The sequence below is a fragment of the Haloleucobacter ellipsoideus genome, from assembly GCF_052491725.1.
This window is the reverse complement of the sequence record NZ_JBQWAR010000018.1, coordinates 57,050-113,539: the sequence shown is the minus strand read 5'-3', so window position 1 is coordinate 113,539 and position 56,490 is coordinate 57,050. Positions and strand designations below refer to the sequence as shown.

The window sequence follows — 56,490 nt, the reverse complement described above, 5'->3', positions numbered from 1 at the left end:
TGCACCGCTCCGGTGGAAACCCTTCTGCCCATTCCCGATGGCCTCTCGGCGGCGGAGGCGGCCGCCCTGCCGGAAACGCTTTTCACCGTATGGAGCAATGTGTTCGAGCGGGGCGGGCTGAAGGCGGGGGAATGGCTGCTGGTGCATGGCGGCTCCAGCGGCATCGGCACCACGGCCATCCAGCTTGCAAAGGCTTTCGGGGCGCATGTGGCCGTCACCGCCGGTTCCGCGGAAAAATGTGAGGCCTGCCTGAAGCTTGGCGCCGATCTGGCCGTGAACTATCGCGAGAAGGATTTTGTCGCGGAAGTGAAGAGCGTGACCGGCGGCAAGGGCGCCGATGTCATTCTCGACATGATTGGCGGCCCCTATATCCAGAAGAACTATGAGGCCGCCGCCATGGATGGACGCATCGTGCAGATTGCGTTCCAGATGGGCTCGAAGGCGGAGGTGGATTTCATGCGCATCATGATGAAGCGCCTGACCCATACCGGCTCCACCCTGCGCTCGCGCCCTGTCGCGCAGAAGGCGGAGCTGGCCGCCGCCATCACCCGGCATGTCTGGCCGCTGATCGCCGAGGGGCGCTTCCGCCCCGTCATGGATCACAGCTACCCCCTTGCGGACGCTGCTGCCGCCCATGCCCGCATGGACAGCAGCACGCATATCGGAAAGATCGTGCTGACGATGATGTGATCGTCAGCAGGGGCGGCAGCGCATTACCGGCGCTCCGCACACCCGGTGCCACGGACCTGCCATTCGCGGGCCCTGCGGCCTGTGTGTGCGGGCGTGACAAGAGCGCCCGCCGGCCGCCCCCTCGCCTTGCCCCGGCCGCGAGGCTCCTTTAGTGAATGAATGATTCTTCGTCCGTCCTTGTGTGATGTGCTTCGTGCCGACCTTCTCCCCGGAAGGCATATTATGGCGTGCGAAGAGCCAATTCAGGTGCGCTGACCCTATGCTACGCCTCTTTCTTGCTGCCCTGTTCGCCTTGCTTGCCACCTCTCTCGGCATGCCCCTCACCGCCCATGCCCTGGAGCCGGTGGCCGTGAGGGGAGACGCCAAGGTGACAGACCTCCTCCCCGCCGTGGAGCGCAAGAAAACAGAGGATGGGCGGTTCCAGTTCTCCACCGTGCCGGATGCCGAAGGTGTCGTGCGCCGCATCGAGGTGACAGCGAGCGAAGGGCGCACCGACAGCAACTGGATGATCTTCGCGCTCTCCAACGATACGGATGAGCAGGTCGACCGTCTCATCGTCGCCCCGCACTACCGCATGGTGGGCTCCGGCCTGTTCTGGCCCGATCTGGGAGACCGGCGCATCCTTTCCCTCACGCCCAGCCAGGGCTTCAAGCCGGAAAAGCAGAAGGCGACCGATGCGGACGCCTTCATGGTGACGCTGGACCCCGGCTCCACCGTGACCTTCGTGGCCGAGGTGAATGGCGATGATATTCCCCGCCTCTCGCTCTGGGAGCCGGATGCCTACAAGGACCGCGTCAACGCCTTCTCGCTCTATCAGGGCATCCTGATCGGCATTGCCGGCCTGCTGGCGCTTTTCCTCACCATCCTCTTCGTGGTGAAGGGCTCGGTGATGTTTCCTGCCGCCGCCGCGCTGGCATGGGCGGTTCTGGGCTATATCGGGCTGGATTTTGCTTTCTGGTCCAAGGTTTTCACCCTTTCCCCGGTAGCCGAGCAGTTCTGGCGGGCGGCCGGCGAGGCGATCCTCACCGCCACCATGCTGGTGTTCCTGTTCGCCTATCTCAACCTGAACCGCTGGCATGTGCGCTATGTGCACATTGCCGCCGGCTGGCTCACCTTCCTTGCCGCGCTGGTGGTGGTGGCGCTGCTGGACCCTCCGGTCGCGGCCGGCATTGCCCGCCTCTCCCTGCTCATCGTGGCACTGGGCGGCTTTGGCGTGGTGCTCTGGCTCTCCCAGCACAATTATGACCGCGCCGTGCTCATCATTCCCACCTGGTCCCTGCTGGTGGTCTGGGTGGTCATGGCGGGTCTCGCCATTGCCGGTGTGGTGAGCAATGAACTGGCGGCCCCGGCTTTGCTGGGCGGCCTTGTCATCATTGTCATGCTCATCGGCTTCACGGTGATGCAGCACGCCTTTGCCGGCATCGGGGCGGTCGAGGGCTCGACATCGGATCTGGAGCGGCGGGCGCTGGCACTGGCCGGCTCAGGCCTGATCGTGTGGGACTGGGATGTGGACTCCGACCGCATCTACACCTCGCCCGAGGCAGAGGAGGCGCTCGGCCTCAAGCGCCATTCGCTGGAAACCGAAGCCGCCGGCTGGCTGGAAGTGCTGCACCCGGCGGACCGCGACCGTTTCCGCGCCACTCTGGATGGCATCATCGACCAGCGGCGCGGGCGTATCGATCAGGATTTCCGCCTCAAGGCGGTGGATGGCCACTATCTCACCTTCAACCTGAAGGCCCGCCCGGTGGTGGGCGCCGATGGCGAAGTGGTGCGCTGTGTCGGCACGCTGTTCGATGTCACCGGCGAGCGCATTGCCGCGGAGCGTCTTCTGCATGATGCGGTGCGCGACAACCTCACCGGCCTGCCCGGCCGCGAGCTGTTTCTGGACCGGCTGGATCAGGCGCTCATCATGGCGCGGCAGGATGACCGTCTGCGCCCCACGGTGATGATCATCGATCTGGACCGCTTCCGGCAGGTGAATGTGGATGTGGGCATGACGGTGGGTGACTCCGTCCTGCTCACCGTCGCCCGCCGCATGCAGCGCCTGCTCAAGCCGCAGGATACGCTGGCGCGCCTCTCCGGAGACCTGTTCGGCCTCATCCTGCTTTCGGAAAGTGATGCGGAGCGCATCACCACCTTCGCGGACACGCTGCGCCGCGCCTTGCGCGCACCGGTCACCCTCGCCAATCGCGAGATGCTCGTCACCGCCTCCATCGGCCTTGTGCTGCTGGGCCGGGAGCTGGGCAAGCGCGATGAGGTGATGAAGGATGCCGAACTCGCCATGTACTATGCCAAGCGCATTGGCGGCGACCGCATCGAGGTCTATCGCCCCGCCATGCGCCAGCAGAAGATCGATGGCTCCACGCTGGAAGCGGAACTGCGGCAGGCTCTGGAGCGCGGCGAGATTTCCATTCGCTACCAGCCCATCGTCAGGCTTGGAGACCGGGCCATTGGCGGCTTCGAGGCCTATATGCGCTGGAACCATCCGCGCCTTGGTGAGCTGGCCTCGGCGGAGTTTCTGGGGCTGGCGGAAGAGACCGGCCTTGCCCTCGATCTGGGCCTCCATGTGCTGGAGACGGCCACCGCGCAGCTTTCCGAATGGCAGCGCATGTTGCGGGTGGACCCGCCCTTGTTCCTGCACATCAATGTCTCATCCCGGCAGATCCTGCGCCATGAGCTGATCCAGGATCTGAAATCCGTCCTGACGCGCCACCCAGTTGCGCCCGGCTCGCTCAAGATGGAGGTTTCGGAAAGTCTGGTGATGGAGAATCCGGAATATGCCGCCGTGGTTCTCGGCCGGGTGCGCGAGCTGGGTGGCGGGCTGTGTCTGGGCGATTTCGGCGCGGGCTATTCCTCGCTGGCCTATCTCCAGCGCTTCCCGTTCGACTCCATCAAGATCCAGCAGCGCTTCGTGCGGGATACCTCCAAGGGGCCGGCGCGGGCGGCGCGTCCGGTCATCGTCTCCTCGCTGGTCAATCTGGCCCATGATCTGGGCATGGATGTTGTGGCCGAAGGGCTGGAGCGGGAGGCCGAGGCTGACGAGATGACCCAGTTCGGCTGCGAATATGGGCAGGGTGTGGTGTTTGGCGAACCGCTCACCATGGAAGAATGCCGCTCGCTGATTGCCCCCGCTCCGGCTCCCTCGCCCAAGAAGAAGCAGGCGGCGGCCCAATAAAAGCTGGGGCACCTTGTGCCCCAGGCTGCGGGAGCGCTTTTCCCGGCTCTGGCCGGGAGGCGCCAGCAGCCGGATGCAGGCCCGTGGCCGGCAAGCGGGGCCGCCGGTCAATACGGGCAGAACCGGTGGCGTGAGGTCCGTTCAGGCGTGCCCGGCTTCGCTGGAAAGCATGGCCGGCTCGATCCCCATCCGGCGCAGGGCCAGATCATAGCGATGGTCCACCTCACCGCTGAAGATGAGATCCGCGCTGGCCGGGCATGTCAGCCAGCCATTGGCCTGTATTTCAGCCTCAAGCTGGCCCGGGGCCCAGCCGGCATATCCCAGCGCCAGCACCGCATCTCTTGGGCCGTGCCCGGCGGCAATGGCGCGCAGAATATCCAGCGTCGCGGTCAGGCTGATGCCGCCATCGATCGGAAGGGTGGAGTTCTCGACGAAATAATCCGCCGAATGCAGCACGAAACCGCGCCCGGTTTCCACCGGCCCGCCGCGCAGCACCTTGATGCGTGCAGCCGCTGGAGGCAGCAGGATGCGCGAGCCGTCATTCACCACATTCAGCTGGGCCAGCAAATCCGTGAACGCCAGATTTTCCACCGGCTGGTTCACCACGATCCCCATCGCCCCATCGGCTGAATGGGCGCACAGATAGACCAGGGTGCGCGCGAACTCCTGATCGCGCATGGTGGGCATGGCGATCAGCATCTGACCTTCAAGATAGCCGCAATCCGATTGCGGATGCCGGGGATCATCAATCTCGATCATGACCATAACCTACCGCGTTCAGGCGGTTTTGGGAATGGACATGGCCGCAAATCCGCCTCAGGCGATGATATCCGGGAAAAGCTGGTCCTCAAGATGGGTGATGCGGTCCTTGAGCTGGAGCTTGCGTTTCTTCAGGCGCTGAAGCTGGAGAATGTCCGCCCCCATCACGCTGTCGAGCGCGGCAATCGCGGTATCCAGATCGCGATGCTCCTGCCGCAGCCGCTCCAGAAGCAAGCGCAGTTCCCGTTCCTCGTCAGTGGTCATGCCCATGTCCGTCATCGCCGGAGAGTATCCGGATCGCCCCATAAATGTGCGCAGGGTCGCATGTCGCAAGCTGCCATATGCGCGTATCACATCCCGTGGCACAGATGCAGTATGCCATGAAAGCCCCTTGCGCGGAAAATGAAGGGCCATTTCCCTTCCGCAGGCCATGAGGCAGACAAAGTGCCGCGCCGGCACGCCGGCATTGCGCTGCATCATCGCCGTTGGGCGAACAAAGTGCCCACAAGGACAATCATATGACAGGAACCGGCATGCACCGCGAAGCTGTCTGCGGCTGAAGAAATGATGCAGTGCAAGACATCTTCCGCCCTCCACCGCCAGAATTACGGTCGACACCTTGTCAGTCACATGACAGACTGATGGCTGGTGACGTAGACAAGGAGCGGTACACATGTCCATCCAGTCGCACCTTCAGGAACTGAAGCGGCGCCACGCGGCCATTGAGCAGGAGCTCGGCCAGGAACAGTCTCGACCGGCCGCCAACCAGGCCAGGGTCGCAGAACTCAAACGCAAGAAACTTGCCCTCAAGGAACAGATCACGAAGCTTGGTGAGACCGCCACGGTCCATTGACAACACCGGCTTCGTTCCACGCCAACATGCGGCGGCATCCCCCTGCCCCTGAATCCAGGTGCAGGGACGGGTTTTCGTGCGCATCTCAACAGGCCGGCGGAAGAGTTATGTGCCGAACCCTTTGCGTTCCGACGCAAGGACAGGCATTAATCCGGCATTATGGCTCCTCCGCTGATCCTGCTTCAAGATATTCATCTGCGCTTCGGCGCCACGCCCCTGCTCGACGGAGCGGAACTTTCCGTTTCGGCGGGTGAACGCCTGTGTCTCGTCGGGCGCAATGGCTCCGGCAAATCCACCTTGCTGAAGGTGGCTGCCGGCCTTGTCGCGCCCGATGATGGCACACGCTTTTTCCAGCCGGGCACCACGGTGCGCTACCTGCCGCAGGAGCCTGATTTTTCAGGCTTCTCCACCACGCTCGCCTATGTAGAGGCAGGGCTTGGGCCGGGGGATGACGCCTATCGCGCGCTCTATCTGCTGGAACAGCTCGGGCTGACCGGGCAGGAAGATCCCGCGCATATTTCCGGCGGCGAGGCCCGCCGTGCCGCTCTTGCGCGCGTCATCGCGCCCGAGCCGGATGTGCTTCTGCTGGATGAGCCCACCAACCATCTGGACCTGCCCGTCATCGAATGGCTGGAAAAGGAACTGAAGAGCCTGCGCTCGGCCATCGTGCTCATCAGCCATGACCGGCGCTTTCTCGAAAACCTCTCCCGCGCCACCGTATGGCTGGATCGCGGCACCACCCGCCGCATGGAACAGGGTTTCGGCGCCTTCGAGGCCTGGCGTGACGAGGTGCTGGAACAGGAGGAAACGGAACGCCACAAGCTCGATCGCAAGATCGTGGCGGAGCTGGACTGGCTGCGCTATGGCGTCACCGCCCGCCGCAAGCGCAATGTGCGCCGCCTTGGCCTGCTCAAATCCATGCGCAAGGATCGCAGTGAGGAACGGCGCGCCACCGGCAATGTGAAGATCACCGTGAGCGAGGCGGAAACCTCCGGCAAGCTGGTGATCGAGGCCAGGAACATCTCAAAGGCCTTTGATGGCACTTGCGTGGTGCAGGATTTTTCCACCCGCATCCTGCGGGGGGACCGCATCGGCATCGTTGGCCCCAATGGCGCGGGCAAGACGACGCTCATCAAGCTGCTGACCGGCGAGCTGGCGCCCGATACGGGCAGCGTGCGGCTTGGCACCAATCTGGAAGTCGCCTCGCTGGACCAGAAGCGCGCCGCCCTTGCCCCCACCACCACGCTGCGGGATGCGCTCACGGGCGGCGGTTCGGATACGGTTCTGGTGGGCGGGCAGCCGCGCCATGTGATGGGCTATCTGAAGGACTTTCTCTTCACGCCCGAACAGGCCAATTCACCGCTTTCGGTTCTTTCCGGCGGCGAGCGCGGGCGGCTGATGCTGGCGCGCGCCCTCGCCCAGCCCTCCAATGTGCTGGTGCTGGACGAGCCGACCAACGATCTCGATCTGGAAACGCTGGACCTGTTGCAGGAAATGGTGGCCGATTATCCCGGCACTGTCATCCTCGTGAGTCATGACCGTGATTTTCTGGACCGGACCGTGACCAGCATCATCATGGCGGAAGGCCATGGCGTGTTCCGCGAATATGCGGGCGGCTATGCCGACATGGTGGCCCAGCGTGGCGCCGGCGTGGAGGCGCGGAAGAGCACGGAGAACCGCAGCAGCGCGAAAGACAGGCCAGCCCCCAGGAGCGCTTCCGAGGGCGGCGCGAAAAAGCGCCTCTCCTTCCATGAGCAGCATGCGCTCAAGACCCTGCCCGACACCATGGAGAAGCTGAAGCGGGAAGCGGAAGCAGCGGAAACCGTCCTGGCCGATCCGCAGCTTTACAGTCGTGACCCCGCCAGATTCGAGAAGGCAACAGCCACCCTTGCCCGCGTGCAGGCTGAGCTGGAGGCGGCCGAAGAAGAGTGGCTGCGGCTGGAAATCCTGCGCGAGGAACTGGGCGGTTAAGCTCATGCACTCCCCTGTATCGACTCAAGCGATACAGGGGAGTATCTTCAATCTTGTCTTATTCCAAATTGATTGATCGGGAAAATACCCCATCACCGCCCTGATCTATCTGGATGTGCAATATATTGCAGGATATAGGGCTTATACGGATGCGACATTGGGAAGCGAATACAGGCCATTTCTGCCCACTGAAGCAGATCTTGCCCCCGAAGCGCCCGGGCACACACCCCGAGTACACAATAAAACAAGCTTGATGCTTGTATACTAAAGGGCAATCGGATAGCCTCCCAGAGACAGATAGGTATCATAGTGATACTGCGTCTTCCGCACTGGGGATCATCGCATCATGACTCTTCCGCTGAGTGGCATCAAGGTAATCGACTTCACGGGCGTTCAGTCTGGCCCCTCCTGCACGCAACTCATGGCCTGGTATGGCGCGGATGTGATCAAGGTCGAGCGTCCCGGCGTGGGTGACGTGACCCGTCGCCAGCTGCGCGACATTCCCGAGCTGGACGCCCTCTATTTCACCATGCTCAATGCCAACAAGCGCTCGGTGGAACTGAACACCAAGACGCCTGAAGGCGAGAAGATCATGGAACAGCTCATCCGTGAGTCGGACGTGCTGGTGGAGAATTTCCACCCCGGCGCGATGGATCACATGGGCCTGACCTGGGAACGCATCCAGGAGATCAACCCGCGCATCATCTTCGGCTCCATCAAGGGCTTCGATGATGTCTCGCGCTATGCCGACATCAAGGCCTATGAAAATGTGGCGCAGGCTGCCGGCGGCGCCCTTTCCACCACCGGTTTCTGGGACGGCCCGCCGACGGTTTCCGCCGCCGCGCTGGGTGACAGCAACACCGGCAACCATCTGCTCATCGGCCTGCTCACCGCCCTTCTCGGCCGCGAGCGCACCGGCAAGGGCCAGCGCGTCACCATTTCCATGCAGGACAGCGTGCTGAACCTGTGCCGCGTGAAGCTGCGCGACCAGCAGCGCCTGGAGAAGGTCGGCTATCTGGAGGAATATCCGCAGTATCCGAACGGCAAGTTCGGTGATGCGGTGCCGCGCGGCGGCAATGCGGGTGGCGGCGGCCAGCCCGGCTGGGTGCTGAAGTGCAAGGGCTGGGAGACCGATCCCAACGCCTATGTCTATTTCACCATTCAGGAGCAGAACTGGGAGGCGACCGCCAAGGCCATCGGCCATCCCGAATGGGCGACCGACCCCAAATATGCAACCGCGGAAGCCCGCCAGCCGCATATCTTCGACATCTTTGCGGAGATCGAGAAGTATCTCTCCACCAAGACCAAGTTCGAGGCGGTGGAAGAGCTGCGCAAGTTCGATATTCCGATTGCTCCGGTGCTGAGCATGAAGGAAATCGCGGTGGACCCGGACCTGCGTGCCAGCGGCACCGTGGTGGAGATGGACCAGAAGCTGCGCGGCAAGTGCCTCACCGTCGGCAGCCCCATCAAGTTCTCGGACTTCACGCCCGACATCAAGAGCGCGCCGCTGCTGGGCGAGCACACTGAAGAAGTGCTGGGCCAGCTTGGCTACACGGCCGAGCAGATCGCCGACTTCCGGGCCAAAAAGGTCATCTGATCCTGACCGGAAACATTCAGGCTGCCGGGCAGATGTGCCCGGCAGCCTTTTCGGGCACTTTTCTGTTCCAATGAACCGGGAAACGCCAGAACAGGTTGAGCTGTCGCATTTTCTTCACGCGAACCGGTATTCACCTCGCTCGAAAATGCACTGGATTCCAGACACAATGAGGATCAGCAATGGCTGGTGAAAACGGCGCTCAGATCGATGGCGCGCAAATTATCGTCAATGCACTCAAGCTGAACGATATCGACACCCTCTTTGGCGTCGTCGGCATTCCGATCACCGATCTGGCCCGCCTCGCCCAGAAGGAAGGCATTCGCTATATCGGCTTCCGCCATGAGCAGAATGCCGGCAATGCCGCCGCCATCAGCGGCTACATGACCGGCAAGCCGGGCATCTGCCTCACGGTTTCCGCGCCGGGCTTCCTCAATGGCATGGTGGCGCTGGCCAATGCCACCACCAACGGCTTCCCGATGATCCTCATCAGCGGTTCCTCGGACCGCGCCATCGTCGATCTCCAGCGCGGCGATTATGAGGAACTCGACCAGATGAACGCCGCCAAGCCTTATGCCAAGGCGGCCTACCGCGTGAACCGGGCGGAAGATCTGGGCCTTGGCCTTGCCCGCGCCATCCGCACCGCCGTCTCCGGCCGCCCCGGCGGCGTCTATCTGGACCTTCCGGCCGATGTGCTCGCGGCAACGCTGGATGCACAGCTCGCCGAGAAATCCCTCATCAAGGTGGTGGACCCCGCACCGCGCCAGATTCCCGCGCCAGACGCGGTGGAGCGGGCACTGAAGCTGCTGGCCGGCGCCAGGCGTCCGCTGATCGTCATCGGCAAGGGCGCGGCCTATTCGCGGGCGGAAGACTCCATCCGTGAATTTGTCGAGAAGACCGGCATTCCCTTCCTGCCCATGTCCATGGGCAAGGGCGTGGTGCCGGATACCCACCCGCAATGCGCCGCCGCGGCCCGCTCGCTCGTTCTGGGGCAGGCGGATGTGGTCCTGCTGCTGGGTGCGCGTCTCAACTGGCTGCTCGGCCATGGCAAGAGCCCGGAATGGGCGGCGGATGGCAAGATCATCCAGGTGGATGTGCATGCCGCCGAAATGGACAGCAACCGTGGTGTGGCCGCACCTGTGGTGGCCGATATCGGCTCGGCCATGGAAGCCTTCCTCGCCGGCCTGCCTTCCGCCGGCATCGCCCCGCAGCAGGAATGGCTCCAGACCATCTCCGCCAAGATCGACACCAATCGCGCGAAGATGGCCAAGCACCTTGCGGCCACGCCCCAGCCGCTGGATTTCTACGCCGCCTACAATGCCGTGCGCAGCGTGATCTCCGACAACAAGGAGCTGTATATCGTCAGCGAGGGTGCGAACACGCTCGATTTCGGCCGCAACCTCATCGACATGCACCTGCCGCGTCGCCGTCTGGATGTCGGCACCTGGGGGGTGATGGGCATCGGCATGGGCTACAGCATCGGCGCTGCGGTCACCAGCGGCCAGCAGGTTCTGGCCATTGAGGGGGACAGCGCGTTCGGCTTCTCGGGCATGGAGATCGAGACCATCGCCCGCTACAAGCTGCCTGTCACCATCCTCATCTTCAACAATGGCGGCATCTACCGGGGCGACAATGTGAATCTCTCCGGCGGCGCGGACCCCTCGCCCACCACGCTGGAAGTGGCGCATTATGACCAGATGATGCAGGCCGTCGGCGGTCTTGGATTCCATGTGGAAACACAGGAAGAACTGGCCGCCGCACTGAAGGAGGCCCTTGCCTCCGGCAAGCCTGCGCTCATCAACTGCGTGATCGACCCGCATGCGGGAACGGAGAGCGGGCACCTCACCAACCTGAACCCGCAGAGCACCGTCTCGCATACCTGAACCTGCGCTCCTGGCGCCGCCCCTCTTCCCGGAAGGGCGGCGCACACCCCCTGAGGAATACAGATGTCCGATGCCCCGAATGCGCCTGGCGCCCCTTCCGCACAGGGCCCCCTGTCCGGCCTGCTCGTCGTCGATCTCACCCATATCCTGAACGGCCCCTTCGCGAGCATGCTGCTCTCCGACATGGGCGCCCGGGTCATCAAGGTGGAGGAGCCGGGCCACGGGGATGACACCCGCACCTATGGGCCGTTCGTGAATGACAAGTCGCTGTATTTCGCCTTCGTCAACCGCGGCAAGGAAAGCATCGTCCTTGACCTGAAGAAGGACGAGGACCGCGAGGTCTTCTTCAATATCGTGCGCAAGGCCGATATTCTCACCGAGAATTACAAGCCCGGCACCACCAAGCATCTCGGCATTTCCTATGAGGAGCTGTCGCAGATCAATCCGCGCCTCATCTATGCCTCGTCCGCCGGCTTCGGGCAGACCGGGCCGCTGGCCTCCTATCCGGCCTATGACACCATCGTGCAGGGCATGAGCGGCATCATGCTGGATACCGGCCTGCCGAATGATCCGCCGATCCGGGTCGGCACCTCCCTGTCGGATCTGTGCGGCGGCATCTTCATGTATTCCGGCATTCTCACGGCGCTGCACGCGCGCGAGAAAACCGGCAAGGGCGCGCATGTCGACATTGCCATGTTCGATGCCACCCTCTCCTTCCTGGAGCATGGCTTCATGGCCTATGTGGCCACCGGCAAGGCGCCCCCGCGTCTTGGCAACCGCCATCCCTCGATCGCGCCGTTCGACACCTATCAGGCGCAGGACAAGCCCATCGTCATCGCCGCCGGCAATGATCATCTCTTCAGCGAACTGTGCAAGGCGATTGGCCGGCCGGAACTGACGAGCGATCCGCGCTTCACCAGCAATGAGGGGCGCGAGACCAACAACCCCGCCCTGAAGGCCGAGATGGAGGCCGCTCTCCAGAAGCAGCCTGCCGAATACTGGCTGAAAACCATTCATGAGGCCGGCGTGCCTGTCGGCCCCATCCTCACCGTGGCGGAAGCCGTGCAGCACCCCCAGACCGCGGCACGCAACATGCTGATCGAGGCCGGCGGCCTGTCCATGCCCGGCAACCCGATCAAGATCAGCGGCTTTGACGACCCCAAAGTTCGCCCGGCCGCACCGGAACTGGATGAAAATGGCGCGAGCATCCGCGCGGAGTTCAGCAAGGGCTGAGCACCGCGCCGCATGAAAGCTCTCTGGCGCGCAGCAGTGCTGCGCCAGAGACTTCCGGCTGCACATTTTTCCTATGGAACAAGGCCTTGCCCCGCGCACAGCGCCCGGGCAGGTGACAGGATCTGGCCGGCTTCGGCTGCGGATCTGCCGAGATACAGAAATACGGCCTGTTTCCGTTGCTCCACATGCAAAAGAGCCCGGAGGCACAGAATAAGGGGGTACTTGTGGAACAGTTCATGTCCAAGCTGCTGATAGCAGATCTCATACCCATTATCGTGATCATGCTTGTCGGATATGCCTCCGGTAAAAAGAATGTCTTTCAGGCTGATCAGGCGCGGGTATTCAACAAGCTGGTGCTGGATTACGCCCTGCCCGCCGCCCTGTTTGTCTCGATCGTGCGGGCGGACAGGGAAATGCTGGTGGCCAATGCCACGCTGAGCATCATTTCGCTCGGAGGCCTCGTCAGCCTGTTCATGCTCTCCTATTTCACCATCCAGTGGTTCTTCAAGCGCACCAAAGCGGAAGGTGCAGTCTGCGCGCTGATCGCCGGCTCGCCCACCATCGGCTTTCTGGGCTATGCGGTGCTGGACCCGCTGTTCGGCACGGGCATTGAAACCGGGCTGGTGATCGCCATCGTCGCGATTGTGGTGAACGCCGTCACCATCCCGATCGGCCTGTATCTGCTCAATGCCGGTGGCGGCGGGCAGGACGGCACGACCGAATCCACCGGCAGCGCGCTGCTCTCCTCGCTGAAGGAGCCGGTGGTGTGGGCGCCGATTCTGGCGGTGATCCTTGTCGTGATCGGTGTGCGCGTGCCGGATGCGGTGGACCCCACCTTCGACCTCATCGCCAAGGCCAATTCGAGTGTGGCCGTGTTCGCCGCCGGCCTGACACTCTCGGCCTACACGATCGAGCTGGACTGGGAAGTCGCCTACAATACCGCTTTCAAGCTCATCCTGATGCCGGCCGTCTTCCTTCTCGCGGGCTGGGCCTGCGGCCTGGATTCGGAAGTGCTGCAGATGCTGGTGCTCAGCGTGACCCTGCCGCCGGCCTTCTCCGGCATCATCATCGCCAGCCGCTATCAGGTCTATACACGCACAGGCACCTCCTCTCTGGCGGTGAGTGTGCTGGGCTTCATCGTGGCCGCGCCGCTGTGGATCTATCTCGCCCGGCTCATCAGCGGCTGAGCATGCACCGGCGCGGGAGAAACCCGCGCCGCCCCCTTGTGCGGATGCAATCATCCACCGGCTGCCGACATGTCTTCCGCCGCCCTGCCCTTTCCCGGGCACGGGCGGCGGTTTCGTCTGTGCCCACTTGAGAGATGCTGCGGCAATACCTACCTGTTGCAGGTTCCAGCGCCGGATGAGCCCATGTTTTCTGATGCCCTTCTCGCCCTCCAGCAGACCTTCTCCCCGCTTTTGCGGAACGTGCTTCTAAAGTCTGTCGGCCTTGCCATCCTGCTGCTGGTGGCGCTGGCCTTCGCGCTTCAGGGGGCCGTGGTGTATTTTCTGGAGATCCCCTCCTATCCATGGATAGAGATGACGCTGGCCATCATCACCGGCCTCGGCATTGTCTTTGGCGCGCTCTATCTCATGCCTGCCGTCTCGGCGCTGGTGGCCGGCCTGTTTCTTGATGATGTGGCGGAGAAGGTGGAGAAGGCCAGCTATCCGCAGGACCCGCCCGGCGTGGCCCAGCCGGTTGCCCAGCAGCTGCTGTTTTCCCTGCGCTTCTTCGGCCTGGTTCTGGTGGTCAATCTGTGCGCCCTGCTGCTTTTGCTGGTGCCGGGCGTCAATCTCATCATTTTCTATGTGGCGAACGCCTATCTCATCAGCCGCGAATATTTCGAGATGGCGGCGATGCGCTATCGCACCCCGCATGAGGCAAGGGCGCTGCGGCAGGCGCATGCCACCACGGTTTTCGTGGCCGGGCTGATGCTGGCCCCGCTTCTGTTCATCCCCATACTGAACTTCATCACGCCGGTGGTGGGCACCGCCTTCATGGTGCATCTGCACCGCCGCGTCGCGCCCCTGCCGGCCCATCGCACGGAAGACGGGGCACTGATGATCGAGGGCAAGGCCCTGTGAGGTGCACGGCCCTGCATGGAAGAATGCCGTGGCCAGGCGGAACGGCCTGCCTTCAGCCCGCGCCTTCGCCGGCCGCCTCCTTCAGCCCCACCGCCCGCAGGGCCGCATCCTGACGGGCACTGACCCCCTCAAGATCGAAATCGGCAATCGCGGCCTCGAAAAGCCGGTGAAAATTCAGCTCCGCCCGCAGATGCAGGAAGACCGCGCCAAGGCCAATCGCCGCGCGGTCCATGAACACGAACTCACGCGGCACAGTCACCGGGCCAAGCCTTTTCAGGGCGGTGTGGACTTCAAAAGCCTGCCGCCGCCCATATTGGCCGGGCGTCACCCCATCGGCGATGGTGCGCACACGGTCATCCATCAATGGCCCATAAATGAAGCGCGCCCAGATATTCAGCACATCGATCAGCTCGCGCCGCAGTCCGCTGAATCCCCATGTCTCATAGGCATGGACAACCCGCGCCTCATCCCCGGCCAGCAGACCGCGATAGAGATCCACCACCCCGGCCACGAAGCGCGGGGGAAAGATGCGGATGCAGCCATAATCCAGCAGATTGATGCCGCCCGGCCCACCGGCCGCGCCCGGGGCCCGGAACACGGTGTAATTGCCCAGATGTGGATCGCCATGAATGACGCCAAACCGGCTGAACGGCATCCACCATGCCGCGAACATCGCCTGCGCCAGCAGGTTGCGCTCCGCCTGCGGCGCATCCACGAAGGAGAGGATCTTCTCACCCTCCAGCCATTCCATGGTCAGCAGCCGGCCGGTGGAAAGGTCGGTGCGCACGCGCGGCACACGCACCAGCGGTTCATCGGCCAGCATATGGGCATAAAGCGCGGCATGGCGGGCCTCGCGCCGGTAATCCAGCTCTTCGCGCACCCGCTCGCCGATCTCCACGGCGATTTCGCGCGTGTCCAGCGCCCCATTCATCCGCCGGTGCAGGGAGAACAGCAGATCGAGCTGGGAGAGGTCCGCCTCCACCGCCGCCTGCATATCGGGATATTGCAGTTTGACGGCCACGCTCTCACCATCCAGCGTCACGGCCCGGTGCACCTGCCCCAGCGAGGCGGCGGCGGCGGGAGTGCGCTCGAAGCTGGTGAAGCGCTGCTCCCAATCGCGCCCCAGCTCGGCCGACATGCGCCGCTTGACGAAAGCCCAGCCCATGGGCGGGGCATCGGACTGGAGCTTCTGCAATTCGCCCGCATATTCGGCCGGCAGCAGATCCGGCACCGTGGCCATGAGCTGCGCCACCTTCATCAGCGGCCCCTTCAGCCCGCCCAGGGCGGCGGCAAGAGCGGCGGCATTGGCGCCATCGCGCCCCTCGCCACCCGGCAGAAGGCGGCTTCCGGCTATGCGCGCCGCCACCCCGCCCACATTCGCACCCACGCGGGCATAACGCAGGGCACGGGCTGAAAAGCGGTTTCGTTCCTCATCCACCATCACACATGCTCCAGCGCGCCTGCCGACAAGCTACCCCATCGCATACGGCCTTGTCCGAGCCGGAAGAGCGCCATGCGGCAGCATGACACAATAGCCCATGAAATGCGGCATGCTGCCGGCAGCGCGGAACCTGCCCCGCTGGAGGCAAACCGCCAGCCTGTGCACAGCATGAGGCATGAAAGGCGGCCAGCGCCCGGCGCGATATTCACCCTGCCCATCCATCTGGCCCATCCATCTTGCCACGTCCCCTCCCGCCGCGTATCGAAAAGCATGCGCGCGCGCCCTGCCCTGCCCCCTGCTTCCCGCACCTCCGCCCTTGTCGCGGTTCTGGTGCGCATGGCGCTGGCCTATGTGCTGGTGGTGCAGGGGCTGACCGGCGCCATGGCGAGCGCCCGGGCCGCATCCATCGGCGATGCGATGCCTGTGCTGTGCCTGAGCGGATCTGACGATCCGCAGGATGGCGCCCCGCGCCCCCATGACATGAGCTGCTGCTTCAGTGGCTGCATGGCCGCTGGCGGCCTGTTCATCCCGCCGGAACATGCGGATCTTCTGCCGCCATGGCGGGGGGCTGTGGTGCTGCATCAGCGGCTGGCAGGCAAACAGGCCCTGCCGCGCACGCCCACCTCATCTTTTCAGGCGCGCGCACCTCCAGTTGCGGTTTGAACCTTCAGCTTCAACCGACATTTCTGGAGACAAACCCATGTTTCAGCGTTTTACGTTTGGCGCGAGCCTTCTTGCTGTCTGCACCCTGCCCGTGTCTGTCGCCCTGGCCTGTGAGGCCCACCAGCACAGCGCCGCAGGGCATGACCATGCCCCAGCCGCACAGGTGGCGCAGGCGGCCCCGGCCTCTCACGGCTCTTCCGTCGGCACGCATGCCAGCGCCCATTCCCAGGATGTGGTGAAGATCGGCGCCCTTGAAATCACCGGCCCGTGGAGCCGCGCCACGCCCGGCGGCGCCAAGGTGGCCGCCGGCTATATGCAGATTACCAATACCGGGCAGACGCCGGATCGTCTGACCGGCGGCACCTCCGCCTTCTCCGAGCGCGTGGAAATCCACGAGATGACGATGGAGAACGGGGTGATGCGCATGCGCCCCCTGCCCGATGGTCTCGACATCGCCCCCGGCCAGAGCGTGAAGCTGGAGCCGGGCGGCTATCACATCATGTTCATGGGGCTGAAGGAGCAGCTCAAGGAAGGCGAGAGTGTGAAAGGCACCCTCACCTTCAGCAAGGCCGGCACAGCGGATGTGACCTATCAGGTCCGCGGCCTTGCCGCCGGGGGCCATCACAAGGGACACTGAGGCAGATGGGGGTGCATGAAGGCTGTGCACCCCTGTTCACCCGCTCCTCCCGGAAAGGACATGAAAAAACCGCCTGCCCCATATGGGGCAGGCGGTTTCATCTGTCATGCAGCCCAAGGGCGTGCTGTCACTGCGTCTTCTGTGCGCCCTCTGCGGCGGGGGGCGTCTGTTTCCCCTCTGCGGCGGGGGCCGGCTGCTCACCCTCTGCGGCGGGGGCCGGGGCAGGCTCAGCCGCCGCGGGCGTGACAGGAGCTGCAGGCGTCTTGCCGGCGAGCAGCGGCTCCAGTTCCTTGTCCCATGCCTCGATGCCCATCGCGCCGCTGATCTTCTTGCCATTGATGAAGAAGGTGGGCGTGGCGTTCACCCCAAGCTGGGTGTTGGCATAGACGGCGCTGGCCTGCACCTTTGCAGCCAGGTCATTGTCTGTCAGGCACTTCTCGAAATTGGCATCGCTCATGCCCGCCTGCCGGGCAATGGCGCGCAGGCCCGCCGCCGGGTCCTTCGAGAAGGCCCAAGAGTGCTGTGTTTCAAACAGGGCGCTGATGGTGGGGAAATAGGCCGATTCCGGCATGCAGCGCGCCAGCATGAAGCCCGCCGTCGCAACAGGATCGAACGGCATTTCACGCAGGATGAAATAGATCTTGCCGGTATCGATATATTTCTTCTGCAACTCGGGCAGCGTTTCCTTGTGGAAGCTGGCGCAGTGATTGCAGGTCATGGACGCATATTCGACCACCGTGACCGGAGCCTCGGGATTGCCGAGCGCCTTCACGGTCAGCGGCGTGGCTTCCGGAGACATCAGCTTGGTGATGGAAACGGTTTCCGCGGCAGGCTGCGCCATGGCCGGCTGCAGCGCAAGGCCGGATACCCCGCTCACCGCCAGAAGGGCGAGAAGACTTGTTCCGATACGAAGATGGCGGCGAACAAGGGACATTCTTTTCTCCGAGTGATCCCGAAACAGGGTTCCGGCAGCAGGTGGGCGGGCAAGGGCCTTGAAGATGCTTTTCAACAAGGCGGATTATTATGGCAATTCGGCGGAGGGGTGAACCCAATCTCACTTCCGTCCACGACGCTCGCGCCGCACCAGCGCGCCAAGGCGGGCAAGGGAGGCATTGAGCGCCTCATCCCCGAAGGTGCCGATTTCCCGGCTGATCTCCTCGACCTCCTGCGGTTCCGGCTCCACTGGCGCGGGCGGGCGCACATATCTTGGCGGCACCGGCCCCTGCCGCAGCGCCAGACGCCCCACGCAGCGCCAGCCGAAATAGGTATTGATCCGCTCCATCACCACCGGCGCGGCATATTGCATCTCGATGGCATAGGCCCCGCTCACGCGCACCACCAGAGTGGCGGCACCGCCCTCTTCCTGTCGTGGCCATTGCAGCTTGAGCGGCACGCAATGCGGCGCCAGATCCGGCCCGACAATCTCATCCCAGTGGGTCACCACCTCCACCACCGAGAAGCCGACCCGCCCGCACACATCCGCAAGGCCCGGTGCGACCAGATCCGCCAGGGGGCGCGCGCCCCTGTTGCGCCGGATATTGGGATTGGAACCAGCCTTACCGGATGACATCAGCACTCTTCCACATCGTGGCCGCAGCATGCGCCATGAACATGCGCCCTGTATGAGCAGATACCACAGATCGCGCCCGGCGTGATCCGCGCCTCGTAAAGTGCCCCCAAGGCCCAGCCCCTCTCCCCGTACCACCGCGCGGGGCGCGAGCGGGTGGCACATGCTGGAAACCTTCCAACATATTGCAAATTCACGATTTTCTGCCCGCACATATAGGCCCGGCGAAAGCGGATGTGCTATGGCTCGCCTGAAACCAGAGACAATCCTGCGTGCTCATGTTCACACAAGGCGTGATTGCCCAGAACCTCGATAACCCGGCATTCGGCAATGGTGCCATGGGCACACTGGTGCACCATGCGCTCCAGCTCCTCCCGCAGGGCCTGAAGCCGCTCTATCCGCGCCTCCACCTGCGCAAGCTGGCGCTGGGCAATCGCATCGGCCTGCTCGCACGAACTGGCCGGATCATCCGACAGGCCCAGCAATTCGCGAATCGCCTCCAGCGGAAAGCCCAGCTCGCGGGCATGGCGGATAAAGGCCAGGCGCTCACGCGCCCGGCTGTCATAGAGGCGCTGATTGCCACTGTTACGCTCCGGCGCGGCCAGAAGACCGATCTGCTCATAATAGCGGATGGTGGGCACCTTCACCCCGGTGGCGCGGGAGAGCTTTCCGATTGAAAACATGAAATTGCCCCTTGATGCTCTAGTGACTAGAGCCTTTAGATAGGGCAGCAGATGGAACAGGCAAGCCGGAGGACCCGATGAATACGCCTGTCAAAACCTGCGAATGGACCGTGACGGGCATGGACTGCGGTTCGTGCGCAGACAAGATCCGCACTGCTGTCGAGCGGTTGCCGGGCGTGTCTGACGTTGAGGTCGCGCTGATGAGCGAGCGGCTGCGCGTCCGGCTCTCGGATGATGGGGCGGACATGGCCACCATCGAGGCGACCGTGCGCAAGCTGGGCTATGACATTGCCCCGCGCAATGGCGCTGCCCCCGCCGGCACCGGGCACGGGCATGACCATGCGGGCCATCATCACGATCATGACCACGACCACGACCATTCGGGGCATGACCATGGGCATCCGGCCAGCGGGGCCGAGGATGCCGGCGGGCATGACCATGATGATGACCCGGCAGACCGCGGCAAGCGCTGGTACCAGACCCGCAAGGGGCATCTGGTGCTGCTCACCGGCGCATTGCTGGTGGTGGCGTGGACACTGGAGATTCTATGGCCCTCACTCGGCCTGTGGCCATTCGTGCTGGCCTGCCTGGTGGGCGTCGCCCCTGTCGCCCGCAAGGCCTTCGCCCTGCTGCGCACCGGCCAGCCCTTCTCCATTGAAAGCCTGATGACCATTGCCGCTGTCGGCGCGCTGTGCATTGGCGCGGCGGAAGAGGCGGCGCTGGTGGTGTTCCTGTTTGCGGTGGGTGAGGTGCTGGAGGGCGTGGCGGCCAACAAGGCCCGCGACGGCATCCGTTCCCTCGCCAGCCTTGTGCCCAAGACGGCACGGCTGGAAACGGCACAGGGGCTGCGCGAGGTGCCGGCCGAGACCCTAGAGATCGACCAGATCGTTCAGGTTGCCCCCGGCGAGCGCATTCCGGCGGATGGCATTGTGGTGGAAGGCACATCCGGCGTGGATGAAAGCCCTGTCACCGGCGAGAGCGTACCTGCCCTCAAGAAGACCGGAGACACGGTGTTCGCCGGGGCCATCAATGCCGAGGCGGTTCTACGCGTACGCGTGACCAAGGCGGCGTCGGACAACACCATCTCGCGCATCATCCGCCTTGTGGAAGAGGCCGAAAGCGCACGGGCGCCCACAGAGCGGTTCATTGATCGCTTCAGCCGATACTACATGCCCGCCGTGGTGGGTGTGGCGGTGCTCACCATCCTCATCCCGCCGCTGTTCTTCGGTCAGCCCTGGGATACATGGATCTATCGCGGCCTTGCCCTGCTGCTCATCGGTTGCCCCTGCGCACTGGTCATTTCGGTGCCGGCCTCCATCGCCTCGGCCCTTTCCACCGGCGCGCGCCACGGCCTGCTGATGAAGGGCGGTGCGGTGGTGGAAGCGGCGGCAAAGGTGCACCATGTGGCCTTTGACAAGACCGGCACCCTCACCGAAGGCCGCCCGGAAGTGACCGATGTGGTAACGCTGGGCGCAAGCGAGGAAGAGCTTCTGTCCATTGCCGCCGGGATCGAGAGCGGTTCGCGCCACCCTCTGGCGCAGGCCATCATCCGGCGGGCGCAGAAGGCGGGGGTTGCCCCGGCAGCGCTCAAGGATGCCCGCGTCCTGCCCGGACAGGGGGTGGAGGCCATGCAGGATGGCATTCCCTTCTGGGTAGGCAGCCCCGGCTTTGCCGCCGAAAGCGATGTGCTGACAACCGAGGCGCTGGAGCGGGCCGAGAAGCTGGAAGCGGAAGGCAAGACCACTGTTGTGGTGTTCTGCCCCGGCCGTGCCCTTGGCCTGCTGGCCATGCGGGATGAACCGCGTGCGGATGCCGCCGAGGCCATGCGCCAGCTCAAGGAGCTGGGTGTGAACGCCACCATGCTCACGGGCGACAATCCGCGCACGGCGGCGGCCATTGCCGGCACGCTGGGCATGGCCTTCCGCGCCCAGATGATGCCGGAGGAAAAGCTCAACGCCATTCGCGAGCTCGGCAGCGAGGGTGTGATGATGGTGGGCGATGGCATCAATGATGCCCCGGCCCTGCGTCAGGCATCGGTTGGCGTGGCCATGGGCTCCGGCACCGATGTGGCGCTGGAGACGGCGGATGCCGCCATTCTGCGCAACCGCGTTCTGGATGTGCCGGCCAAGATCCGCCTTGCCCGGCAGGCGATGCGGAACATTCATGAGAATGTGTCGATCGCGCTGGGGCTGAAGGCGGTATTCCTCGTCACCTCCATCCTCGGCATCACCGGGCTGTGGATCGCCATTCTGGCCGATACCGGCGCAACCGTTCTGGTGACGCTGAATGCGCTGCGGCTGCTGCGCTACAATCCCAGCCGCGAAGGCTGAGACGACAGCCCCAAACAAGGCCCACCCCGGTGCAGCACCGGGGCGGGCCTTTTCATTCCGGCCTGTGTCCCGGAAACCGGGACTATTTCTTCAGGCTTCCGCGCCCCAGCGCACAGCCTGATTCCTTTGTCAGCCCACTGGGCTGGCCCCAGTCATTATGCGGCAGATCCGCATATTCCCCGGTGAATTCCTGCTTCATCATCTCGAACTTCACCGGCTCCCCCGTTTCCGGGTTGAAGTCGATGAGCCAGAAATAGTTGTAGTTCTTGTCGGCCCACTCATCCGGCACATTCTTCAGCTTGTGCAGATCCAGCAGGTTATAGAGCGTCACATCGATATCGCGCGCCTTGTAGCGGGGGTGTTTCTCCTGAACGATGCGGGTATTGTCCCACATCACCACCACCGTCTTGCCCTTCCAGTCCTCACGCGTGCGCATATCCTGCACGGCCTGAATGGTGCGCGGGCCAAAGGCGCTGTACCAGTCATCCAGCCCGAACCCCTGCTCCACGCTGTAGGCGGTCAGCGTCATCGGCCAGGACAGCGCGATGGGCGATGCCGTCTGCGCGGTATGGGGGGTGATGGTCAGGATGGCCGCCGGCCGCTCGCCGGGCCGGAACAGGGATGAGGTGGCATCCTTGCCCAGATAGGTCTTGGCCAGCGCCTCGGCGCGGCGCTCTCCCACCTTGCAGAGCTCGTACGGGCCGGCCTTCTCGCCATGCCGCAACAGAATGACGCGCGCAGGCATGGCCCATGCCGCAGCGCAGGACGCCATCATGACGACAGCCGCCAGCGCCCCTGCCCCTGCCAGACGGCCCATAGGTTGCTGGCCTGATCCTGTCCTCATACCCTCGCCTCACTTGCTGTGTCGCTGCCACATGGCGGCGGGAAGATGAGGCAGATGACGCCGCGTCACAAGAGCAAGAGCGCGAAAAGAGGGATCATTGCCCACCAGTGCCCCCGCCCGGCGGGTGTGCATCCAGAAATGTGGAAAACGCCGGCACCACGGCCGCGTCCAGCGGCAATGCGGGGTCCGTATAGGTCGCGAAGGGCTGGCCCGGCACATCCGCCTTCAGCATGTGGGTGGCGCCCGGCAGCATCTGCCGGCGCGCCTGCGGCATGGCCTGCCCGAGCAAAGCGGCATCTGCCGGTTTCACCTGCATGTCATGATCCCCCTGAAGGATCAGGACCGGACCTTTCCACTGGCGCGCAAGGGCGGATGGATCATGGCCGAACAGGTCGATCATGAAGGATTGCACCCCTTGCGGAAAAATGGGCCGAAGGGGCTCGGGAATGGTTTCGTCCGCGCGCCTCTTGCCGGTCTCCAGATCCCGGACGATCTCGCGGACCTGCGGGGCAAAAGCTGTGGTGGCCGGGTTGGCCTGCAACTGCTCCACCAGCAGCTGGCCGACAGGACGGCCGGGAACCGCCATGAGAATGAGGCCGCAGATGTCATCCGGCGCCTGTATTGCCGCAAGCAGCGCCACCAGCCCGCCCTCGGAATGGCCGGCCAGCCAGATGCAGGGGGCAAGCGCGCGTGCCTTCTGCACCCATTTGCGCATATCGGCCGCATAATCTGGAAGGCTCACCTGATTGGGATCGCTGATCGCCTGCGCGCTGCCGAAAAAACCTCTCTTGTCCACCCGCAGGGAGGCGATCCCGGCTCCCGCCAACCCCTCGGCAAGCTGGCGATACATGTTGGAGGCCAGCCCCATCTGTGCGGCATTGCCATCCCGGTCTATGGGGCCGGAGCCGGGAATGATGAGCACGGCATGCCGGGCCCCTTCCACCTGCACCGCTTCCCCGGCCAGCGGGCCGGAAGGGCCGGCGATCTGCATCTCTTCAGCCCGCACAGGCCCCATGCCCGCCAGCACCAGCATGCAGAGGGCCGCCCGCCTGAACAGGGCGGGGACGGGATACGGGTGATGTCGCTTTTTCTTGATTACCGGCTGCCGCTGCATCATGACTCCCGAAAACAGGCACACCATGTGGGGCCGGTGCGCCGCCTTCTGTAAAATGGGGCAAGACAACGGGGAGCAGGAGTGTTGCGGTCTCCGCCGCCAGAGCCGGTGAGGAGACCGTACCGCGTTTCGTGCGCGGAAAACACAAGCCTGCCCTTGCGCCGGAATCTCCCTATGCTGGATACACCATGATCGAGATCACGCCCCGCATCGCGATTGACGCGCAAGAACTTGAGTTCGCCTTCATCCGAGCCGCCGGGCCAGGCGGGCAGAATGTGAACAAGGTCTCCAGCGCCGTGCAGATGCGTTTCAACATGGCCGCCTCCCCCAATCTGCCGGAAGGGGTGAAGATGCGTCTTGCCCGCCTCGCCGGGCAGCGCCTCACACGCGATGGCGTCATCGTCATTCAGGCCCAGCGCTTTCGCAGCCAGGAGCGGAACAAGGAAGACGCCATAGAGCGCCTTGTGGAACTCATCCGCGCGGCCACCATCGTCAACCCGCCGCGCCGCCCCACGCGGCCCACCCTCGGCTCAAAGGAGCGCCGCCTCGCGGCCAAGAGCCGGCGCGGCCAGGTGAAGAGCCTGCGGCAGAACAAGCCTGGAATGGACTGAGGTCCGGCACGGTGGCCCGAGGCGGGAAACCGGCAGGACAGATCCGGCACGGCAGGGTCAGCGGGAGCGGAAGGATCAGCGGAAGCGGCCGGCTCAATGCCCGCCATTCAGCAGCCGCTCGGCCGCCGCGCGCGCCTCGTCCGTCACGCTTGCCCCCGCCAGCATGCGGGCGATTTCCTCACGGCGATGCTCGGCGCTAAGCGGCGCGACGCTGGTGACCGTGCGCGGGGCATCCATATCCTCCACGCTCACCCCGCCTGTCCCGCCGGAACTTTCCTTGGCGATGAGCAGATGGTGGCGCGCACGGGCGGCGACCTGCGGCGCATGGGTCACGCACAGCACCTGCACGGTGTGGGAGAGGCGCGCCAGACGCTGGCCGATGGCATCGGCCACCGCGCCACCGACACCGGTGTCGATCTCGTCAAAAATGAGTGTGGGGGCAGAGCCCTTGTCGGCCAGCACCACTTTCAGCGCCAGCAGAAAGCGCGAAAGCTCGCCACCCGAGGCCACTTTCATCATCGGGCCGGGGCGCGTGCCGGGATTGGTCTGCACCCAGAACTCCACGCTGTCGCAGCCATCCGCGCCGGGGGCATCCGGGTCTGTCGTCACCTGTGTGATGAAGGTGGCATTGCCAAGCTTCAGCGGCCCCAGCTCTGCCGCGACCGCCGCATCCAGCGCGGCCGCCGCCGTGCGCCGGGCCTGCGAGATTCCGGCCGCCGCCGCACGATAGGCCGCCTCGGCATCCGCCGCCGCCTTGTCGAGCCGCGCCAGAAGGCTCTCGCTCTGGTCAAGCTGTTCAAGCTGGGAGCAGAATTGCTCTGTCACCCGCGCCAGATCATCCACCGGCACACCATATTTGCGGCCGGCGGCGCGCAGGGCGAACAGGCGCTCCTCGATGCGCTCCAGCTCCGCCGGCTCGAAGGCGGCTTCATCCAGCGCCGCTTCCAGATGGGCGCGGGCCGTCTCCAGCGCATCCAGCGCCTGATCGATCGCCTCCACGGCCGGGCGAATCAGCTTCTGCCCCTCATCGCCCGCGCGTCGCTCCAGCCGTCGCACGGCGGCCGAGAGGGAGGGAATGGGCGATGAGCCGCCCCCCACCGCATCCAGCGCCTCGGAAAGGTCTCCGGCGATTTTCTCGGCATGCATCATGGCGGTGCGGCGGATGGACAGGCTCTCTTCCTCGCCCGCTTCCGCGCCAAGGGCGGAAAGCTCATCCACGGCATGGCGGATGAAGTCCGCCTCCTTCGCCGCCTCTTCCAGCCGCTTGCGTTCCGCGCGGGCGGTGTTGAAGGCGGTGCGCCATGTTTTCCACAAGGCGCCCAGCGTTTCCAGATCCGGCCCCAGAACGGCAAAGGCATCCAGAACCGCGCGATGGGTCGCCGGGTCCACCAGCGCCCGGTCGGCATGCTGGCCGTGCAGCTCGATGAGGCTGGCGCCGATGCGGCGGAGCATCTGCACGCTCACGGCCTGATCGTTCACGCTGGCACGGGTGCGGCCATCGGCCATCTGCACGCGGCGCACGATCAGCTCTCCCTCGCCGGGCAGGTCGGCCTCGGCCAGAAGGGCATGAACGGGATGGTCGGCGGCCAGATCGAAAACCAGCGTCACCTGTCCACGCGGCGCGCCATGGCGCACGAGCGCGCCATCTCCCCGCCCGCCAAGGGCGAGGGACACGGCATCCAGAAGAATGGACTTGCCTGCTCCCGTCTCACCCGTCAGCACCGTAAGGCCATCTGACAAGGCAAGATCGAGCTTCTCAATCAGGACAATGTCGCGGATCGAGAGCGAGGTGAGCATTCAGACTCAGCTCCGCCCCCCGGAGAAGGCCCGGCTGATCCAGGAGGACTTGTTCTCCTGCGGCTCAAGCCCCCGCGACTGAACCAGCTTGTGCGCCTGCTTGTACCAGGTGCTGTCCGGGTAGTTGTAGCCCAGCACGGCGGCGGAGGTCTGCGCCTCGTTCACCACGCCCAGCGCCATATAGGCCTCGGTCAGGCGCATCAGCGCCTCCTCGGTCTGCCGGGTGGTCTGGTATTTGGTGACCACGGTCTTGAAGCGGTTGATCGCGCCGGTGAAATTGTTCTGCTTCAGATAGTAGCGGCCGATCATCATTTCCTTGCCGGCCAGCTGGTCACGCGCCACCTCGATCTTGCGACGCGCCGTGGCGGCATATTCGCTGTCCGGGTAACGGTTCACCACATCCTGCAGGGCATCGAGCGCCTGCTGGGTCTTGCGCTGGTCACGGGTGATGTCGGGGATATTCTCATACAGGGCCGATGCCACCAGATACTGCGCATAGGCCGCATCCTGCGAGCCGGGATGCATGGCCAGATAGCGCTTGCCGGACGAGATGGCGTCGTCATAGTTCCCCGCCTCGTAATTGGCGAAGGTGTTCATCAGCAGCGCCTTGCGCGCCCATTCCGAATAGGGATGGAGGCGATCGATATCCTCGAAGCGCTTGGCCGCGGCCTGCGGGTCGTTCTTGCGCAGCAGGGTCAGACCTTCATTGTAGATCTTTTCCGCCGGCTCATCGGGAACGACCACATCGTCCTTGTCCGTGCTGGCGCAGCCACCCAGTGCAAGGCCCGCCACCAGAAAGGCCGCCATGAGCCCGGTTCTGCGGTTTCTGCCGAAGAGGCCCGCAGTTGTCCCGTCCGTTTGCATCGCGCGCAAGCGCCCAGCCTTGTTCATGAATCGCATACCGTCCAGCTTCCGTCCCGCGCCGATGGCGGTGCTGTTCTAATGCAGGATCGCGAACAAGGAAACCTCATCCCCGTCCCGCCCCGGTTTTCCTGTGCCCGCCCTCTGGCCTGTATCCGCCCGCGCGCCTTGCGGCTGCACCCTGCTGCATGCAGGCGGACCCTCGCAAGGCGGTACCGCCTCAATCCGACCGCAATATGGCGTTTCCAGTCATCCGCCATATCTGTCCTGCGCTTTTACCCGCCGCAAGCCCCCATGCTTCAAGACCCATGCTTTCTTCACGGTCGCGATCATGCGATAGCTGGTGTGATATGGCTTGAGAGAAGGCCAGGGCGCACCCTGCCCTTCCGCTGGTTCCTATCCGGTTTACAAAGATGCAGCTTTCTTCCGACGACTGGTTCGACATTCTCGCCTTCCATCAGGAAGCCGGGGTGGATGTTGCGCTGGACGACATGCCGGTCGATCGCTTCGCCCTGAGCGCGCAGGAGGCACCGCGCCAGCAGGAGCCGCAGCCCCGCGGAGGACCGGCTGTCCGCGCCGCCCCCATGGCCACCCCCGGCCTGCCGCCAGCCCCCTCCCGGCCCGCCGCCAGCCCCGCACGGGCGGCACCGCTGCCCCAGCCAGCTCCCCATCCGCCAGAGGAGGCCGAGCTTGCGGCGCGCGAGGCGGTGCAGGCCGCCACATCGCTGGATGAACTGCGCGCCATCATGGAGGCGTTTGACGGCTGCGCCCTGAAGCGCACCGCCAGCCGGCTGGTGTTTGCAGATGGCAATCCGCTGGCGCGGATCATGCTCGTTGGAGAAGCGCCGGGGCGGGAGGAGGACCAGCAGGGCCTGCCCTTTGTGGGGCGCGCCGGCCGCCTGCTGGATCTGATGCTGGCCAGCATCGGGCTGGACCGCACCAGCGTCTATATCGCCAATGTCGTACCCTGGCGCCCGCCGGGCAACCGCACGCCCAGCCCGCAGGAAACAACCATCTGCCTGCCCTTCATCCGCCGCCAGATCGAGCTGGTGAACCCGGACATTCTGGTCTGCCTTGGCGGCCAGTCGGCGCAGGCGCTGCTCTCCACCCGCGAGGGAATCACCCGGCTGCGCGGCAGGTTCATGGATTATGATACGGGCACGCGCACCATTCGCGCCATCGCCACCTTCCATCCCGCCTATCTGCTGCGCACCCCGGTGGGCAAGCGGCTGGCATGGCAGGACATGCTGGCGATAGAAGCCGCGCTGCCGCCAAAGGTGCAGTGAGGTGCGGTGAGGCGCAGGACGGCGGGGCCGCTCAATCGCCCTGCGGCTCGGAAACCAGCGCGGAATTGCGGTAACGCGGATCGTAGGTCACTTCCTCACCCACCCATGAGGGCAGCTCAACCACCTCATCGGGGCTCTGAAGCTCCACCTCGGCCATGACGAGACCGGCATTGGCCGCCTCGAACACATCGATGGTCCACAGCCTGCCGGCATGGGTCACGCTGTAGCGGACCTTCTCGATCAGCGGACGGATGCACAGTTCATCCAGCATGGCCTGCGCATCCGCGGGGGGAATGGCATATTCGAACTCGGAGCGGGACATGCCCGCCGTCTTGCCCTTCACGGTGATGAAAGCCCGCTCGCCCGCCATGCGGACACGGACCGTGGCATCGGCTTCCAGACACAGATATCCCTGCCGGATGGGGCAGGCTTTCGCCCCCGCGCGCCACCCCTCTGAAGTCACAAGAAACTTACGCTCAACTTCAACTGCCATGACACCGACACGCCTGTTGCTGCGACAAGTGGTGTTAGAACCGCCAGAGCGTGAGTCGTCCAGTCAGATGGGGATCTTTTATGGACCAATTGATGAGATGAGCCTCTCTATTGCCGGCGAACGAAAAGAATCTGGCCGACAAAACTTCCTCCACATCCAGATGAAGCTGTTGCAGTGCGTCATGGCCATCCGGGCGAAACGTTTCGTCCACCATGAGTACTGGTAAACATCCACAGGATCAGGAAAAATATGCTTTCCGGGGAGAAGCTGCGGCGCGGAAGAGCTTTGCCGGCTCAAAGCCCCAGACGCGCCCACAAGGCCCGCTCTTCCGCCGCCGACAATGCACCCTCCGCCCCCTTCCGGGCCAGCATGCCGGCGAAGCCGGAAGGGCGCAGCCATGGCAGGGCCGAGCCGCCCTGCACCAGCGGCGTTTCCACCTTCTCTCCATAGCGGGCGCGCAGGATGGAGCGCACATCCCCCAGCCCGTCCACCAGCCCCAGAGACACCGCCTGCCCGCCCAGCCAGAACTCGCCCGAGAACAGATCCTCATCCGGGCCATTCAGCGCAGCGCCTCGGCGGGCGCGGACAAGGGCGGAGAAGACCGTATGGGTTTCGCGCAGCAGCGCATCGAAGCGGGCCACATCCTCGGGCCGCTCCGGGCGGAAGGGGTCCAGCGTCACCTTCCGGGTGCCCGCCGTATAGACACGCCGCTCCACACCGAGCCGCTCCATCGCCTTGTCGAAGCCGAAGCCTGCGCTCACCACGCCGATGGAGCCGACGATCGACATCGGGTCTGCAAAGATTTCATCGGCCGCGCAGGCGATCATGTAGCCGCCGGAGGCCGCGGCATCCTCCACAAATGCGAAGACATGCTTCTCCTTCTCCTCCGCCAGCGCGCGAATGCGCTTGTGGATGAGATGGGACTGCACCGGCGCACCGCCGGGAGAATTGACCAGCAGCGCCACGGCGGGCGCATCCTTCATGGCGAAGGCTTTCTCCAGCGTTCTGGCCACGCTGGCCAGCGTCATGTTCTGGCTGAAAGGCCGCCCCGCCCCGATCACCCCGGAAAGACGCACCACCGGCACGATGGTGCGCTCGGCTTGCCAGCTCCGGGGCAGAATGCGGCGCACGGGCCGGGTGAGAGAGGAGAAGAATCCGGACATGAAAGAGGGTCTCACATCAAAAAGGGGCAAAAGAACGCATGGCGCGCCTCAAGATCAGCGCTGCGGCAGCAGGGGCGCGGCTTCACGCAGCACCTGCTGCGCCTGAATGTGGGGTGCGCCGTTTTCATCCGCCAGAAGCAGGCCCGGATGGATCACCGGGGCGGTGCGCCGCTCCTTGATGGCGCGCACCAGCAGACGCATGGCCGGAAGACCGGGGCGCGCATGCACGGGCAGAAGCTCCACAGCGCCGAATCGCCCCGCCAGCGCCGCCAACAGGGCCGCAATGTCCTGCGGGCGGTGAATGAGGCACAAGATGCCCTGCGGGGCAAGGCACCGGCTGGCCGCCTTCACCCACTCCACCAGCAGGCCGTCTCCCGCCGCATGCGCCAGCGCCCGGCCGGCATGGGGCGAGGTGCGATGGCGCGTTTCCATATTATAGGGCGGGTTCATCAGCACCAGATCCGCCTGCCCCGCCAGCTCCGGCCCGATGCCGCCGGGATGGGCCACATGCCGCACATCTCCCGCAATCACGGCGCAGCGCCGCTCCATGGCGTTCAGGGCGATATTCTCCCCCGCCAGAGCCGCCATATCCGGGTTCAGTTCCACCAGTGCGCCCCGCGCCTGCGGGCAGCGGGTGAGAAAGGCCAGCCCGGCACTGCCAACGCCCGCCCCCAGATCCACCATATGGCGGCACCCGGCCGGACCCAGCGCCGCCAGCAGAATCGCATCATGGCCCACGCGGTGCCCGCGCGCCGGCTGGCGCAGGGCAAGGCGGCCGCCCAGCACATGGTCCAGCGTGGTCTGCGCCTCTTCCCGCAGGGTCATAATGGCGCACCGCCCCTCAGTTCCTGCACACGGGCTCTCCTCATGGCCGGCCGGCCCAGAAGCCGCCGGCCGCATCAGCCGGGGGAAGGGCCTCACCGAAGCCGGCCCCGATCAGCAGCCTGCGTGCTTCCACCATGTCCTCATCCAGCACCAGTATGCGCCGGGGCAGGATGCCGATGGAGCCCTCAACCGCGCTGATATGGACATCCACCACCAGATGATCGATTCCGGCCGCATTCAGGAACGCCTCGATCGCGCCCAGCAGCACCACATCATTGGTTCGCAGCAATTCGCGCATTCGGGGGGCCTCATTTGTGGCCGAACTGGCAATTTCGGCCCTGGGGACGTGAGCAGGTCTTGCGCGAGTCCCATCTGCATCCCTATGGTGCCGCCCAAAGAATGACAAGCGGGAGCGTTTCTTGTCTGTGGTCCTTCCGTTCGAGCCCAAGGATCCCTCGATCGAGACACTGGTTCGTCTCGTGAAGGGAGACATGGAGCGTGTCAACGCCGCCATCCTCGCCCGCACCGGGTCAGATGTCGCCATGATCCCCGAGGTGGCCAACCACCTCATCTCTTCCGGCGGAAAGCGCCTGCGGCCCATGCTCACCCTCGCCAGCGCCAGCCTGTGCGGCTATGAGGGCGACGGCCACATCACGCTCGCGGCGGCGGTGGAGTTCATGCACACCGCCACCCTGCTGCATGATGATGTGGTGGATGAAAGCGACATGCGCCGGGGCAAGCTGGCCGCCCGCAAGCTCTGGGGCAATGAGGCCAGCGTGCTGGTGGGAGACTTCCTGCTGGGACAGGCTTTCCGCATGATGGTGGAAGTTGGCTCGCTGACCTGCCTCGACATTCTCTCCAGCGCCGCCTGTGTGATCGCCGAGGGTGAGGTGATGCAGCTTGCTGCCGCCAAGAACACCGCCACCACAGAGGCAAACTACCTTGCCATCATCCGGGGCAAGACCGCCGAGCTGTTTGCCGCCGCCTGTGAGGTGAGCGCAGTTCTGGCCGGGCGCTCCGCCGAAGAGCAGGCGGCCTGCCGCGATTATGGCATGGATCTGGGCATCGCCTTCCAGCTTGTCGATGACGCGCTGGATTATGGCGGCAGCGCCGACAAGCTGGGCAAGAATCTCGGCGATGATTTCCGCGAGGGCAAGATCACCATGCCGGTGCTGCTCGCCTTTCATCGTGGTGATGCGGCGGAGCAGGACTTCTGGCGCAAATGTCTGGAGCGGGGCGAGGCGGATGATTCCGACCTGCAACACGCCATCCAGTTGCTGCGCCAGCGCAACGCCATTGCCGATACGGTGGAAAAGGCCCATGCCTATGGCGCAAAGGCCAAGGCCGCGCTGGGCCTGTTCCCCGACAATGCCGCCCGCGCCGCACTGGCCGAGGCGGTGGATTTCTGCCTCGCCCGCGCGCACTGAGGCGACTGCACACTGGGGCGACGCAGGCCGCAGGGAGACGATCAGAAAACCCCGCGCGCCCACAGGCCGCGGGTTTTTTTCTGCCCCCCTGCCTTGCTGTCTGCCCCTGCCCGGCAGATGTGCCCCATCAGGCATGCAAGGCGCCTCTTACAGCAGGCGCCACCACCGGGCCAGCAGCCAGCACAGCAGGGTCGTGGCCAGTATCAGCCCCGCCACCGCCGCACGCTCTTCCACCAGATAGTGGAGAAGGGCCACACCCGCGCCCACCAGCAGCGCCTGCCAGAACGCCACCTCTCCCCTGCAGAAACGCAGGATGCAGACCACAATGCCGGCCAGAACCGCGGGCGGCCCGCCCGGAAGATAGGAAAAGAGCAGGATCATCAGCAGCAGGGACGGCCATTCCGGCGATGAGAGCAGATTCTCCATCGCGATGGTGGCGGTGATGAAGAGCAGCAGCCCGCCAATGGGCGGCCCGATCAGCGCATAAACGCAGAACAGAGCGATGGTTTTCCGCACACATCGCGCCCCGCCGGGACTTTCGTTCCCGCTTCTCACGCACGTGGCCCGAAAACGATGACCGTCGCGCCGGCAAGGCAAAGCAGGCCGCCGGCAATGTCCCACCTGTCCGGGCGCACATGCTCCACCGCCCACATCCATATGAGGGACGAGACGATATAAACGCCGCCATAGGCCGCGAAGGCCCGCCCGGCTGCATCGGATTCCACCAGGGTGAGGGCCCATGCGAAAATGGCGAGGCAAACAAGCCCCACCGCCAGCCACCAGGGTGAGCCGCCCAGCCGCGTGACATGCCAGAAGGCGAAACAGCCGGCGATTTCACCCAGCGCCGCGATGAGATAGGCCGGTAATGTCATTCTTCTTCCCGCATGCGCCCGGCCGGGGAGCAGGGCTTTTCCCGGCATGGACGAAACCCTGCCATATGCAATGCACCGGTGCCTCAGCGCAGAACCGTGGAGCGCACCCACCATTCCGGATGGAGCGCAGACAGGCGGCGTGCCATCCGCGCGGCGGCGTGGCAATTCTCTGTCAGGGCAAAAACCGTGGCCCCGGAACCGGACATGCGCACGAGGCGCGCCTCCGGCTGGGCGGCCAGCAGTTCCATCACGCGGCCGATCTGCGGCGCGATCACCTTGGCCGGCGGCTCCAGATCATTCGGCAGGGCGGCCAGCGCGGCGAACAGCTCACCCGGAGTGTGCGGCAGTGTTTCCCCAAGGCCGGGATGCACCGGCCCCGGCAGGGCCTCCCCCGCACGCAGGCCAAGGGCGCGGAAGACATCCGCCGTAGGCACCGGCACCCCGCAATTCACCAGAACCGCGAACAGGAAGGGCATGTCCAGCGGCGGGGAAAGCCGTTCCCCCACCCCCTCCATCAGCCGCGCGCGCGGTTCCACACAGACCGGCACATCCGCCCCACAGGCGGCAGCGGCAGCGAACAGGCGCTCATCATGCGCCTCCATCCCGTTCAGCCGGGCCAGCAGGCGAAGGGCCGCGGCAGCATCGGCCGAACCACCGCCCAGCCCAGCCGCCACCGGCAGGCGCTTGAGCAGATGGAAGGCCCCGGAACGCGCACCAGGCACCTGACGGGCAAATTCATGGGCAGCCCGCAATACCAGATTGTTCTCATCCGCCCCGGCGGCCTGTGCGGTCGGCCCGTCCAGCCTCAGCGCCAGTGGCACATCCGGCTCAAGGGTGAGCAGATCCCCGGCCCCGGCGAATGCAACGAGGCTGACAAGTTCATGAAATCCATCCGCGCGGCGCGCGGTGATCCGCAAGGTCAGATTGATCTTCGCCGGAGCGCGGGCGATGAGCTTGGTCATGTCTTGGCTTATGCCGCGCGCAGAAAGCGGGGGCAAGAGCCGGGCAGACACGGTTTGCGCGGAAATCACCCTGCCGCAAGGGCATGGCGCGGGCCGGCGCCGGTGCAGCACGGCCCCTTCCCCCTTCCCCCTTCCCCCTTCCGGCAAGGCCGCACATGATGCATTGCGGTGGAAGAGCGCTGCGACAGCGCCCCTGCGGGCTGCAAAAGTCGCGGCAAACTTGCGAAGAGGGGAGAAAGTCGCCATCCTCCCGCCATCACGCGCCGGTTGAATAGGGCCGTGTCTTGGCTTTTGAAGCGTTTCAGGATTCCCGATCAGTGAAGATTTCCCGCCCTTCCTCACTCGCGGTTCTCGCCACTGCCTTGGCCGTGACGCTGCCAGCCCTGTCTCCCGCCCTTGCAGATGCGCCGTCCGCACCAGCCGCGGCCAATGTGGCAGATGAGCAGCCCACCATTGCCGGCAGCTATCTGGCCGCCCGATTTGCCAGTTCCGAACGCGACAATGATGCCGCCGTCACCTATCTGCGCAACCTGCTCAAACTTGATTCGCGCAATCCCGAGGTGGTGGAACGCACCTTCTTCGCCACCTTGATGGATGGCGACATGGATGATGCCATCGGCCTCGCCAGCCGGCTGGTGAAGATGGACAATGCCAACCGCATCGCCCGCCTCACCCTGGGGGTGAACGCCCTGCGCAAGAAGCAGTATCGCACGGCGCGCAGCAATCTGGCGCTTTCCATGCGCGGGCCGATCGGCGATTTGACCGCCGTTCTGCTCTCCGGTTGGGCCTATTATGGCGCGAACGATACGAAAAACGCCATCGCCGCCATCCGCAATCTTCAGGGGCCGGACTGGTACGCCCCGCTGAAGGCGCTGAATATCGGCCTCATTCTGGATGCCAGCGGCCAGCAGAAGGAAGCCGGCCGGCAGCTCAAGCAGGCCATGGAGCTGGATCCCGGCTCCCTGCGCACGCTGGATGCCTATGCCCGCTGGGTCTCGCGCAATGAAGGCGTGAAGGCTGCCCTCGCCGTCTATGACAAGCTGGATGAGCGCATGGCGCAGCATCCGGTCGTCGAGGCGCAGAAAAAGCTTCTGGAGCAGGGCAAGAGCCTGCCCCCGCTGGTGCTGACCCCGCAGCAGGGCGCGGCGGAAGTGCTCTATGGGCTGGGCTCCACCCTGGCCCGGCAGGGGGGCGAGGATCTCGCCATGGTGTATCTGCGTCTGGCCAGCTGGCTGGACCCGGAGCACCCCTTCATCAACATTACCCTGGCGGAGCTGTATGAGCAGCTCAAGCAGCCGGCCAAGGCCATCGAGGTCTATGGCACCGTGCCCGCCTCCTCCCCGCTCAAGCGCGATGCGGAGATCCAGCTCGGCGTGGCGATGGAGGCGGCAGACCGCTTCGAGGAAGCCGAAAACCACCTGAAGAAGGTTGTGGCCAAAGCGCCCGATGACCCGGATGGCTTCATCGCCCTGGGCCGCGTGCAGCAGGCCCGCAAGATGTTTGCCGAATGCGCGCAGACCTACAGCCGCGCCATAGACCTGATCAAGGAGCCGACCCGCTCCAACTGGCTGCTGTTCTATTTCCGCGGCATCTGCAACGAGCGTTCCAAGAACTGGCCAGCGGCCGAGGCGGACCTGAAGAAGGCGCTGGAGCTGTATCCGGACCAGCCGCATGTCATGAACTATATCGGCTACTCCTGGGTGGATCAGGGCATCCATCTGGATGAGGGGCTGAACATGATCCGCAAGGCGGTGAGCCTGCGCCCGGATGATGGCCCGATCGTCGACAGCCTGGGCTGGGCCTATTACAAGCTCGGTCGCTACAATGAGGCGGTGGAGGAGCTGGAGCGCGCCGTCGAGCTGATGCCGCAGGATCCGGTCATCAATGACCATCTGGGAGATGCCTACTGGAAGGTGGGCCGCAAGCTTGAGGCCGGCTTCCAGTGGTCCCACGCGCGTGAGCTCAAGCCCGAGCCCCAGGATCTGGCAAAGATCGAGCGCAAGCTGAAGGACGGGCTGGATGCCGCCGATGCGCAAGCCCCCGTCAAGCAGGTGAAGGATGAGTCCGGCGCGGACAGCGCCGCCCGCCCGCAAGACCAGAAGCCGGAAGAGGCCAAGACAGAAGAGGCAAAGCCTGCTGATGGCAAGCCTGCTGGTGGCAAGCCCGCGGAGGGCAGCACGCCGGCGGATGCCGCACCCGCCACGCCTGAAGGCGGCGCTTCTGACAGCAAGCCCGCGAAATGATGCTGTGGGCGGGCGGCCCCGCGCGGCCCGCCCCATGGCTCCGTTGGCCCTTCCGGAGCGGCGAGGGCCGGCATGACCGGCTCCAGCCCGCTCATTTTCAGGGGCCATCATCCCGCCCCGGCCTCATTCCCACGCTCTCCCCAGCTTGACCGCATTGGCGCAAGTGGAAGCGATGAGCTAAACCGACATGACATGTCCGTGTATCACGCCGGCAGATGTGGCAAGCCAGACACGCCAGCCGCGATGACCGGACCCGTCCTGCCCCAGCCTTTCACACACTTGGCCACGGGCATTTTCCGGCAAGGTGCAGAACACAGCCCCGCCCCTGCCCGAACATGCACATGACCGGAAGGCCGGCGCCGAAGAGACACCACGCCCCATGGTGCAGAGGCCCCGATGTTCGATGATGAACTGGTTCTGATCCTTCTTGCCCTGCTCGCCATCCCGCTCATGGCCCTTGTCGCACTGGTGGTGGCGCTGGGACAAAGAAGCCGGATGCGCATGCTGGAACAACGCATCCTCCTGCTGGAGGCGACTTGCAACACGTTGCGCCTCAAGCACGAACAAGGCTTCAGCGCAACGGCCACGCCGATGCCGGAGGCCCGTACCCCGGAGGCCCGTGCCCCGCAGACCGGACCCGGGCCCGAGGAGCAGCCACAGGAAAAGACAACAGAGAATCTCCCCGTGCCACAGGCCGCCCCGGAGCCGGCGGCGCAATTTGCCTTGCCCGTGCCCCCGCCTGCGCCATTCGGCCGGGAAGATGCCATGGCGCCTTCCATCTCATCCGCCAGCGCACCGCGCCCCGGCCTGCTCGAACGGCTGGGCAGCTTCGAGGAGCGGATCGGCGCACGCTGGACAGTCTGGGTCGGGGGGCTGGCGCTGGCTCTGGGCGGCGTGTTTCTCGTCAGCTTCGCCGTGGAACAGAACCTGCTGGGGCCGGAAGCCCGTATCGGTCTTGGCCTGCTGCTGGCCGCAATACTGCTGGTGGCCGGAGAATGGCTGCGCCGCACCGAAAAACATCTGCCGGCGGCCCTTCAGAAGGCCGGAGCATCCGGCACTTCAGCCCTGCCAGAGGACGAGACGCCGCTGGACCCGGCCCCCGCCACCACCGCCAGCGCTATCGGCAGGAGTGCTCGGCGCGCCATGCCTTCCGTTCCGGCCATGCTGACAGCCGCCGGCACCATGACAGCCTTCGGCAGCATCTATGCGGCCTATGAGCTCTATGCGCTGATTTCGCCGGCGCTCGCCTTCGTGCTGCTGGCCCTTACCGGCATCGCCACCGTGTTTGCCGCCCTGCTGCATGGGCCGGCGCTGGCGGCGCTGGGCTTCATTGGCGCGGCACTGACCCCCCTGCTCATCCGTTCCGATAATCCCAATGCTTTCGGGGTGGCCATTCTCATTGCCGCCGTGGGGGCGAGCGCGCTGGCCGTGGCGCGGGGGCGCTATTGGCGCTGGCTCGCCAGGCTGGGCATTGTCGGCATGGCGGCATGGGGCTTTGTCCTGCTGTTCTTCGCCGTACCGCAGGCCATTCCCGCCACCGGCCTTCTGTCGCTGGTGCTGCTGGGGCTGACGGCCCTGCTGCTGACCCCCGGCCTGCTGTGGGGACCACCGGAGACCGGACGCGGACAGGATATGCTGTCCACTCTCGCCGTCGCGCTGGCCCTCCTCATGAGCGCCTGTGCCGCGGTGCTGGGCGAGATGGAAAGTGCGCCGCTTTCGGTTTTCATTCTTGCCATTCTCGGCGCACTGGCGCTGGCCTGGCGCGCGCCGGCCCTTGCGCTGGCGGCTGTCGCGGCGGCCATCATCGCTCCCCTGCCCTTGCTGGAATGGAGCCTGATGCCCCCGGCAGACAGCGCACTTGCACCCGCAGGCCCGATGGAAGGCGCTGTGCATGGGCCGGACCGCTATGCTCTTGGCGGCTTCCTCACCTATGGCCTGGCCATGGCAGCGCTGCTCTATGTGCCGGGCCTTCTGCGCAGCGGCATGGGCCGGCGCGGGCGCGGGGGCCTCATCTGGGCAAGCGCGGCGACGGCAGGCCCGATCCTGCTTCTGCTGGCGGCCTATGTGCGCCTGACAACCGCCATCCTGCTGTTCGTGACCGGCTATGGCGACATGGCGCAGATGGAGCCGAGCCCCTCCTTTGCCCTGGCAGCACTGGCCCTTGGCCTGCTGTTCACATGGTCGGCCGAGCGGCTGGTGCGCCATGCGCGCAGCAGCACAGCGGCGATCTTCGCCGCCGGTGCGGTGGTGAGCCTTGCGCTGGCGCTGGCCTTTGCGCTGGAGAAGGGCTGGCTCACGGTTGGGCTGGCGCTGGCGGCGCTGGGGGTGGCATGGGTTTCCACCCAGCGCGCCCTGCCCGGTCTGCGACAGCTCTCGGCAGGACTGGGGCTGGTGGTTCTGGCCCGCATCTGGTGGGCTCCGGCCATTGCCGGCGTGGACCCGGGCTCGACCCCCATCTTCAACTGGCTGCTGTGGGGCTATGGGGTGCCCTGTCTGGCCTTTGCCGGTGCAGCCCATCTGCTGGGGCGCAACGGTGATGATTCCAGCCGCCGGATCCTGGAATGCCTTTCCCTTCTGTTCGCCGTGCTGCTGGTAACCTTCGAGGTGCGCCATCTGGCCCATGGCGGGCTGGCGCTGGATGATCTGGGCAGCGACACCGGCCTGTTCGAGAACGGCCTGCTCACCCTGCTTTATGGTGCATTGGCCCTGGGACTGGCCCGGCTGGCGGAGCATAATGGCCGCAGGCTTCACCTTATCTTCAGTCTGGCGGTTGCGGCGCTTGCCGCCATCAGCGCCCTGATCGGCCTCACCTGCCTCAACCCCTTCGCGCTTTCCGCCGATGTGGGGGGGCTGTTCATCAATGATCTGCTGATCGCCTATGGGCTGCCGGCCATTCTGGCCCTGCTGTTTGCCGGCCATGTGCCGGCCCGCCTCGGCCCGGTGCGGCTGGCGGCGTATGGCCTGTCCCTGCTTCTTGCACTGGCCTGGCTGAGTTTCGAGGTGAGCCGCCTGTTTCAGGGGCCGGTTCTGGATGCCGACAGCGTCTCCCCCACCGAATGGTATGCATGGTCCGCCATATGGCTGGGCTTTGGCATCGTGCTGCTTCTGGTCGGGCTGTGGCGTCACTCGCAGGGGCTCCGGCTGGCTTCGGCCCTCGTCACGGTTGCAACGGTGGTCAAGGTGTTCCTCTCCGATATGGCGGATCTGGAGGGGCAGCTGCGGGCCTTTTCCTTTATCGGCCTTGGCATCACGCTGGTGGCCATGGGCTGGCTGTATCAGCGCCTGCTCACCCGCAGTCGTCCCCCCTCCCCACCGGCACAGGACAAGACGGCGGAATGACCCCTGCCCCGCAGCCCTCCGGTGCGGGCATCAGCGGAGAAAGGGAGGGGGCCGGTCATCACCGCGCCCCTTTCCCGACCGCTCCTCTCCCGCACGGGCGGTTCCGAAGCTGCATCACGATGAGAAGGGCTGGGATGTTCCCGGCATCTCCCATCACCGGGAGAAGCGCTATTGGGGCCGTGCCACACCCCGGGCGGAGGACGACAGCCGCACATCACCCGCACCAGCTCCGCCACCGGCGGAGAAGAGGGCCACCTCACCATGGCGAAAACGCCATGTGCGCCTGAAGATCAGCTATTCCTTTCACTGCCGCACTGCGATACTTATTCACACGCTGGAATTTTTGCGCGGATGCAATGAAGCATGATTGCATGGGATGATTTCCGCCTTGTGCGCGCCATTGCCCAGACAGGGGCGCTGGCGGGGGCGGCAGAGATACTCGGGGTCAATCACTCCACCGTTTTCCGCCGCCTTGGCGCATTGGAGGAGCAACTGGGAACCCGCCTGTTCGAGCGTTCCCGCGCCGGCTATGCACCAACCCCCACGGGGGAGGAAATGGTGCGCCTGGCAGACCGGATGGCCGAGGAAGTGGTGGCCGTGGAACGGCGCATCACCGGGCGGGATCTGCGCCCCTCCGGGGAATTGCGGGTCACCACCAATGATATTCTGCTGACCCACATGCTCACCCCGATCTTTGCCGGCTTCAATTCGGCTTTCCCCGAAATCCGGCTGGATGTGGCGGTGTCCAACCAGTCCCTCAATCTTTCCAAGCGGGATGCCGATGTCGCCATCCGCGCCAGCAACCATCCCGGCGATACGCTGGTGGGCCGGCGCATCGCCAGCATTGCCTGGGCGGTTTATGGCCGGCCGGACATGCTGGGCAGCACCCGGCTGGAGGCGCAGGATCTGCGGCGACACCAGTGGATCGGCTTTTCAGACGGGCTGGGCAGCATCAAGCCGGCCAAATGGCTGCATGAGCGGGTTGGCGATGAACAGCTGGTCTATCGCGTCAATACGGTTCTGGGGCTGGCGGAGGCGGCGGCGGCCGGCATGGGGCTTGCGGTTCTGCCCTGCTTTGTCGGCGCCACCATACCCGGCCTTGTGCGCCTGATGCCGCCGGACCCGAAAATGGAAGCCGGCCTCTGGCTGCTGACCCACCCCGATATTCGCGCCACCGCCCGCGTGCGCAGCTTCATGGAATATGCCGGGCGTGAACTGGCGCGCCTGCGCCCGCGCATCGAGGGGCGGGAGGACGGCATGGCGGATACCCGGCCAGCGCACCGCTACGCACAGGAAGAGCGCCCCGCCGATTAGGAAAAAGGCATCCTTCAGGGAAAAAGCTGAGCGGACAGATCAGGCCGGCGCTTCCAGCCGCCCGCTCCCGCTCATTCCCCGGCGGTTGACCGGCCCCGGCGGGAGGCGACCCTTGAGCGCCCCGTCTCCACCCGCTCGAAATCACACCACATGGTTTCGACACCCGCCAGGGTTCCGCGGAAACTCGACGGCCCGGTGCGCACCACATTGAAGCAGGGCTCGAACGCCATGCCTTTCAGAAAACCGCAGACGGCGCCATCGCGCACCCGCAGCGTATTGGCCGGCAGCCGCATGTAGCGGGCCTGCTTCTGACGCAGGGAAATGGTGCCCGCCACCGAGCCATCGGCATAGACCAGCCCGGCCCCGCGCGACCCCTCGAAGCAGGAGAAGGAGAAGGTGCGTCCCACCACGAAGGCGCGCGCCTCCTCGGCGCTCATCTGTTCGGCAGAAGCGGGGCTGGCCGCAAGGAGGGTGCAGCCAAGGGCCGCCATAAACAGGGTGCGCATCAGACAGGTTCGGTTTTCGGGGCAATCGGCCAAGGTTGCGCAGACCTCATGAGTTGTTGTCAAGAGCGCCGGCAGCATCCGCGCCCCTTTGCCCGCGGCCTATGGCGCGAATGCAGCACCTTTCATCCGCACCATGGCTCCGCCCTGTCCCCACACCCGGACACAGGGCGGAACGCGCATCTCACCCGGCAGCCGCCACCACCGGCGCGCGCGCCGGACGCTCCCGAATGGGCAGGTTGATGGCGGCGGACGCGAAGGACAGCGCCACCGAACCCCACCACACCCATGCATAGGAGCCGGTGCTCTCATACAACTCGCCCCCCAGATATACGCCGAGGAAGCCCCCGACCTGATGGGAGAAGAAGGCAAAGCCATACAGCATCGCCATATAGCGGGTGCCGAACATCAGCATCACGAGGCTGGATGTGGGCGGCACGGTGGAGAGCCAGAGCAGGCCCAGAACCGCCCCGAAGATCATGCAGCTGAGCGGGCTGACGGGCACGAGCAGAAACACCGCGATCGCCACCCCGCGCGCGGCATAGATCCACGCCAGCAGCCATTTGCGCGACATCCGCCCCACCAGCAGACCGGCGCAGATGGAACCGATGATGTTGCACAGGCCGATGAGCGCCAGCGTGGCGGCCCCAACCTCGATGCTCATCCCGGCATCCATCAGATAGGCCGGCATATGCACGGTGACGAAAGCCAGCTGGAAACCGCAGGTGAAGAAGCCCAGAATCAGAAGCACATAGCTGGGGTAGCGCAGCGCCTCCTTCAGCGCGCCGCCAATACTCTGGGCCGGCTCCTGCACCATGCTGGCGCCCTGCGCCGTGCCACGGGTGGCCAGCATCACGGAGAGCGGCATCACCAGCATCATCGCCACGCCAAAGACGACCAGCGTTTCCTGCCAGCCCACCGCACCGATGAGGCCGGTTGTGAGCGGAGGAAACAGGAACTGGCCGAAAGAGCCGGCGGCCGTTGCCGCCCCAAAGCCCAGTCCCTTCCAGCGATCCGGCAAAAGCTTGCCGAAGGCCGCGAGCACCAGATTGAAGGAGGCGGCGGAAAGGCCGAAACCGACCAAGACACCGGCTGTCAGATAAAGCGAGCCGGGCGTGGCGGACCATGCCATCAGCACCAGGCCCGCGCCATAGAGCAGCGCCCCGATGCACAGCACCCGCACCGTGCCATAACGATCGGCAAACGCGCCGGCAAAGGGCGAGCCAATGCCCCACAGCAGGTTCTGCACTGCGACAGCGAGGCCGAAAATATCGCGCCCCCAGCCCATTTCCGCGGACATCGGCACCAGAAACAGGCCAAAGACGGAGCGTGGCCCGAAGGTGAGCATGGCAATGGCGCAGCCTGCCAGAATGATGAGCAGAACCGAGCGGGGCGAAGGGCCTGTGGACGAAAGGGGAGCGCGCTCCGCCTGCACAGGCGCGGAGGAAGAAGTGGACATGGGCGTTTCCTGCACGGCCCGGGGCGACCGCGTTCAGGAACATATTATAGAGGCATTTGAAATAGGCGACCCCTCACCCAGCGGAAGGTCTCCGGCTTTATTCGGTCCCACATGCGCGCATGGCGCGGCCGGGGAAACCGGCCACGCCATGGCATGGTGTTGCAGACAGGCGCGAAGAGCCTGAAATCACTCGGCGTCGGTGTCCGCCGCGTCGGTTGCCTCATCGGTATCGGCCGCTGCCGGGGCCGCATCAACCGGGCCGCCCTTCCACGGAACGCCCTGCATCCAGCCCGGGCCCATGCCGGGATAGCGCGGCCCCATGCCGCCCAGGAAATTGGCGAAACCGCCACGCACCAGCACGCCGAGATTCTCCTTCTGCTGGGCATCCAGGCTGTTATAGAAGGGGGCTGCGGCATCGGCGATCTTGCGCAGATTGTTCGCACGGGCCTCCATACGGTCTGCCGAGACGCGCATGCGGGCGACCGGGTCGAACTCGCCGCGCTTCTCATCCTTGCGCTCGGCCTTGCGGGCCTCGAAGGCGGCCTTGCGGGCATCGGCGCGCTCCTTGGCAAGGTCCTTCACGGTTTTCTGAAGGTTATCGAACAGCTTTTCCTGTTCCGCATTCAGCTTCAGCACAGACTTCACAGCCGCGAAGCGCGCATCGGCAAGAAGAGCCTGCCCTTCCGGAGAGATGCGCCAGCCGGCCGGCTTGCCCGGGCCACCATGACCGCCAGGGCCACCCGGTCCCGGAGCGGCGAAGGAAACAGAGGTTCCGGCGATGAGGGCAGCGGCAGTAGCGGCAAGAACGGCTTTCTTCATGACTTGTCCTCCTTAAGAGATGCCCTGATCATGCCGCCGTCTCCGCCAGACCTCAACTTAAACTTCTGTAATTATCTATTTCGGCATCTTTCCTGAATGTCATGAATTCAGAACCTATTGATGCCGGATATTCATCCAAATTCCGCCACATCTTTTAACATTTCAAATTCAGGCCACCAGCATCTCCCGGGAGAGATGGCGGACCTGCATGCCCTGCGGGGGAAAGCCACGGCGCTCCATCTCGCAGCGCCAGGCCCCCGCTTCTCCGCTGATGCGGTAGAGTGCATATCCCCCGGCCTTCACGCCCTCACGCGGGCCGGCAGAGGCGGAGGGCACCCCCACCACCGGCACCTGCCCGCCCGGAACCGGCAGATGCAGCAGGCTTGAGCGGTGGTCATGCCCATGGATGACCAGATCCGCGCCCGCTTCCGCCAGAACCTTCCGCAGGGCCGCCGCATCCCGCAGGCGGCGGTGCCATGGCCCGGAATCGGTCAGGGGATGATGCACCATCACCACCCGGAACAGCCCCTCGCGCCCGAGCCTCTCCAGAAGCGGGCGCAGCGCCTTCAGCTGCCGCGCCCCCACCCGGCCCTGCGCCAGAAAGGGCGCGGTGGGAATGGCGGAGTTCAGGCCCACTATGGCAACCGGCCCACGGCGTCGCAGATAAGGATAGGGACTGGCGGCAAGGCTGCCCTCATCCCCCGCCAGAAACGGCGCCCAGTACCGCTCCGTCATCCCTTTCGCGGCAGCGACATAGGCATCATGATTGCCCGGCACCACGCTCACCTTCTCCCCCGGCCCGAGAGATGCGAGGAAAACACTGGCGGCGGCAAATTCCGCCTCCAGCGACAGATTGGTGAGATCACCACTCACGCAGATATGGTCCGGGCCCTGTGCCAGCAGGTCCTTCACCAGCAAACCCAGCGTGGAGGGGCCCAGATCATGCCCGCGATGGCTGCGCCAGTTCATCCAGCCCAGAAACCGCTTGCCGACGAGATCCATCGTGCGGGGCTGCGGCAGCGGGCCCAGATGCGGATCTGACAGATGAGCGAGCACGAACATCAGGCATGCCTTTCGCAAGACGTGCGGACCATGGCCGCAGCGTTGCCCCTGCTTACCCCATCGCCGGCCTGCGGTAAAAGCTGAGCAGGCGCATCTCATTTTCGCGGGATTCTGCGGGCATGGTTTGCGCCCCGGTTTTCCGGCCTGCCCTCTCCATGTGTCTGGGAGACTGACACACCGTGCGCCCCTCTTCTGCCCTGTCCGGCCTCACCTTCCACGCTCCCCTCCATGCCCATGCATTGCGCAGGGGCATGCTGGCCGCCATCACCGGCCTTGCCGGCCTTTTCACCCTTGCGATCCCGCCGGCAGATGCCGCCGAGGTGCGCGTGAGGGACCAGCAGATTCTGGTCGAGGGCAAGCCCTTCGTCCCCAATGGCGCGGGCGGCGAAACCCGGCTTGAGGATCTGGCGGGGCTCGGTGCAACCGTGGTGCGCACCTATGGGCAGGAGCCGGGGAAAATACTGGATGAGGCCCACAAGGCGGGGCTCAAGGTGATTGTCGGCCTGTGGATGGCCCATCCCCGTCTGGGTTTCGATTATGGGGACAAGGCCGCGGCACAGGCCCAGCTCGAAAGCTTCCGCCCCATGGTGGAGCGCTACAAGGATCATCCCGCGCTGCTGATGTGGGGGATCGGCAATGAAATCGAGGTGGACCTGCCACCGGATCCGGGCCATCCGCTCTGGCCGGCGCTGGAGGATGCCTCGCGTTTCGTCAAGGCCATCGACCCCCACCACCCCACCATGGCGGTGACGGCGGATACCGGCGCGGACAAGGTGGCACTGGTGAAGCGCCACGCCCCCAGCATCGATGTGCTGGGCCTGAATGCCTATGGCGACAGCCTGCTCACGATTGAGGAGCGCGCCCGCAAACAGGGTTGGGATGGCCCCATCATCTTCACCGAAATGGGCGCGAACGGCCACTGGGCCGTGCCGCAGACCCCCTGGGGCGCGCCGCTGGAGCCCAGCTCCACGGAAAAGGCACAGAAGATGCGCGCCTATTTCACCCTGGCGAAGGAAAAGGGCATTGGCGCTGTCCCAATACTCTGGGGCCAGAAGCAGGAGGTGACGCCCACATGGTATTCACTGATGCTGCCCACCGGCGAATACACGGAAACTGTCGAGGTGATGGCCGAGCTGTGGGGCGGCACGCCCCCCGGCGGACCGAACCGCGCACCGCGCATTCTCTCCCTGCTCCACAAGGGCCCACAGAGTTTCCCGAGCGATAGCGAAACCCGCATCACGCTGGAAACCGCGGACCCGGACGGCGATCCGCTGGAGGTGAGCTGGGACATCATGGCCGAAAGCACGCATCGCAGCGTGGGCGGAGCGCCGGAGCCGGTGCCGGCCAGCTTTCCGCAGGGCGTGCATGAGGCCTCTGATACGGGCGCGCGCATCGCCAATCTGCCGCCCGGCCACTATCGCGTTTTTGTCACCGTGCGGGATGGCAAGGGTGCAGCCGCAACCGGCAACCTGCCGATCGAGGTAAAGCCGGGGCAGGAGGACTAGGATTTGAGGGCCGGGCCATGCGTCCGGCCCTTTTCCCATGGGGCTCCCGGTGTGCCTCCCGCCAGCCCCTCCCGCCGGCCCCCTTGCATCCCCCTCCCTGATGGGCCACACGCAGCATGAGAGCAGCAGGCGGGAGGCATGATGAAACAGGAAGATACGGCCCCGCGCGACCCCCACGGCCTGTTCACCACCGCCCTGGACCGCCCGCTCCTTGTCGCGCGTTTTGCCCAGCCCCAGCGCATGGTGTCATGGTCCATCAACCGGCCCGGATTCGTGGTGGCCGATACGGTGGCCTGGCTTGAGGTGCGCAACAGCGACCTGACACCGGAGGCCGACCCTCTGGCCTGGTTTCTGCGCCACCTTGAGGCCGGCGGGCTGGAAAATGCCGTGGGCATGATGACCTCGCGCGATGTCACCTGCCACCATCTGGCCGGGTGTGAGGTCGAGCAGGTGCGCGCCGCCTGTCTTGTCACGCTGGGGCTGAACAATGGGGAATGTGTCGGTTCCCGCTTTCCGCTCACGCCCTATTCCACCGGGAAAGCCCCCACCCCGCTTTCCACCCCCGGCACGGTGAACATTCTGGCCGCCGTGGACCTGCCCCTGAGCGATGGCGCATTGCTGGAGGCCAGCTCCATCGTGGTGCAGGCCCGCACCCGCGCCATTCTGGAGCTGGGCTTCACCCGGCCCGGAAACAGCATGGCTATTTCCGGCACCGGCACGGATTGCGTGGTGATGGCCTGCCCGCACGCCCCGCAAGCCGCCCAATGCCCCTATGCGGGCCTGCATACGGCTGTGGGCGAGGCGCTGGGCGCCGCCGTTCTGGCCGCGGTGCGTGAGGCTGGAAGGGTGTGGCTGGCGGACCCGCGCCGGCTGGTGCCATGAAAAAGGCGGCCACACGGGCCGCCCTGCATCATGTCCCGCCCTGCATGGCGCCGGCTAGATAACAGACAGGGAGAGGGTGCCCACGCCATCCACCCCACCTTCCAGCAGATCCCCCTTCCCGACCGGCCCGACCCCGGAGGGCGTGCCGCAATAGATGAGATCTCCCGGTGCAAGCGTGAACAGGGTGGAGAGGGTGGCGATGATTTCCGGCACCTTCCAGATCATCTGGTTCAGATTGCCTTCCTGCCGTGGCGCGCCATTCACATTCAGATAGATGCGCCCCTGATCCGGATGGCCGCAGACCTCCACCGGCACGATGGCCGAACAGGGGGCGGACTGTTCAAACGCCTTGCCCACTTCCCACGGGCGACCGGCCTTTTTCATCTCGGCCTGAAGATCGCGGCGGGTCAGGTCCAGCCCCACCCCATAGCCGTACACGCACTCCAGTGCCTTGTCCGCGGGGATCGTGTTCCCACCCGCCTTCAGCGCCACCACCAGCTCGATTTCGTGATGCAGATCATGTGTCAGCGGCGGATAGGGAATGGACGCGCCGGAGAGCACGAGAGAATCCGGGTTCTTCTGGAAGAAGAAGGGCGGCTCGCGCGCGGGATCATGCCCCATCTCGATGGCGTGATCCGCAAAGTTGCGCCCCACACAATAGATGCGATGCACCGGGAAAACGGCCTTCTGCCCGGCAACAGGCAAAGCGGGCTGCATGGGCGGCGAAATGACATAAGCGACCATGGGAAAACCTTTCACATCACCTGGCGCGGTCTGCGCGATGCCGGGGCGATATCACGATAAGGGCAGGCCCACGGGACACGCAACGCCCGTGCCCCCCAGACCGCAGTACCCGTTCGGGTTCTTGGCCAGATATTGCTGGTGATATTCCTCGGCGAAATAGAAATGCCCGGCCTTCGCGATGGTTGTGGTGACAGGGCCGAACCCGCGCGCGCGCAGCGCCGCCTCATAGGCCGCCTTCACCTGCCGCGCGCGGTCCAGTTCCGCATCCCCATGCAGATAGATGCCTGAACGATATTGTGTGCCGATATCATTGCCCTGCCGCATGCCTTGCGTGGGGTCATGGGATTCGAAAAACAGCCGCAGCAGATCTTCAAGGCTTACCCGCTCCGGGTCATGAACCACCAGAACGGCCTCGGTATGGCCCGTGCGGCCGGAGCACACCTCCTCATAGGTGGGATTGGGCGTGATGCCATCCACATAGCCGACCGCCGTGACCCACACCCCCTCCCGCTGCCAGAAGAGCCGCTCCGCCCCCCAGAAGCATCCAAGTGCCAGAATGACCTGCGCCATACCTTCCGGATAGGGCCCCTTCAGCGGAAGACCGGAGATGAAATGCGTCTGTGCCGTGGGCAGGGCCTGTTCCCGGCCGGGCAAGGCCTCGGCAGCCGTGGGCAGGCTCAATGGCTGTGTTTTCCAGAACATGAGGAAGCTCCTGAACCCTTGACCCGCATGGGCGATGACCATGACACCCGCCTCACCGGAAAATGCAGGCGGCCCGGCAGGCGGATCCTGCACCCATCATAAGGCAATGCCGCTAAAGGAACACCCTTTCAGCGCAGACAGCCCGGCCCTGAACACGCCGCCCGGCCGCAAACCGCTTACCGGCGGATGAGACAAGCCCCTTCGCCCCCGTCCTGAGGGAAAAATATGTCAACTCAAGACAAAAGACTGATCCATCCGCTCACCCTCACGATATTCCATATCCATTTCATAGACTAACGCCCCGGCATGGACGATGTGGCGGCCGCTTCCGCCCTCCTTTGGGCGTGGTTACAGCCCGGCGAAATGGGGAAGGCAGGAAGGCTTGCGACGAAAATGCTGGACAAAACCTCATTTGCTTGGCAGCGGTAGCGCGAGCGTGGCACCCGTCTGCGCACTACCGTGGCTTGAAGCGAGAGAAACATGCGCATCGAAGCGATTCCGGTCGGCAAGAACCCGCCGAATGACATCAACGTCGTCATTGAAGTTCCCATCGGCGGCGAACCCATCAAGTATGAGATGGACAAGGAATCCGGCGCCCTGTTCGTCGACCGTTTCCTCTATACCTCCATGCGTTACCCGGGCAATTACGGCTTCATTCCGCACACTCTCTCCGGCGACGGTGACCCGTGCGACGTGCTGGTTGCCAATGCCCGCGCCCTTGCGCCGGGGTCGGTCATCAGCGTGCGCCCGGTTGGCGTGCTGATCATGGAAGACGAGGCCGGCCAGGATGAGAAGATCATCGCCGTGCCCTCCAACAAGATCACCCGCCGCTATGAGCGGATCGAGAATTATCCGGACCTGCCGGAAATCACCCTGAAGCAGATCGAGCACTTCTTCGAGCACTACAAGGATCTCGAAGCCAACAAGTGGGTCAAGGTCGTGCGCTGGGGCGACAAGGAAGAGGCCATGCGCCTCATCAATGAAGGCATCGAGCGCGCCAAGGCCGAAGGCTGAAGCGCGGCGGGCAGGCGGCTCTCCCCCTGCCCTCTTTCATGATGCACAGGCGGCCGGGCATCTCCCGGCCGTTTTCATGTCTGGATCACGGGCCCGGGCCACATCCGCCAGGCGCACCGAAAAATGAGAGGCGGGAGCCGCACGGCCCGCCACCGGCGCGGCGGGCCAGCCCGGAAGAAACCGATGGCGCCTATTGCTCCCAGCAGAGCGGGCGCGCCTCATCCAGCCCCGACCCAAGGCGCACCGGCATCACCTTCTGCGCCAGCCCTGTGCGGTCGCAGGTTTCAACCGCCACACCGCTCAGCGTGCCGGGGCCTTCCGCCGGCTGGAACCGGCCCGCCCCGATCTTGCGGGTGAAGCGCCGCAGCGGCTCTTCCTTGTCCATGCCGATCACGCTGTCATAGCAGCCGCACATGCCTGCATCGGTCATATAGGCCGTACCGCCCGCCAGAATGCGGTGATCGGCTGTCGGCACATGGGTATGGGTGCCCACCACGAGAGAAGCCCGCCCATCGCAATGATAGCCGATGGCCTGCTTCTCGCTGGTGGTCTCGGCATGCACATCCACCACCACCGCATCCACCATCTCGCCCAGCACGGCCCCCTCCAGCGCATCATCCAGCGCGGCGAAGGGATCATCCAGCGGGTCCATGAAGATGCGGCCCATCACGTTCATCACCAGAACGCGGGCGCCATTCTTCGCCTCCACCAGCGCCGCACCGCGCCCGGGAGTGCCCTTGGGAAAGTTCATGGGCCGGACCAGATTGGGCGCGCGCTCGATGAAGACCAGCGCCTCGCGCTGGTCAAAGGCGTGGTTTCCGAGGGTCACCGCATCCGCCCCCGCGGCCATCAGCTCGTCATAGATGGCTTCCGTCAGGCCGAACCCTCCGGCGGCATTCTCGCCATTCACCACCACCAGATCGAGCTTCCACTCCCGGATCAGCCCCGGCAGGCGCGCCAGCACGCATTCCCGGCCCGCACGGCCAACCACGTCACCGAGAAAGAGAATGCGCATGTCCCAACCCCCAGGGCCTTGTTGCAGAGGAGCCCTTCACGCAGGGCCCGGCCTTCCGTCTGCCCCGGAGAGGCAGAGCGCCGATTTGCGCCTCATATAACCCCGGAGCGGGCGCATGGCACAGCCCCGTTCTGCGTCACCATGCAGTCCACCGGTTCATCATGCGCCTCGCGCGGCACATGGGCCACACGCTGGCAGGCAAAGGCATAGCCGAATGTGCGGACCGGCTGCCGCGCACGCAGCAGCGCCAGGGTGCGATCATAAAAGCCCGCCCCATAGCCGATGCGATAGCCCTCAAGATCGTAGGCCGCGAGCGGCACCATCACCACATCCGGGGTGGCGACTGGAGAATCGGGGGCGGGAGTGGGAATGGCATAGCGCCCCTTGGGGGTGAGCGGATCATCCGCCCGCCACAGGCGGAACACCAGCGGCTCATCCCTGCGCACCACTTCAGGCAGGGCCAGTTCCAGCCCCTGTTCACGCAGGAGACCGGCCAATGGGCGCGGGTCGATTTCATCATGGATGGCACAGAAGAGGGCCACGCAGCGGGCCGGGCCTGTGGAGACCTGCTGCCAGGCAATGGCCGCGGCCTGAACGGAAGCGGCATGGCGGGCCTGCGCCCCCATGGCCGCGCGTCGCTCCAGCGCTTCCGCACGCAGGCGCGCCTTTTCCTGGCGCAGGTCAACGGGGCGCAGGTCAGCGTGCGGGTCGGCGGGGCGCTCGTGAACGGGGGAATCAGTCATCCGGCTACAGCACCTTCATCCGGCCGGCGCTGGCCCGGCATCTGGCGCAAACGCCGAAGGAGAGCAAACGCCGAGGGAGACAGCGGCCGGAAGGGTGCATGCCGCCTCCGGCCTGAAAGGGTGCGGGCCACCTGAGCCGTCGGATTGCGATCCCGGGAACCTACAGCGTAGGTGGGCGCCGTGTGTCCAAGCCCGCAGGCAAGGTCAGGGACAGCTCCCTTAAGGATCGATAAGGCCCCGGGGAAATATATCCTAACGAACCCTGCAGCGCCGCAATCCCAATGTAGGGATGAACGCGCCGGCCCGCCAGTCCCCCGCGCGCAACACGCACAGCTATCCTGTGCGCAACATCATCGCACGGGCAAGCCGGCCCGCGCGCGGAACGCGCGGAAGACGGGCCATTCAGCCCAGCCCCACATGGTCCTTTTCCGGCGGGGTCAGATCGGCCACGAGCTGCTCGATCCGCCCGGCCACATCATCAATGGCCCGCGCGACCGTCAGCTCGCTTTCCTCAAGGCGCGCCAAGGCCGAGGCCCGGGCATCTCTCTGGCTCTCAATATCGCTTTCCAGCGCGCGGATGCGGTTGCGCGCCTCGGCCAGCTCATCGGAAATGGTGATGGCCGCCATGACCACCAGACGCTGGTCGCCAATCTCGCCAAAGGCGGCGCGCAGCTGGGAGATCCGGGTGTCGATCTCATAGGCGAGGCGGACCAGATGGTCTTCCTGGCCCTCATCGCAGGCCATCCGGTACTGGCGCCCGGCAATGGTGACGGAAACGTGCGCCACGGCCTCAACCGCCGTGAGTCGCGAGCACGTCGCGTACTGTTGTCATGGCCACATCCAGACGCCGCATGATTTCCTGCCCCACCTCTTTCACTTCTTCGGCCGTGGCCGTGGCCTGATCCAGCTCGGCGGCCAGACGGGCGCGGTCATTGCTCATGGCATGAACCTGCGCCGCCAGCGCCTCCTGATGATGCTCGGCTTCCTTGCGGCGCTCCAGCGCATCCGTCAGGGAATCAATAGCCGCATGCAGGCGACGCGTTGCAGCTTCGACCGGAGTTTCGTGCACAGGCATCTTTTGCTTCAGGGCGTACATGGGGCAAGTGTAACCGAGTCGCGGGCCCGCGCGCCACCGGCCATGGGGTGTGAGCGTTACTGCCGCGCACAATTCGTGAAACGCGGTTACCGCGCCTCTTAACAGCATATGCCCCGGCCTGCCAGCCCATCATTTCACAGCTGCGGCATGGCCCATCTCTTTGCCCGCACAAGGCTTGCCGGCCCTGCGCGCCCCTTTCCCGCCACCCCGCCCCCGGCAAGGCGGAAGGGCCGGGAGGGGGCATGTGGAGCCATCGTCCGCCATATCGCGCGAAGGGAAGAGGAGATGGGCGTTTGACAGCCCCGAAGCATTGATACAAAACCGCCGCGAACCACAGCTCCCGTGACGGCAGGGCCTGCACGGACCCCGCAGAACGGGAGCGCAATTGTCCTCGTCCAGCTATCTCGGCCAGTTCGCGGAGAAATGGGGCTTCATGTCAGACCGCACGCGCCATGATCGTATGGCCAACGCCATCCGTTTCCTTGCCATTGATGCCGTTGAAGCGGCCAATAGCGGCCATCCCGGCCTGCCCATGGGCGCAGCGGATATCGCCACCGTCCTCTTCACCCGGGTTCTGAACTTCGATCCCACCCGCCCGCGCTGGGCGGATCGTGACCGTTTCGTTCTCTCCGCCGGCCATGGCTCCATGCTGCTGTATGCGCTGCTGCATCTGGTCGGCTATGAGAAGGTGACGCTTGAGGAGATCAAGCGTTTCCGCCAGCTCGGCTCCCTCACGCCGGGGCACCCTGAGAATTTCGTCACCGAGGGGATCGAGACCACCACCGGCCCGCTGGGCCAGGGCATCGCCACCTCGGTCGGCATGGCCATGGCGGAGCGTCTGCTTTCCACCCGTTTTGGCGCGGATGTGGTGAACCACCGCACCTGGGTCCTGGCTTCCGACGGCGACCTGATGGAGGGCGTGAGCCAGGAGGCGATCGACCTTGCCGGGCACCTCAAGCTCGCCAAGCTCACCGTGCTGTGGGATGACAACCACATCTCGATTGACGGCCCCACCTCCATTTCCACCTCCACCAACCAGCTCGCCCGCTTCGCCGCTTCCGGCTGGGCCACACTGGCCGTGGACGGGCACGACCCGGAGGCGATTCTCGCCGCCATCGAAACCGCCAAGGCTTCCGACAAGCCGACCCTGATCGCCTGCCGCACCACCATCGGCTTTGGTTCGCCCAACCGCGCCGGTTCCGAAAAGGTGCATGGCGCGCCGCTCGGGGCGGATGAAATCGCCGCCACCCGCAAGGCTCTGGGCTGGGAAGCCGGCCCGTTCGAAATCCCCGCCGATGTGCTCGCCGACTGGCGCGCCGCCGGCAGCCGCGGCCGCGCCGCGCGCGAGGCATGGGAAGAGCGCCTTGCCGCCCTGCCCGCCGCCGAGCGCGCCGAGTTCGAGCGCCGCATGGCCGGTGAACTGCCCGCCGCGCTGGGCGAGGCCGTCATTGCCGCCAAGGCCAAGGCCGTGGCTGATGGGGGCGCTGTCGCCACCCGCAAGTCCTCGGAAGCCGTGCTGGACGCCATCACCCCGGTGGTGCCGGAAATGATCGGCGGCTCGGCCGACCTCACCGGCTCCAACAACACCAAGGCCAAGGGCGCGAAGTCCATCACGCCGGACGACTTCTCCGGCACCTTCGTGCACTGGGGCATCCGCGAGCACGGCATGGCCGCGGCCATGAACGGCCTGTCGCTGCATGGCGGCGTTGTGCCCTTCTCCGGCGGCTTCATGGTGTTCTCGGACTATTGCCGCCCCTCCATCCGCCTTGCCGCCCTCATGGGCCAGCGCGTCATCCATGTGCTGACGCACGATTCCATCGGCCTTGGCGAAGACGGCCCCACCCACCAGCCGGTGGAACATCTGGCGGCGCTGCGCGCCATCCCCAACCTCACCGTTCTGCGTCCTGCCGATACGGTGGAGACAGCGGAAGCCTGGCAGATCGCTCTGGAGAATGCCGGCGGCCCGACCGCCCTCATTCTCTCGCGCCAGAACCTGCCGCTGGTGCGCAAGGATGCCGATGCCACCAACCGCTCGCGCGAGGGGGCCTATGAGCTTTCCCCGGCCAGCGCGAAGGCCCAGGTCTCGCTGTTCGCCACCGGCTCCGAAATCTCCATCGCCCTGGATGCGCAGAAGAAGCTGGAAGAAGCCGGCGTGCCCACGCGCGTCGTCTCCGTGCCCTCCTTCGAGCTGTTCCTCGCCCGCCCGGCGGCCGAGCGCGCGGCGGTGATTGGCGATGCCCCGGTGAAGGTGGCGGTGGAAGCCGCCATCCGCATGGGATGGGATGCCATCATCGGCTCCGACGGCGGCTTTGTGGGCATGGAAGGCTTCGGCGCCAGCGCTCCGGCCAAGGCTCTTTATGCGCATTTCGGCATCACCGCCGAGCGGGTTGCCGAAATCGCCAGCGATCTGCTGAAGCGGGCATAATTTGGACGTTCTCTCCTGCCATGTGGCCGGCAAACAGTCGGCTGCGGCAGGGGTGCATCAGCAGGTGGCGTATCAAGGTGGCGCAGACCAGCGCCCCGCACCCCATCGGCATGCAGGACACCACTGGATTGGAAAGCTGCCAGCCCCCATCGCGGATCAGCTTTCCCGGAAACCGCGCCGCGCGGCATTGCGGCAGATGTTGAAGCATTGAGAGCCGGAATTCAGGCGCGGCTCATGGAGGAAGTGACATGACGGTGAAGGTGGCCATCAATGGCTTCGGTCGCATTGGTCGTAACGTGCTGCGCGCCATTATCGAATCGGGTCGCACCGATATCGAGGTCGTCGCCATCAACGATCTGGGCCCGGTTGAGACCAATGCCCACCTTCTGCGTTATGACAGCGTGCATGGCCGCTTCCCGGCCACGGTGACGGTGGAGGGCGACAGCATCAATGTCGGCCGCGGTCCCATCAAGGTCACCGCCGTGCGCAATCCGGCCGAGCTGCCGCACAAGGAACTGGGCGTGGATATCGCCCTTGAGTGCACCGGCATCTTCACCTCCAGGGAGAAGGCCGCCGCCCACCTGACCGCCGGCGCCAAGCGCGTGCTGGTCTCCGCTCCCGCCGATGGCGCGGATCTGACCGTCGTCTATGGCGTGAACCACGACAAGCTCACCGCCGAGCACCAGGTGGTGTCCAACGCCTCCTGCACCACCAACTGCCTCGCCCCCGTGGCCAAGGTCCTCAATGATGTCGTCGGCATCGAGAAGGGCTTCATGACCACCATCCACGCCTATACCGGCGACCAGCCCACGCTCGACACCATGCACAAGGACCTGTACCGCGCCCGCGCGGCGGCCATGTCCATGATCCCGACCTCCACGGGCGCTGCAAAGGCTGTCGGCCTTGTTCTGCCGGAGCTGAACGGCAAGCTGGACGGCACCTCCATCCGCGTGCCGACCCCGAACGTCTCCGTGGTGGACCTGAAGTTCATCGCCAAGCGCGCGACCACGAAGGAAGAGATCAACGAAGCCATCATCGCGGCCGCCAATGGCCCGCTGAAGGGCATTCTCGGCTTCACCGACCAGCCGAACGTCTCCATCGACTTCAACCACGACCCCCACTCCTCCACCTTCCACCTCGACCAGACCAAGGTCATGGAAGGCACGCTGGTGCGGGTGCTCTCCTGGTATGACAATGAGTGGGGCTTCTCCAACCGCATGAGCGACACCGCTGTCGCCATGGGCAAACTCGGCTGAACCGGAGAGGGTGTTCTCAGATCATGGTCGCTTATCTGACCCTGGACGACGCCGATCTTGCCGGTAAAACCGTCATTGTCCGCGTCGACCTGAATGTGCCCATGGACAACAACCGGGTGACGGACGACACCCGGTTGCGGGCCATCCTTCCCACCATCCGCGACATCACCAAGGCGGGTGGCCGGGCGGTGCTGATCTCCCATTTCGGGCGGCCGAAGGGCAAGCGCGACGAGACCCAGTCTCTCGCGCCGCTGGTTCAGCCCATGGCGGATCTGCTGGGGCATGAGGTGGCCTTCGCCGCCGATTGCATCGGGCCGGACGCCGAAAAGGCCGTGGCCGCGCTGCCGGCCGGCGGTGTCATCATTCTGGAGAACACCCGTTTCCATCCGGGTGAGGAAAAGAATGAGCTGGATTATATCGCGGCGCTCGCGCGCCTCGGTGATCTCTATGTGAACGACTCCTTCTCCACCGCCCACCGCGCCCATGCCTCCACCGAGGGGCTGGCCCATGTGCTGCCGGCCTTTGCCGGCCGCGCCATGCAGGGTGAGCTG

At 65.2% G+C, this 56,490-nt stretch carries 51 protein-coding genes and 1 other RNA gene (2 of these 52 only partly in view); 24 read left to right on the top strand and 28 right to left on the bottom strand.

Annotated features, from left to right (window positions below; genetic code table 11):
- Both ACT6QG_RS07750 and ACT6QG_RS07745 read left to right on the top strand, forming a co-directional pair.
- On the top strand, positions 1-690 hold the 3' portion of the coding sequence (locus ACT6QG_RS07750; RefSeq protein ID WP_444977003.1) for an NAD(P)H-quinone oxidoreductase. The gene continues 330 nt to the left of window position 1, outside the view; 690 of the gene's 1,020 nt are visible here — the last part of the coding sequence; its start codon lies off the left edge, out of view; its stop codon occupies positions 688-690.
- A 259-nt stretch (positions 691-949) separates the two neighbouring features.
- Positions 950-3,865, top strand: coding sequence for an EAL domain-containing protein (locus tag ACT6QG_RS07745; RefSeq protein ID WP_444977002.1), 2,916 nt, complete (start codon positions 950-952; stop codon positions 3,863-3,865).
- 141 nt (positions 3,866-4,006) lie between these two features.
- Here ACT6QG_RS07745 and ACT6QG_RS07740 read toward each other — a convergent pair whose 3' ends face one another.
- Positions 4,007-4,624 carry a YqgE/AlgH family protein gene (locus tag ACT6QG_RS07740; protein ID WP_444977001.1) on the bottom strand — a complete coding sequence of 206 codons (618 nt, stop codon included), beginning with the start codon at positions 4,622-4,624 and terminating at the stop codon, positions 4,007-4,009.
- A 57-nt stretch (positions 4,625-4,681) separates the two neighbouring features.
- On the bottom strand, positions 4,682-4,888 hold the full coding sequence (locus ACT6QG_RS07735; RefSeq protein ID WP_444977000.1) for a YdcH family protein: 207 nt from the start codon (positions 4,886-4,888) through the stop codon (positions 4,682-4,684).
- Positions 4,889-5,297: 409 nt separating this feature from the next.
- Between ACT6QG_RS07735 and ACT6QG_RS07730 the strand changes: the two genes are divergently transcribed.
- The 7 genes from ACT6QG_RS07730 to ACT6QG_RS07700 all read left to right on the top strand — a co-directional run bounded on the left by ACT6QG_RS07730 (position 5,298) and on the right by ACT6QG_RS07700 (position 14,242).
- Positions 5,298-5,477, top strand: coding sequence for a YdcH family protein (locus tag ACT6QG_RS07730; RefSeq protein WP_444976999.1), 180 nt, complete (start codon positions 5,298-5,300; stop codon positions 5,475-5,477).
- 159 nt (positions 5,478-5,636) lie between these two features.
- Entirely contained in the window at positions 5,637-7,448 is a 1,812-nt protein-coding gene (locus ACT6QG_RS07725) for an ABC-F family ATP-binding cassette domain-containing protein (protein WP_444976998.1), read from the top strand.
- Positions 7,449-7,794: 346 nt separating this feature from the next.
- The gene (gene frc, locus ACT6QG_RS07720) at positions 7,795-9,045 is read left to right on the top strand and encodes a formyl-CoA transferase (protein ID WP_444976997.1); all 1,251 of its coding nucleotides are present in this window, start codon (positions 7,795-7,797) and stop codon (positions 9,043-9,045) included.
- Between the two features lie 179 nt (positions 9,046-9,224).
- A complete protein-coding gene (gene oxc, locus ACT6QG_RS07715; protein ID WP_444976996.1) occupies positions 9,225-10,925 on the top strand; it encodes an oxalyl-CoA decarboxylase in 1,701 nt (566 codons plus the stop codon).
- Between the two features lie 63 nt (positions 10,926-10,988).
- Entirely contained in the window at positions 10,989-12,158 is a 1,170-nt protein-coding gene (gene yfdE / locus ACT6QG_RS07710) for a CoA:oxalate CoA-transferase (RefSeq protein WP_444976995.1), read from the top strand.
- A 236-nt stretch (positions 12,159-12,394) separates the two neighbouring features.
- Entirely contained in the window at positions 12,395-13,345 is a 951-nt protein-coding gene (gene yfdV / locus ACT6QG_RS07705) for a transporter YfdV (RefSeq protein WP_444976994.1), read from the top strand.
- A 183-nt stretch (positions 13,346-13,528) separates the two neighbouring features.
- Entirely contained in the window at positions 13,529-14,242 is a 714-nt protein-coding gene (locus tag ACT6QG_RS07700; protein ID WP_444976993.1) for a sulfate transporter family protein, read from the top strand.
- 52 nt (positions 14,243-14,294) lie between these two features.
- On the opposite strand, the gene ACT6QG_RS07695 is transcribed toward ACT6QG_RS07700, so the two are convergent.
- Entirely contained in the window at positions 14,295-15,683 is a 1,389-nt protein-coding gene (locus tag ACT6QG_RS07695) for an ABC1 kinase family protein (RefSeq protein WP_444976992.1), read from the bottom strand.
- A gap of 270 nt (positions 15,684-15,953) precedes the next feature.
- Here ACT6QG_RS07695 and ACT6QG_RS07690 point away from each other — a divergent pair, with 270 nt between their 5' ends.
- The gene (locus tag ACT6QG_RS07690) at positions 15,954-16,346 is read left to right on the top strand and encodes a hypothetical protein (RefSeq protein ID WP_444976991.1); all 393 of its coding nucleotides are present in this window, start codon (positions 15,954-15,956) and stop codon (positions 16,344-16,346) included.
- Between the two features lie 37 nt (positions 16,347-16,383).
- Complete coding sequence (locus tag ACT6QG_RS07685; RefSeq protein WP_444976990.1) at positions 16,384-16,983, top strand: copper chaperone PCu(A)C; 600 nt, start codon at positions 16,384-16,386, stop codon at positions 16,981-16,983.
- 127 nt (positions 16,984-17,110) lie between these two features.
- Here ACT6QG_RS07685 and ACT6QG_RS07680 read toward each other — a convergent pair whose 3' ends face one another.
- The 3 genes from ACT6QG_RS07680 to ACT6QG_RS07670 form a co-directional block, all read right to left on the bottom strand.
- Positions 17,111-17,917, bottom strand: coding sequence for a DsbA family protein (locus ACT6QG_RS07680; protein ID WP_444976989.1), 807 nt, complete (start codon positions 17,915-17,917; stop codon positions 17,111-17,113).
- A 120-nt stretch (positions 17,918-18,037) separates the two neighbouring features.
- Complete coding sequence (locus ACT6QG_RS07675; RefSeq protein ID WP_444976988.1) at positions 18,038-18,553, bottom strand: DUF721 domain-containing protein; 516 nt, start codon at positions 18,551-18,553, stop codon at positions 18,038-18,040.
- A 236-nt stretch (positions 18,554-18,789) separates the two neighbouring features.
- Positions 18,790-19,233: a MerR family transcriptional regulator gene (locus ACT6QG_RS07670; protein WP_444976987.1), complete on the bottom strand. Its 444-nt coding sequence runs from the start codon at positions 19,231-19,233 to the stop codon at positions 18,790-18,792.
- Positions 19,234-19,310: 77 nt separating this feature from the next.
- Between ACT6QG_RS07670 and ACT6QG_RS07665 the strand changes: the two genes are divergently transcribed.
- Positions 19,311-21,563, top strand: a complete 2,253-nt coding sequence (locus ACT6QG_RS07665) for a heavy metal translocating P-type ATPase (RefSeq protein ID WP_444976986.1) — start codon at positions 19,311-19,313, stop codon at positions 21,561-21,563.
- Between the two features lie 82 nt (positions 21,564-21,645).
- Here ACT6QG_RS07665 and ACT6QG_RS07660 read toward each other — a convergent pair whose 3' ends face one another.
- Positions 21,646-22,380: a hypothetical protein gene (locus tag ACT6QG_RS07660; RefSeq protein ID WP_444976985.1), complete on the bottom strand. Its 735-nt coding sequence runs from the start codon at positions 22,378-22,380 to the stop codon at positions 21,646-21,648.
- A gap of 121 nt (positions 22,381-22,501) precedes the next feature.
- On the bottom strand, positions 22,502-23,440 hold the full coding sequence (locus ACT6QG_RS07655) for an alpha/beta hydrolase (RefSeq protein WP_444976984.1): 939 nt from the start codon (positions 23,438-23,440) through the stop codon (positions 22,502-22,504).
- Between the two features lie 269 nt (positions 23,441-23,709).
- Here ACT6QG_RS07655 and arfB point away from each other — a divergent pair, with 269 nt between their 5' ends.
- A complete protein-coding gene (arfB, locus tag ACT6QG_RS07650) occupies positions 23,710-24,132 on the top strand; it encodes an alternative ribosome rescue aminoacyl-tRNA hydrolase ArfB (RefSeq protein ID WP_444976983.1) in 423 nt (140 codons plus the stop codon).
- A gap of 93 nt (positions 24,133-24,225) precedes the next feature.
- On the opposite strand, the gene recN is transcribed toward arfB, so the two are convergent.
- The gene (gene recN / locus ACT6QG_RS07645; protein ID WP_444976982.1) at positions 24,226-25,929 is read right to left on the bottom strand and encodes a DNA repair protein RecN; all 1,704 of its coding nucleotides are present in this window, start codon (positions 25,927-25,929) and stop codon (positions 24,226-24,228) included.
- Between the two features lie 6 nt (positions 25,930-25,935).
- On the bottom strand, positions 25,936-26,736 hold the full coding sequence (locus tag ACT6QG_RS07640) for an outer membrane protein assembly factor BamD (RefSeq protein WP_444976981.1): 801 nt from the start codon (positions 26,734-26,736) through the stop codon (positions 25,936-25,938).
- 467 nt (positions 26,737-27,203) lie between these two features.
- Between ACT6QG_RS07640 and ACT6QG_RS07635 the strand changes: the two genes are divergently transcribed.
- Positions 27,204-28,076, top strand: a complete 873-nt coding sequence (locus ACT6QG_RS07635) for a uracil-DNA glycosylase (RefSeq protein WP_444976980.1) — start codon at positions 27,204-27,206, stop codon at positions 28,074-28,076.
- Positions 28,077-28,107: 31 nt separating this feature from the next.
- Here the strand turns inward: ACT6QG_RS07635 and ACT6QG_RS07630 are convergent, their stop codons facing one another.
- From ACT6QG_RS07630 to ACT6QG_RS07615, 4 genes are all read right to left on the bottom strand, one after another.
- Positions 28,108-28,569: a CYTH domain-containing protein gene (locus tag ACT6QG_RS07630; RefSeq protein ID WP_444976979.1), complete on the bottom strand. Its 462-nt coding sequence runs from the start codon at positions 28,567-28,569 to the stop codon at positions 28,108-28,110.
- Between the two features lie 293 nt (positions 28,570-28,862).
- Positions 28,863-29,732: a S49 family peptidase gene (locus ACT6QG_RS07625; RefSeq protein WP_444976978.1), complete on the bottom strand. Its 870-nt coding sequence runs from the start codon at positions 29,730-29,732 to the stop codon at positions 28,863-28,865.
- A 54-nt stretch (positions 29,733-29,786) separates the two neighbouring features.
- Positions 29,787-30,557, bottom strand: a complete 771-nt coding sequence (locus ACT6QG_RS07620) for a tRNA1(Val) (adenine(37)-N6)-methyltransferase (RefSeq protein ID WP_444976977.1) — start codon at positions 30,555-30,557, stop codon at positions 29,787-29,789.
- 40 nt (positions 30,558-30,597) lie between these two features.
- The gene (locus ACT6QG_RS07615; RefSeq protein ID WP_444976976.1) at positions 30,598-30,855 is read right to left on the bottom strand and encodes a putative signal transducing protein; all 258 of its coding nucleotides are present in this window, start codon (positions 30,853-30,855) and stop codon (positions 30,598-30,600) included.
- A gap of 121 nt (positions 30,856-30,976) precedes the next feature.
- Here ACT6QG_RS07615 and ACT6QG_RS07610 point away from each other — a divergent pair, with 121 nt between their 5' ends.
- The gene (locus ACT6QG_RS07610) at positions 30,977-31,984 is read left to right on the top strand and encodes a polyprenyl synthetase family protein (RefSeq protein ID WP_444976975.1); all 1,008 of its coding nucleotides are present in this window, start codon (positions 30,977-30,979) and stop codon (positions 31,982-31,984) included.
- A 147-nt stretch (positions 31,985-32,131) separates the two neighbouring features.
- Here the strand turns inward: ACT6QG_RS07610 and ACT6QG_RS07605 are convergent, their stop codons facing one another.
- From ACT6QG_RS07605 to ACT6QG_RS07595, 3 genes are all read right to left on the bottom strand, one after another.
- Complete coding sequence (locus ACT6QG_RS07605; protein WP_444976974.1) at positions 32,132-32,500, bottom strand: hypothetical protein; 369 nt, start codon at positions 32,498-32,500, stop codon at positions 32,132-32,134.
- A 35-nt stretch (positions 32,501-32,535) separates the two neighbouring features.
- Positions 32,536-32,856: a YnfA family protein gene (locus ACT6QG_RS07600; protein WP_444976973.1), complete on the bottom strand. Its 321-nt coding sequence runs from the start codon at positions 32,854-32,856 to the stop codon at positions 32,536-32,538.
- An 83-nt stretch (positions 32,857-32,939) separates the two neighbouring features.
- The gene (locus tag ACT6QG_RS07595; protein ID WP_444976972.1) at positions 32,940-33,818 is read right to left on the bottom strand and encodes a 4-(cytidine 5'-diphospho)-2-C-methyl-D-erythritol kinase; all 879 of its coding nucleotides are present in this window, start codon (positions 33,816-33,818) and stop codon (positions 32,940-32,942) included.
- A 317-nt stretch (positions 33,819-34,135) separates the two neighbouring features.
- Here ACT6QG_RS07595 and ACT6QG_RS07590 point away from each other — a divergent pair, with 317 nt between their 5' ends.
- The 3 genes from ACT6QG_RS07590 to ACT6QG_RS07580 all read left to right on the top strand — a co-directional run bounded on the left by ACT6QG_RS07590 (position 34,136) and on the right by ACT6QG_RS07580 (position 40,714).
- A complete protein-coding gene (locus ACT6QG_RS07590) occupies positions 34,136-36,061 on the top strand; it encodes a tetratricopeptide repeat protein (protein WP_444976971.1) in 1,926 nt (641 codons plus the stop codon).
- A gap of 396 nt (positions 36,062-36,457) precedes the next feature.
- The gene (locus ACT6QG_RS07585) at positions 36,458-39,400 is read left to right on the top strand and encodes a DUF2339 domain-containing protein (RefSeq protein WP_444976970.1); all 2,943 of its coding nucleotides are present in this window, start codon (positions 36,458-36,460) and stop codon (positions 39,398-39,400) included.
- A 363-nt stretch (positions 39,401-39,763) separates the two neighbouring features.
- Positions 39,764-40,714, top strand: a complete 951-nt coding sequence (locus tag ACT6QG_RS07580) for a LysR family transcriptional regulator (protein ID WP_444976969.1) — start codon at positions 39,764-39,766, stop codon at positions 40,712-40,714.
- 71 nt (positions 40,715-40,785) lie between these two features.
- On the opposite strand, the gene ACT6QG_RS07575 is transcribed toward ACT6QG_RS07580, so the two are convergent.
- From ACT6QG_RS07575 to ACT6QG_RS07560, 4 genes are all read right to left on the bottom strand, one after another.
- Positions 40,786-41,220, bottom strand: coding sequence for a hypothetical protein (locus ACT6QG_RS07575; RefSeq protein ID WP_444976968.1), 435 nt, complete (start codon positions 41,218-41,220; stop codon positions 40,786-40,788).
- A 181-nt stretch (positions 41,221-41,401) separates the two neighbouring features.
- Positions 41,402-42,676 carry an MFS transporter gene (locus tag ACT6QG_RS07570; RefSeq protein WP_444976967.1) on the bottom strand — a complete coding sequence of 425 codons (1,275 nt, stop codon included), beginning with the start codon at positions 42,674-42,676 and terminating at the stop codon, positions 41,402-41,404.
- A 186-nt stretch (positions 42,677-42,862) separates the two neighbouring features.
- Positions 42,863-43,495 carry a Spy/CpxP family protein refolding chaperone gene (locus tag ACT6QG_RS07565; RefSeq protein WP_444976966.1) on the bottom strand — a complete coding sequence of 211 codons (633 nt, stop codon included), beginning with the start codon at positions 43,493-43,495 and terminating at the stop codon, positions 42,863-42,865.
- A gap of 168 nt (positions 43,496-43,663) precedes the next feature.
- A complete protein-coding gene (locus ACT6QG_RS07560; protein ID WP_444976965.1) occupies positions 43,664-44,557 on the bottom strand; it encodes a metallophosphoesterase family protein in 894 nt (297 codons plus the stop codon).
- A 179-nt stretch (positions 44,558-44,736) separates the two neighbouring features.
- On the opposite strand from ACT6QG_RS07560, the gene ACT6QG_RS07555 reads away from it, so the two are divergent.
- Together ACT6QG_RS07555 and ACT6QG_RS07550 are read left to right on the top strand one after the other, a co-directional pair.
- Positions 44,737-46,062 (top strand): glycoside hydrolase family 2 TIM barrel-domain containing protein, encoded by a 1,326-nt coding sequence (locus ACT6QG_RS07555; protein ID WP_444976964.1) that lies wholly within the window; start codon positions 44,737-44,739, stop codon positions 46,060-46,062.
- Positions 46,063-46,200: 138 nt separating this feature from the next.
- Positions 46,201-46,944, top strand: coding sequence for an adenosylcobinamide amidohydrolase (locus ACT6QG_RS07550; protein WP_444976963.1), 744 nt, complete (start codon positions 46,201-46,203; stop codon positions 46,942-46,944).
- 54 nt (positions 46,945-46,998) lie between these two features.
- Here the strand turns inward: ACT6QG_RS07550 and ACT6QG_RS07545 are convergent, their stop codons facing one another.
- Positions 46,999-47,688, bottom strand: a complete 690-nt coding sequence (locus ACT6QG_RS07545; RefSeq protein ID WP_444976962.1) for a fumarylacetoacetate hydrolase family protein — start codon at positions 47,686-47,688, stop codon at positions 46,999-47,001.
- Between the two features lie 51 nt (positions 47,689-47,739).
- Positions 47,740-48,390 (bottom strand): peptide-methionine (S)-S-oxide reductase MsrA, encoded by a 651-nt coding sequence (gene msrA, locus ACT6QG_RS07540; protein WP_444976961.1) that lies wholly within the window; start codon positions 48,388-48,390, stop codon positions 47,740-47,742.
- Positions 48,391-48,870: 480 nt separating this feature from the next.
- On the opposite strand from msrA, the gene ppa reads away from it, so the two are divergent.
- Complete coding sequence (ppa, locus tag ACT6QG_RS07535; protein WP_444976960.1) at positions 48,871-49,404, top strand: inorganic diphosphatase; 534 nt, start codon at positions 48,871-48,873, stop codon at positions 49,402-49,404.
- A 190-nt stretch (positions 49,405-49,594) separates the two neighbouring features.
- On the opposite strand, the gene ACT6QG_RS07530 is transcribed toward ppa, so the two are convergent.
- From ACT6QG_RS07530 to ACT6QG_RS07510, 5 genes are all read right to left on the bottom strand, one after another.
- Positions 49,595-50,419: a TIGR00282 family metallophosphoesterase gene (locus ACT6QG_RS07530; RefSeq protein ID WP_444976959.1), complete on the bottom strand. Its 825-nt coding sequence runs from the start codon at positions 50,417-50,419 to the stop codon at positions 49,595-49,597.
- Positions 50,420-50,511: 92 nt separating this feature from the next.
- Positions 50,512-51,162, bottom strand: coding sequence for a 5-formyltetrahydrofolate cyclo-ligase (locus ACT6QG_RS07525; protein ID WP_444976958.1), 651 nt, complete (start codon positions 51,160-51,162; stop codon positions 50,512-50,514).
- 121 nt (positions 51,163-51,283) lie between these two features.
- A non-coding RNA gene (ssrS, locus tag ACT6QG_RS07520) (6S RNA) lies at positions 51,284-51,436 on the bottom strand.
- Positions 51,437-51,564: 128 nt separating this feature from the next.
- The gene (locus ACT6QG_RS07515; RefSeq protein ID WP_444976957.1) at positions 51,565-51,948 is read right to left on the bottom strand and encodes a cell division protein ZapA; all 384 of its coding nucleotides are present in this window, start codon (positions 51,946-51,948) and stop codon (positions 51,565-51,567) included.
- 4 nt (positions 51,949-51,952) lie between these two features.
- Entirely contained in the window at positions 51,953-52,237 is a 285-nt protein-coding gene (locus ACT6QG_RS07510) for a DUF4164 domain-containing protein (protein WP_444976956.1), read from the bottom strand.
- Positions 52,238-52,691: 454 nt separating this feature from the next.
- Between ACT6QG_RS07510 and tkt the strand changes: the two genes are divergently transcribed.
- From tkt to ACT6QG_RS07495, 3 genes are all read left to right on the top strand, one after another.
- Complete coding sequence (gene tkt, locus ACT6QG_RS07505; protein WP_444977421.1) at positions 52,692-54,683, top strand: transketolase; 1,992 nt, start codon at positions 52,692-52,694, stop codon at positions 54,681-54,683.
- Between the two features lie 248 nt (positions 54,684-54,931).
- A complete protein-coding gene (gap, locus tag ACT6QG_RS07500) occupies positions 54,932-55,939 on the top strand; it encodes a type I glyceraldehyde-3-phosphate dehydrogenase (RefSeq protein ID WP_444976955.1) in 1,008 nt (335 codons plus the stop codon).
- 23 nt (positions 55,940-55,962) lie between these two features.
- Positions 55,963-56,490: the 5' end (the start) of a phosphoglycerate kinase gene (locus ACT6QG_RS07495; protein WP_444976954.1), read on the top strand. 699 nt of this gene lie beyond the right edge of the window; the window shows 528 of its 1,227 coding nt (coding positions 1-528); it begins with the start codon at positions 55,963-55,965; its stop codon lies off the right edge, out of view.

What these genes read in the sequence shown, in the direction of transcription:
- ACT6QG_RS07745 (WP_444977002.1), top strand. Translation starts at nt 950, where the DNA reads ATGCTACGCCTCTTTCTTGCTGCCCTGTTCGCCTTGCTTGCCACCTCT.
- ACT6QG_RS07740 (WP_444977001.1), bottom strand. Translation starts at nt 4,624, where the DNA reads ATGATCGAGATTGATGATCCCCGGCATCCGCAATCGGATTGCGGCTAT.
- ACT6QG_RS07735 (WP_444977000.1), bottom strand. Translation starts at nt 4,888, where the DNA reads ATGACCACTGACGAGGAACGGGAACTGCGCTTGCTTCTGGAGCGGCTG.
- ACT6QG_RS07730 (WP_444976999.1), top strand. Translation starts at nt 5,298, where the DNA reads ATGTCCATCCAGTCGCACCTTCAGGAACTGAAGCGGCGCCACGCGGCC.
- ACT6QG_RS07725 (WP_444976998.1), top strand. Translation starts at nt 5,637, where the DNA reads ATGGCTCCTCCGCTGATCCTGCTTCAAGATATTCATCTGCGCTTCGGC.
- frc (WP_444976997.1), top strand. Translation starts at nt 7,795, where the DNA reads ATGACTCTTCCGCTGAGTGGCATCAAGGTAATCGACTTCACGGGCGTT.
- oxc (WP_444976996.1), top strand. Translation starts at nt 9,225, where the DNA reads ATGGCTGGTGAAAACGGCGCTCAGATCGATGGCGCGCAAATTATCGTC.
- yfdE (WP_444976995.1), top strand. Translation starts at nt 10,989, where the DNA reads ATGTCCGATGCCCCGAATGCGCCTGGCGCCCCTTCCGCACAGGGCCCC.
- yfdV (WP_444976994.1), top strand. Translation starts at nt 12,395, where the DNA reads ATGTCCAAGCTGCTGATAGCAGATCTCATACCCATTATCGTGATCATG.
- ACT6QG_RS07700 (WP_444976993.1), top strand. Translation starts at nt 13,529, where the DNA reads ATGTTTTCTGATGCCCTTCTCGCCCTCCAGCAGACCTTCTCCCCGCTT.
- ACT6QG_RS07695 (WP_444976992.1), bottom strand. Translation starts at nt 15,683, where the DNA reads ATGGTGGATGAGGAACGAAACCGCTTTTCAGCCCGTGCCCTGCGTTAT.
- ACT6QG_RS07690 (WP_444976991.1), top strand. Translation starts at nt 15,954, where the DNA reads ATGCGCGCGCGCCCTGCCCTGCCCCCTGCTTCCCGCACCTCCGCCCTT.
- ACT6QG_RS07685 (WP_444976990.1), top strand. Translation starts at nt 16,384, where the DNA reads ATGTTTCAGCGTTTTACGTTTGGCGCGAGCCTTCTTGCTGTCTGCACC.
- ACT6QG_RS07680 (WP_444976989.1), bottom strand. Translation starts at nt 17,917, where the DNA reads ATGTCCCTTGTTCGCCGCCATCTTCGTATCGGAACAAGTCTTCTCGCC.
- ACT6QG_RS07675 (WP_444976988.1), bottom strand. Translation starts at nt 18,553, where the DNA reads ATGTCATCCGGTAAGGCTGGTTCCAATCCCAATATCCGGCGCAACAGG.
- ACT6QG_RS07670 (WP_444976987.1), bottom strand. Translation starts at nt 19,233, where the DNA reads ATGTTTTCAATCGGAAAGCTCTCCCGCGCCACCGGGGTGAAGGTGCCC.
- ACT6QG_RS07665 (WP_444976986.1), top strand. Translation starts at nt 19,311, where the DNA reads ATGAATACGCCTGTCAAAACCTGCGAATGGACCGTGACGGGCATGGAC.
- ACT6QG_RS07660 (WP_444976985.1), bottom strand. Translation starts at nt 22,380, where the DNA reads ATGGGCCGTCTGGCAGGGGCAGGGGCGCTGGCGGCTGTCGTCATGATG.
- ACT6QG_RS07655 (WP_444976984.1), bottom strand. Translation starts at nt 23,440, where the DNA reads ATGCTGGTGCTGGCGGGCATGGGGCCTGTGCGGGCTGAAGAGATGCAG.
- arfB (WP_444976983.1), top strand. Translation starts at nt 23,710, where the DNA reads ATGATCGAGATCACGCCCCGCATCGCGATTGACGCGCAAGAACTTGAG.
- recN (WP_444976982.1), bottom strand. Translation starts at nt 25,929, where the DNA reads ATGCTCACCTCGCTCTCGATCCGCGACATTGTCCTGATTGAGAAGCTC.
- ACT6QG_RS07640 (WP_444976981.1), bottom strand. Translation starts at nt 26,736, where the DNA reads ATGGCGGCCTTTCTGGTGGCGGGCCTTGCACTGGGTGGCTGCGCCAGC.
- ACT6QG_RS07635 (WP_444976980.1), top strand. Translation starts at nt 27,204, where the DNA reads ATGCAGCTTTCTTCCGACGACTGGTTCGACATTCTCGCCTTCCATCAG.
- ACT6QG_RS07630 (WP_444976979.1), bottom strand. Translation starts at nt 28,569, where the DNA reads ATGGCAGTTGAAGTTGAGCGTAAGTTTCTTGTGACTTCAGAGGGGTGG.
- ACT6QG_RS07625 (WP_444976978.1), bottom strand. Translation starts at nt 29,732, where the DNA reads ATGTCCGGATTCTTCTCCTCTCTCACCCGGCCCGTGCGCCGCATTCTG.
- ACT6QG_RS07620 (WP_444976977.1), bottom strand. Translation starts at nt 30,557, where the DNA reads ATGACCCTGCGGGAAGAGGCGCAGACCACGCTGGACCATGTGCTGGGC.
- ACT6QG_RS07615 (WP_444976976.1), bottom strand. Translation starts at nt 30,855, where the DNA reads ATGCGCGAATTGCTGCGAACCAATGATGTGGTGCTGCTGGGCGCGATC.
- ACT6QG_RS07600 (WP_444976973.1), bottom strand. Translation starts at nt 32,856, where the DNA reads ATGACATTACCGGCCTATCTCATCGCGGCGCTGGGTGAAATCGCCGGC.
- ACT6QG_RS07595 (WP_444976972.1), bottom strand. Translation starts at nt 33,818, where the DNA reads ATGACCAAGCTCATCGCCCGCGCTCCGGCGAAGATCAATCTGACCTTG.
- ACT6QG_RS07585 (WP_444976970.1), top strand. Translation starts at nt 36,458, where the DNA reads ATGTTCGATGATGAACTGGTTCTGATCCTTCTTGCCCTGCTCGCCATC.
- ACT6QG_RS07580 (WP_444976969.1), top strand. Translation starts at nt 39,764, where the DNA reads ATGATTGCATGGGATGATTTCCGCCTTGTGCGCGCCATTGCCCAGACA.
- ACT6QG_RS07575 (WP_444976968.1), bottom strand. Translation starts at nt 41,220, where the DNA reads ATGCGCACCCTGTTTATGGCGGCCCTTGGCTGCACCCTCCTTGCGGCC.
- ACT6QG_RS07570 (WP_444976967.1), bottom strand. Translation starts at nt 42,676, where the DNA reads ATGTCCACTTCTTCCTCCGCGCCTGTGCAGGCGGAGCGCGCTCCCCTT.
- ACT6QG_RS07565 (WP_444976966.1), bottom strand. Translation starts at nt 43,495, where the DNA reads ATGAAGAAAGCCGTTCTTGCCGCTACTGCCGCTGCCCTCATCGCCGGA.
- ACT6QG_RS07560 (WP_444976965.1), bottom strand. Translation starts at nt 44,557, where the DNA reads ATGTTCGTGCTCGCTCATCTGTCAGATCCGCATCTGGGCCCGCTGCCG.
- ACT6QG_RS07550 (WP_444976963.1), top strand. Translation starts at nt 46,201, where the DNA reads ATGATGAAACAGGAAGATACGGCCCCGCGCGACCCCCACGGCCTGTTC.
- ACT6QG_RS07545 (WP_444976962.1), bottom strand. Translation starts at nt 47,688, where the DNA reads ATGGTCGCTTATGTCATTTCGCCGCCCATGCAGCCCGCTTTGCCTGTT.
- msrA (WP_444976961.1), bottom strand. Translation starts at nt 48,390, where the DNA reads ATGTTCTGGAAAACACAGCCATTGAGCCTGCCCACGGCTGCCGAGGCC.
- ppa (WP_444976960.1), top strand. Translation starts at nt 48,871, where the DNA reads ATGCGCATCGAAGCGATTCCGGTCGGCAAGAACCCGCCGAATGACATC.
- ACT6QG_RS07530 (WP_444976959.1), bottom strand. Translation starts at nt 50,419, where the DNA reads ATGCGCATTCTCTTTCTCGGTGACGTGGTTGGCCGTGCGGGCCGGGAA.
- ACT6QG_RS07525 (WP_444976958.1), bottom strand. Translation starts at nt 51,162, where the DNA reads ATGACTGATTCCCCCGTTCACGAGCGCCCCGCCGACCCGCACGCTGAC.
- ACT6QG_RS07510 (WP_444976956.1), bottom strand. Translation starts at nt 52,237, where the DNA reads ATGCCTGTGCACGAAACTCCGGTCGAAGCTGCAACGCGTCGCCTGCAT.
- tkt (WP_444977421.1), top strand. Translation starts at nt 52,692, where the DNA reads ATGTCAGACCGCACGCGCCATGATCGTATGGCCAACGCCATCCGTTTC.
- gap (WP_444976955.1), top strand. Translation starts at nt 54,932, where the DNA reads ATGACGGTGAAGGTGGCCATCAATGGCTTCGGTCGCATTGGTCGTAAC.